The 57,671-nt window shown below is 46.6% G+C and carries 50 protein-coding genes and 1 riboswitch (1 of these 51 running past the window's edge); of the genes, 35 read left to right on the forward strand and 15 right to left on the reverse strand.

Going from position 1 to position 57,671, the window contains the following annotated elements; translation table 11 throughout:
* The first annotated feature begins 437 nt into the window (after positions 1 to 437).
* Genes purE through purD form a run of 11 tightly spaced genes read left to right on the forward strand, consistent with a single transcriptional unit; the run spans position 438 to position 11,735 of the window.
* The gene (gene purE, locus AAA939_RS01905) at positions 438 to 920 is read left to right on the forward strand and encodes a 5-(carboxyamino)imidazole ribonucleotide mutase (protein WP_338209728.1); all 483 of its coding nucleotides are present in this window, start codon (positions 438 to 440) and stop codon (positions 918 to 920) included.
* Positions 904 to 2,034, forward strand: a complete 1,131-nt coding sequence (gene purK / locus AAA939_RS01910) for a 5-(carboxyamino)imidazole ribonucleotide synthase (RefSeq protein ID WP_338209730.1) — start codon at positions 904 to 906, stop codon at positions 2,032 to 2,034. Before purE ends, purK begins: the two co-directional genes overlap by 17 nt.
* Positions 2,035 to 2,036: 2 nt before the next feature.
* Positions 2,037 to 2,774: a phosphoribosylaminoimidazolesuccinocarboxamide synthase gene (gene purC, locus AAA939_RS01915; protein WP_338209731.1), complete on the forward strand. Its 738-nt coding sequence runs from the start codon at positions 2,037 to 2,039 to the stop codon at positions 2,772 to 2,774.
* On the forward strand, positions 2,774 to 3,028 hold the full coding sequence (gene purS, locus AAA939_RS01920; RefSeq protein WP_057707408.1) for a phosphoribosylformylglycinamidine synthase subunit PurS: 255 nt from the start codon (positions 2,774 to 2,776) through the stop codon (positions 3,026 to 3,028). Before purC ends, purS begins: the two co-directional genes overlap by 1 nt.
* 2 nt (positions 3,029 to 3,030) lie before the next feature.
* Positions 3,031 to 3,708: a phosphoribosylformylglycinamidine synthase subunit PurQ gene (gene purQ, locus AAA939_RS01925; RefSeq protein ID WP_338209733.1), complete on the forward strand. Its 678-nt coding sequence runs from the start codon at positions 3,031 to 3,033 to the stop codon at positions 3,706 to 3,708.
* Complete coding sequence (purL, locus tag AAA939_RS01930) at positions 3,701 to 5,920, forward strand: phosphoribosylformylglycinamidine synthase subunit PurL (protein ID WP_338209735.1); 2,220 nt, start codon at positions 3,701 to 3,703, stop codon at positions 5,918 to 5,920. The genes purQ and purL overlap by 8 nt, the downstream gene beginning before the upstream one ends.
* On the forward strand, positions 5,905 to 7,347 hold the full coding sequence (gene purF, locus AAA939_RS01935) for an amidophosphoribosyltransferase (protein WP_338209737.1): 1,443 nt from the start codon (positions 5,905 to 5,907) through the stop codon (positions 7,345 to 7,347). The genes purL and purF overlap by 16 nt, the downstream gene beginning before the upstream one ends.
* 4 nt (positions 7,348 to 7,351) lie before the next feature.
* Entirely contained in the window at positions 7,352 to 8,377 is a 1,026-nt protein-coding gene (gene purM, locus AAA939_RS01940; protein WP_338209738.1) for a phosphoribosylformylglycinamidine cyclo-ligase, read from the forward strand.
* On the forward strand, positions 8,370 to 8,948 hold the full coding sequence (gene purN / locus AAA939_RS01945; RefSeq protein WP_338209739.1) for a phosphoribosylglycinamide formyltransferase: 579 nt from the start codon (positions 8,370 to 8,372) through the stop codon (positions 8,946 to 8,948). The genes purM and purN overlap by 8 nt, the downstream gene beginning before the upstream one ends.
* 1 nt (position 8,949) lies before the next feature.
* Entirely contained in the window at positions 8,950 to 10,482 is a 1,533-nt protein-coding gene (purH, locus tag AAA939_RS01950; protein ID WP_338209741.1) for a bifunctional phosphoribosylaminoimidazolecarboxamide formyltransferase/IMP cyclohydrolase, read from the forward strand.
* Positions 10,483 to 10,499: 17 nt separating this feature from the next.
* Positions 10,500 to 11,735: a phosphoribosylamine--glycine ligase gene (gene purD / locus AAA939_RS01955; RefSeq protein WP_338209743.1), complete on the forward strand. Its 1,236-nt coding sequence runs from the start codon at positions 10,500 to 10,502 to the stop codon at positions 11,733 to 11,735.
* Positions 11,736 to 11,819: 84 nt separating this feature from the next.
* Here purD and AAA939_RS01960 read toward each other — a convergent pair whose 3' ends face one another.
* Complete coding sequence (locus tag AAA939_RS01960) at positions 11,820 to 12,686, reverse strand: helix-turn-helix domain-containing protein (protein WP_338209744.1); 867 nt, start codon at positions 12,684 to 12,686, stop codon at positions 11,820 to 11,822.
* A 213-nt stretch (positions 12,687 to 12,899) separates the two neighbouring features.
* Between AAA939_RS01960 and AAA939_RS01965 the strand changes: the two genes are divergently transcribed.
* The 4 genes from AAA939_RS01965 to AAA939_RS01980 are packed head-to-tail and all read left to right on the forward strand — an operon-like array spanning position 12,900 to position 16,243.
* The gene (locus AAA939_RS01965; RefSeq protein ID WP_338209746.1) at positions 12,900 to 13,781 is read left to right on the forward strand and encodes an ABC transporter ATP-binding protein; all 882 of its coding nucleotides are present in this window, start codon (positions 12,900 to 12,902) and stop codon (positions 13,779 to 13,781) included.
* Positions 13,782 to 13,783: 2 nt separating this feature from the next.
* Complete coding sequence (locus AAA939_RS01970) at positions 13,784 to 14,542, forward strand: ABC transporter permease (protein ID WP_338209748.1); 759 nt, start codon at positions 13,784 to 13,786, stop codon at positions 14,540 to 14,542.
* Between the two features lie 4 nt (positions 14,543 to 14,546).
* Positions 14,547 to 15,638, forward strand: coding sequence for a sensor histidine kinase (locus AAA939_RS01975; RefSeq protein ID WP_338209869.1), 1,092 nt, complete (start codon positions 14,547 to 14,549; stop codon positions 15,636 to 15,638).
* Positions 15,635 to 16,243 carry a response regulator transcription factor gene (locus AAA939_RS01980; RefSeq protein WP_338209750.1) on the forward strand — a complete coding sequence of 203 codons (609 nt, stop codon included), beginning with the start codon at positions 15,635 to 15,637 and terminating at the stop codon, positions 16,241 to 16,243. Before AAA939_RS01975 ends, AAA939_RS01980 begins: the two co-directional genes overlap by 4 nt.
* A 109-nt stretch (positions 16,244 to 16,352) precedes the next feature.
* Here the strand turns inward: AAA939_RS01980 and AAA939_RS01985 are convergent, their stop codons facing one another.
* The 3 genes from AAA939_RS01985 to AAA939_RS01995 form a co-directional block, all read right to left on the reverse strand.
* Positions 16,353 to 17,666, reverse strand: coding sequence for an NCS2 family permease (locus AAA939_RS01985; protein ID WP_420914926.1), 1,314 nt, complete (start codon positions 17,664 to 17,666; stop codon positions 16,353 to 16,355).
* A gap of 234 nt (positions 17,667 to 17,900) precedes the next feature.
* A complete protein-coding gene (locus tag AAA939_RS01990) occupies positions 17,901 to 19,253 on the reverse strand; it encodes a nucleobase:cation symporter-2 family protein (RefSeq protein ID WP_420914927.1) in 1,353 nt (450 codons plus the stop codon).
* Between the two features lie 56 nt (positions 19,254 to 19,309).
* A riboswitch (purine riboswitch) is annotated at positions 19,310 to 19,408 on the reverse strand.
* A gap of 101 nt (positions 19,409 to 19,509) precedes the next feature.
* The gene (locus AAA939_RS01995; RefSeq protein WP_338209754.1) at positions 19,510 to 21,099 is read right to left on the reverse strand and encodes a PucR family transcriptional regulator; all 1,590 of its coding nucleotides are present in this window, start codon (positions 21,097 to 21,099) and stop codon (positions 19,510 to 19,512) included.
* A gap of 876 nt (positions 21,100 to 21,975) precedes the next feature.
* Here AAA939_RS01995 and pyrR point away from each other — a divergent pair.
* The 10 genes from pyrR to addA all read left to right on the forward strand — a co-directional run bounded on the left by pyrR (position 21,976) and on the right by addA (position 39,038).
* On the forward strand, positions 21,976 to 22,518 hold the full coding sequence (pyrR, locus tag AAA939_RS02000) for a bifunctional pyr operon transcriptional regulator/uracil phosphoribosyltransferase PyrR (protein ID WP_057705212.1): 543 nt from the start codon (positions 21,976 to 21,978) through the stop codon (positions 22,516 to 22,518).
* A gap of 151 nt (positions 22,519 to 22,669) precedes the next feature.
* Complete coding sequence (locus AAA939_RS02005) at positions 22,670 to 23,605, forward strand: aspartate carbamoyltransferase catalytic subunit (protein WP_338209756.1); 936 nt, start codon at positions 22,670 to 22,672, stop codon at positions 23,603 to 23,605.
* A 2-nt stretch (positions 23,606 to 23,607) separates the two neighbouring features.
* Positions 23,608 to 24,900: a dihydroorotase gene (locus AAA939_RS02010; RefSeq protein WP_338209758.1), complete on the forward strand. Its 1,293-nt coding sequence runs from the start codon at positions 23,608 to 23,610 to the stop codon at positions 24,898 to 24,900.
* The gene (locus AAA939_RS02015; RefSeq protein ID WP_338209760.1) at positions 24,897 to 25,991 is read left to right on the forward strand and encodes a carbamoyl phosphate synthase small subunit; all 1,095 of its coding nucleotides are present in this window, start codon (positions 24,897 to 24,899) and stop codon (positions 25,989 to 25,991) included. Before AAA939_RS02010 ends, AAA939_RS02015 begins: the two co-directional genes overlap by 4 nt.
* Positions 25,984 to 29,160, forward strand: a complete 3,177-nt coding sequence (gene carB / locus AAA939_RS02020) for a carbamoyl-phosphate synthase large subunit (protein ID WP_338209762.1) — start codon at positions 25,984 to 25,986, stop codon at positions 29,158 to 29,160. Before AAA939_RS02015 ends, carB begins: the two co-directional genes overlap by 8 nt.
* 12 nt (positions 29,161 to 29,172) lie before the next feature.
* Positions 29,173 to 30,090, forward strand: a complete 918-nt coding sequence (locus AAA939_RS02025; protein ID WP_338209764.1) for a dihydroorotate dehydrogenase — start codon at positions 29,173 to 29,175, stop codon at positions 30,088 to 30,090.
* Entirely contained in the window at positions 30,087 to 30,803 is a 717-nt protein-coding gene (pyrF, locus tag AAA939_RS02030; protein WP_338209766.1) for an orotidine-5'-phosphate decarboxylase, read from the forward strand. The genes AAA939_RS02025 and pyrF overlap by 4 nt, the downstream gene beginning before the upstream one ends.
* Positions 30,803 to 31,441, forward strand: a complete 639-nt coding sequence (gene pyrE / locus AAA939_RS02035) for an orotate phosphoribosyltransferase (RefSeq protein WP_338209768.1) — start codon at positions 30,803 to 30,805, stop codon at positions 31,439 to 31,441. The genes pyrF and pyrE overlap by 1 nt, the downstream gene beginning before the upstream one ends.
* Before the next feature lie 215 nt (positions 31,442 to 31,656).
* Positions 31,657 to 35,250 carry a PD-(D/E)XK nuclease family protein gene (locus AAA939_RS02040; protein ID WP_338209770.1) on the forward strand — a complete coding sequence of 1,198 codons (3,594 nt, stop codon included), beginning with the start codon at positions 31,657 to 31,659 and terminating at the stop codon, positions 35,248 to 35,250.
* Positions 35,250 to 39,038 (forward strand): helicase-exonuclease AddAB subunit AddA, encoded by a 3,789-nt coding sequence (addA, locus tag AAA939_RS02045; protein ID WP_338230431.1) that lies wholly within the window; start codon positions 35,250 to 35,252, stop codon positions 39,036 to 39,038. Before AAA939_RS02040 ends, addA begins: the two co-directional genes overlap by 1 nt.
* Positions 39,039 to 39,109: 71 nt before the next feature.
* On the opposite strand, the gene AAA939_RS02050 is transcribed toward addA, so the two are convergent.
* Complete coding sequence (locus AAA939_RS02050; RefSeq protein WP_338209775.1) at positions 39,110 to 39,634, reverse strand: GNAT family N-acetyltransferase; 525 nt, start codon at positions 39,632 to 39,634, stop codon at positions 39,110 to 39,112.
* 132 nt (positions 39,635 to 39,766) lie between these two features.
* Between AAA939_RS02050 and AAA939_RS02055 the strand changes: the two genes are divergently transcribed.
* Entirely contained in the window at positions 39,767 to 40,408 is a 642-nt protein-coding gene (locus AAA939_RS02055) for an SDR family oxidoreductase (RefSeq protein WP_338209776.1), read from the forward strand.
* Positions 40,409 to 40,467: 59 nt separating this feature from the next.
* Here the strand turns inward: AAA939_RS02055 and AAA939_RS02060 are convergent, their stop codons facing one another.
* From AAA939_RS02060 to AAA939_RS02070, 3 genes are all read right to left on the reverse strand, one after another.
* Positions 40,468 to 40,881, reverse strand: coding sequence for a hypothetical protein (locus tag AAA939_RS02060; protein WP_338209778.1), 414 nt, complete (start codon positions 40,879 to 40,881; stop codon positions 40,468 to 40,470).
* A 253-nt stretch (positions 40,882 to 41,134) separates the two neighbouring features.
* Complete coding sequence (dapA, locus tag AAA939_RS02065; protein WP_338209780.1) at positions 41,135 to 42,007, reverse strand: 4-hydroxy-tetrahydrodipicolinate synthase; 873 nt, start codon at positions 42,005 to 42,007, stop codon at positions 41,135 to 41,137.
* On the reverse strand, positions 42,007 to 43,176 hold the full coding sequence (locus AAA939_RS02070) for an aminotransferase class I/II-fold pyridoxal phosphate-dependent enzyme (RefSeq protein WP_338209782.1): 1,170 nt from the start codon (positions 43,174 to 43,176) through the stop codon (positions 42,007 to 42,009). Before AAA939_RS02070 ends, dapA begins: the two co-directional genes overlap by 1 nt.
* A gap of 99 nt (positions 43,177 to 43,275) precedes the next feature.
* Between AAA939_RS02070 and pdxR the strand changes: the two genes are divergently transcribed.
* On the forward strand, positions 43,276 to 44,643 hold the full coding sequence (gene pdxR, locus AAA939_RS02075; protein ID WP_338230433.1) for a MocR-like pyridoxine biosynthesis transcription factor PdxR: 1,368 nt from the start codon (positions 43,276 to 43,278) through the stop codon (positions 44,641 to 44,643).
* A 123-nt stretch (positions 44,644 to 44,766) separates the two neighbouring features.
* On the opposite strand, the gene zwf is transcribed toward pdxR, so the two are convergent.
* Positions 44,767 to 46,251 carry a glucose-6-phosphate dehydrogenase gene (gene zwf, locus AAA939_RS02080; protein ID WP_338209786.1) on the reverse strand — a complete coding sequence of 495 codons (1,485 nt, stop codon included), beginning with the start codon at positions 46,249 to 46,251 and terminating at the stop codon, positions 44,767 to 44,769.
* 139 nt (positions 46,252 to 46,390) lie between these two features.
* Positions 46,391 to 46,738, reverse strand: coding sequence for an SdpI family protein (locus tag AAA939_RS02085; RefSeq protein ID WP_338209788.1), 348 nt, complete (start codon positions 46,736 to 46,738; stop codon positions 46,391 to 46,393).
* A gap of 353 nt (positions 46,739 to 47,091) precedes the next feature.
* Between AAA939_RS02085 and AAA939_RS02090 the strand changes: the two genes are divergently transcribed.
* Complete coding sequence (locus tag AAA939_RS02090) at positions 47,092 to 48,261, forward strand: MDR family MFS transporter (RefSeq protein WP_338209789.1); 1,170 nt, start codon at positions 47,092 to 47,094, stop codon at positions 48,259 to 48,261.
* Positions 48,262 to 48,644: 383 nt separating this feature from the next.
* On the opposite strand, the gene nrdI is transcribed toward AAA939_RS02090, so the two are convergent.
* Together nrdI and AAA939_RS02100 are read right to left on the reverse strand one after the other, a co-directional pair.
* Positions 48,645 to 49,118, reverse strand: a complete 474-nt coding sequence (gene nrdI, locus AAA939_RS02095; RefSeq protein ID WP_338209791.1) for a class Ib ribonucleoside-diphosphate reductase assembly flavoprotein NrdI — start codon at positions 49,116 to 49,118, stop codon at positions 48,645 to 48,647.
* Positions 49,119 to 49,297: 179 nt separating this feature from the next.
* On the reverse strand, positions 49,298 to 50,671 hold the full coding sequence (locus AAA939_RS02100) for a hemolysin family protein (protein ID WP_338209793.1): 1,374 nt from the start codon (positions 50,669 to 50,671) through the stop codon (positions 49,298 to 49,300).
* 169 nt (positions 50,672 to 50,840) lie between these two features.
* On the opposite strand from AAA939_RS02100, the gene AAA939_RS02105 reads away from it, so the two are divergent.
* On the forward strand, positions 50,841 to 51,182 hold the full coding sequence (locus AAA939_RS02105; RefSeq protein WP_338209795.1) for a hypothetical protein: 342 nt from the start codon (positions 50,841 to 50,843) through the stop codon (positions 51,180 to 51,182).
* A gap of 23 nt (positions 51,183 to 51,205) precedes the next feature.
* The gene (locus tag AAA939_RS02110) at positions 51,206 to 51,628 is read left to right on the forward strand and encodes an Hsp20/alpha crystallin family protein (RefSeq protein WP_338209797.1); all 423 of its coding nucleotides are present in this window, start codon (positions 51,206 to 51,208) and stop codon (positions 51,626 to 51,628) included.
* A gap of 86 nt (positions 51,629 to 51,714) precedes the next feature.
* Here the strand turns inward: AAA939_RS02110 and AAA939_RS02115 are convergent, their stop codons facing one another.
* Positions 51,715 to 52,083, reverse strand: coding sequence for a hypothetical protein (locus AAA939_RS02115; RefSeq protein ID WP_338209799.1), 369 nt, complete (start codon positions 52,081 to 52,083; stop codon positions 51,715 to 51,717).
* 145 nt (positions 52,084 to 52,228) lie between these two features.
* Between AAA939_RS02115 and AAA939_RS02120 the strand changes: the two genes are divergently transcribed.
* From AAA939_RS02120 to AAA939_RS02130, 3 genes are all read left to right on the forward strand, one after another.
* Positions 52,229 to 52,753: a DUF1836 domain-containing protein gene (locus AAA939_RS02120; RefSeq protein WP_338209800.1), complete on the forward strand. Its 525-nt coding sequence runs from the start codon at positions 52,229 to 52,231 to the stop codon at positions 52,751 to 52,753.
* Positions 52,754 to 52,952: 199 nt separating this feature from the next.
* Positions 52,953 to 53,702, forward strand: coding sequence for a LytR/AlgR family response regulator transcription factor (locus AAA939_RS02125; protein WP_338209802.1), 750 nt, complete (start codon positions 52,953 to 52,955; stop codon positions 53,700 to 53,702).
* 9 nt (positions 53,703 to 53,711) lie between these two features.
* Positions 53,712 to 54,365 carry an HD domain-containing protein gene (locus AAA939_RS02130; protein ID WP_338209804.1) on the forward strand — a complete coding sequence of 218 codons (654 nt, stop codon included), beginning with the start codon at positions 53,712 to 53,714 and terminating at the stop codon, positions 54,363 to 54,365.
* A gap of 186 nt (positions 54,366 to 54,551) precedes the next feature.
* Here the strand turns inward: AAA939_RS02130 and AAA939_RS02135 are convergent, their stop codons facing one another.
* Both AAA939_RS02135 and ybaK read right to left on the reverse strand, forming a co-directional pair.
* Positions 54,552 to 55,331: a hypothetical protein gene (locus AAA939_RS02135; protein WP_338209806.1), complete on the reverse strand. Its 780-nt coding sequence runs from the start codon at positions 55,329 to 55,331 to the stop codon at positions 54,552 to 54,554.
* 4 nt (positions 55,332 to 55,335) lie between these two features.
* Positions 55,336 to 55,842 carry a Cys-tRNA(Pro) deacylase gene (gene ybaK, locus AAA939_RS02140; RefSeq protein ID WP_338209808.1) on the reverse strand — a complete coding sequence of 169 codons (507 nt, stop codon included), beginning with the start codon at positions 55,840 to 55,842 and terminating at the stop codon, positions 55,336 to 55,338.
* 120 nt (positions 55,843 to 55,962) lie between these two features.
* On the opposite strand from ybaK, the gene AAA939_RS02145 reads away from it, so the two are divergent.
* Positions 55,963 to 56,688, forward strand: coding sequence for a GntR family transcriptional regulator (locus tag AAA939_RS02145; protein WP_338209873.1), 726 nt, complete (start codon positions 55,963 to 55,965; stop codon positions 56,686 to 56,688).
* A 230-nt stretch (positions 56,689 to 56,918) separates the two neighbouring features.
* Positions 56,919 to 57,671, forward strand: the 5' portion of a protein-coding gene (locus tag AAA939_RS02150) for a phosphoketolase family protein (protein ID WP_338209810.1). Its footprint extends 1,614 nt past the window's final position; only the first 753 of its 2,367 coding nucleotides appear in the window; the start codon lies at positions 56,919 to 56,921; its stop codon lies off the right edge, out of view.

A 57,671-nucleotide genomic window follows, 5' to 3' on the forward strand; every position in this document is an offset into this window, starting at 1 on the left:
GATAAACCTATGATAATTGCTAACTTTTCTTCAGGTGTAAATCTAGTTCTAGGCATAATAAAATCCCCTTAAGCATTGATAGATGAATTATTGTTTTTCATCTGTCAACCTTAAGGGGACTATAGCAAATTGCGGGTGGCTTTTTTTTGCTTGCTGGTTGGAAGTCTAGTAAATCAGTGCTGAGACAATGTTCGTATTTCGCTTCATAAATATATTTATAGACTAATTGTTTTAGTTATCCGCCAGCAGATAACGATAGGCCGATATTTCTTTGCTAGTCAACCGTTTAGCCTTTGATTGTTGGTTAATAAGATTAATATTCTCAGCTAAAAACACGAACGATTAAAAGTTAATTTATCGATAAAGTTAAGAAATTCGTTGACAGGCCGAACGATGGTTGCTAAACTATGGGTGAAAACAAGGAAAGAGGGATCGAGATGGCAAAAGTTGGTTTGATCATGGGTTCGATTTCCGATTGGCCGACCATGCAGGTGGCGGCCAAGCAACTGGAAGCAATGGGAATTACGTACGAACGGCATGTTATTTCGGCGCACCGGATGCCGCAAACGTTACAGGAATACGGTGAAAACGCAGTGCAAAATGGCCTTCAAGTCATTATTGCGGGCGCCGGGGGTGCGGCCCATTTACCAGGGATGCTGGCAGCGAATACGGTTTTACCCGTCATTGGTGTGCCGATTAAGACCCGGGCGCTGAATGGTGTCGATTCATTACTTTCAATTGTCCAGATGCCAGGTGGTGTCCCAGTAGCGACGATGGCAATCGGTGAGGCTGGTGCTAAGAATGCGGCGTTGATGGCCGCACAAATTCTTGGCTTGCAGGACCAACGAATTCAACGTGCAGTCAGCGACTTTCGCGACCAACAACGGCAGGAGGCTGAACAAAGTGAACGCCAATTTTAGGCAACCAATTTTACCGCCAGCCACGATCGGCATCGTTGGCGGTGGTCAACTCGGTCAAATGATGGCTTTGAGTGCCAAGGCGATGGGGTACCACGTTGGGGTATTAGACCCGACGCCCCAAGCACCGGCAGCTCAAGTTTCAGATTTTCAAATCATAGCGGATTACCAAGACCAGGATGCGCTGATGACCCTTGCAAAGCGTAGCGATGTCTTGACCTATGAATTTGAAAATGTTGATGAAGCAGCGTTAGAAGCTGCCCAACAATTTGCACAATTACCTCAGGGGACCGCGTTATTACATATAACCGGAAACCGGTTAAACGAAAAACAATTCTTACACGATCACGGTATTCCGGTCACGGCATTTGCCCCGGTCCACGATCAACAATCCTTAAATTATGCTTTAAACCGGGTCGGCACACCGGCCATTCTTAAAACGGTGACGGGCGGCTACGATGGACATGGTCAGACGGACCTGAACCAACCAGTTGTCACGCCAGCAGCTACAGCACTCATACAACATCCATGTATTTTAGAAGCGCGTCAGGAGTTCCAACTGGAAGTCTCAATCATGGTCACTCGTAGCGCTAGTGGTGTCGTAACCACGTTCCCCTTAGTTGAAAATCGACACCAACATCATATTTTACACACCACGATTGCCCCGGCAAACGTCCGGCCCAAGGTTCACGCAGCGGCCCGCAAAATTGCCGTATCAATTGCGGAAGCACTCGAATTACGTGGCGTTTTGGGCATCGAGTTCTTTGTCCTACCGGATGATACGTTACTCGTTAATGAATTAGCGCCCCGACCACATAATTCTGGTCATTATACGATTGAAGCCTGCAATATTTCACAATTTGAGGCGCACATTCGGAGTATTTGTGGGTTACCAATTCCGGCCGTTGTGCAAACGACGCCGGCCGTAATGCGGAACTTGTTAGGCACGGATTTGACGGTGGCCCGCAAACACTTAGTGGACCATCCCGAGTGGCATTTTCACGACTATGGGAAAGCGGAGATCAAACCGCAACGTAAGATGGGACACGTAACCGTTTTGAATCAAAATATTGATTTGGCACTAGCATCTTTGGATCTCTTGAAGGGAGAACAATAGGCATGACAACGACGTTTAAAAAGGGCGAATTATTATATACCGGGAAAGCAAAAGAAATGTATGCAACTGATGATCCAGAAGTTTTATGGGTGGAATACTTGGATCAAGCCACTGCGTTAAATGGCAAACGGAAGGTCGCCGTGGACGAGAAGGGGTTATTGAATAACCGAATCTCTAGTTTGATTTTCATGGACCTTGCCAAGCATGGTATTCCAAATCACTTCATTGAACAACTTTCCGACCACGTGCAACTGGTGCGCCGGGTCAAAATGATTCCACTGGAAACCGTTGTACGTAACGCTGCGTCTGGTAGTTTTGAACGCAAGTTTGCCGCTCCCCACTTAATGACTTTTGACCGACCAGTCTTAGAATTCTTTTACAAGAGTGATGCCTTGGATGATCCCTTTATTAACGATTCACAAGTCGCCGCACTGCAAGTTGCGGATGAGTCGACCGTTGCCGAAATGAAGCGTCAGGCATTGTTAGTTAATACGCGGTTGCAAACAATCTTTGATGAGATGAACGTCCAACTCGTTGATTTTAAAATCGAGTTTGGGTTAACGGCGGACGGCCACGTCTTGTTAGCTGATGAAATTTCACCTGATAGTTGCCGGTTGGTGGATAAAACCACTCACCAATCATTGGATAAAGACGTCTTTCGTAAGAACTTGGGTGATTTAACAACTGTTTACCAAGAAGTTTTGAAGCGTTTAGCGACCGTTGAAGGGGGCCAACAATAATGTACTTAGTAAAAATTTATGTGACCTACAAGCAATCCATTCTTGATCCTAAGGGTGAAGCCGTCCACGATGCTTTGCACCGGCTAGGCTATACCAACGTGGATGAAGTTGAATTAGGGAAGTACTTTGAAGTTAAAATGCACGCCGACAAGCGGCCAGTAGCCACGGAAGTTGACGAAATGTGTGATCAGTTGTTAGCAAACGTTAATATGGAAACTTACCGCTACGAAATTACCGAGATGGAGGCATTATAGCCATGAAATTTGCCGTACCTGTATTTCCCGGTTCCAACTGTGACTACGACATGGTCAACGCGTTACGGGATATTTTAAAGATGGAAGCGGACCTAGTTTCCGCTGATACAACGACTTTGACTGGTTACGACGCAGTTATTTTACCCGGTGGTTTTTCGTACGGTGACTACTTGCGGAGTGGCGCGATTGCACGCTTTTCCCCAGTCATGACTGCGGTTAAAGCATTTGCCGCTGCTGGAAAACCCGTGATGGGAATCTGCAATGGCTTTCAAATTTTGACTGAAGCGGGCCTATTACCAGGTGCGCTCCAAGCGAACCGGTCTTCGAAATTCATCTGTAAAACGAGTGAACTGATCGTTAAGAATAACCAGACCCAATTCTCTAGTGCCTACGCAGCGCAAGCTCATATTCAGTTGCCAATCGCACACGGTGAAGGCAACTACTACTGTGACGACGCAACGTTAGCATCGTTGCAGGAACACAACCAGATCATCTTTGAATACGTTGATAATCCGAACGGAAGCACCGCTAACATTGCGGGTGTGATGAACCAAGCTGGTAACGTACTTGGGATGATGCCCCATCCAGAACGGGCCGTTGAAGCGATTCTTGGTTCAACTGATGGTCTAGGTATCTTCCAATCACTGATTGCCGCTAATAAGGAGGTCACCCATGCTTAAGCAAACTGAATTAACGCCCACGCAACTACGTGATACCAAGGCGTATCGTGATTGGGGCTTAACGGATGCGGAATACCAGTTATTAACGGATGACGTTCTTGGCCGGTTACCAAATTATACGGAAGCTGGATTGTTTTCTGGCATGTGGAGCGAACATTGCTCCTACAAGAATTCCAAGCCCGTCTTGAAGAAGTTTTGGACGCAGGGTGAACAAGTTTTAGAGGGCCCTGGTGAAGGCGCTGGGATTATTGATATTGGTGATGGACAGGCCGTTGTTTTTAAAGCGGAAAGTCATAATCATCCGTCAGCTGTAGAACCTTATGAAGGGGCTGCAACCGGGGTTGGTGGCATTATCCGCGACATTTTCTCAATGGGCGCGCGTCCCATTGCGTTACTTGATAGTTTACGGTTTGGTGAACCCGACGATGCCCATACCAAGTATTTGATCTCACAAGTGGTGGCTGGGATCGGGGGTTATGGGAACTGTATCGGCATTCCAACCATTGGTGGCGATACCGTCTTTGACGCAAGTTACGATAAGAATCCGTTAGTCAACGCGATGTGTGTGGGGATTCTAAATCAAAAAGATATTCAAAAAGGGCAGGCAACGGGCCTCGGTAACAGCGTGATCTACGTCGGTGCCAAGACTGGCCGTGACGGGATTAACGGGGCGTCATTTGCTTCCGCTGAATTTAATGATGCTAAGGATACGCAACGTTCCGCTGTCCAAGTTGGCGATCCCTTTATGGAAAAGTTATTGATGGAAGCCTGCCTAGAAGTGATTCATGACCATCGTGATATCTTGGTCGGAATTCAAGACATGGGTGCTGCGGGATTAGTGTCATCATCCGCTGAAATGGCTTCTAAAGCTGGTAGCGGTTTGGAATTGAATCTTGATTTGGTACCACAAAGGGAAGCCGGGATGACGCCGTTTGAACTGATGTTATCCGAATCACAGGAACGGATGTTGTTATGTGTTAAAGCTGGTGCCGAAGCTGAAATTTATAAAGTCTTTGAAAAGTACGGTTTAGATGCTGTCACGATTGGAAAAGTAACGGATGGGCACCAATACCAGTTATTCCATCACGGCAAGCTAGTCGCGGATGTTCCAGTCGACGCGTTAGCAACGAAGGCGCCCGTTTACCAGCGGGATAAAAAACGGCCAGTCCGGTTGAACCATCAGAGCCATCACCAGTTCATGCCACGCATTGTGGATGCCACTGGCACGTTGAAAAAGATGCTACAGCAGCCGACGATTGCGTCTAAAAAATCTTTATACGAAACTTACGACTCACAGGTGCAGACGAATACCGTTGTGAAACCGGGATCGGACGCTGGGGTCATTCGTATTCGCCACACGGATAAGGCGTTAGCTGTGACGACCGATGTTAATGGCCGTTACCTGTACTTGAATCCACGGGTCGGTGGGGAAATTGCCGTTGCGGAAGCAGCGCGTAATATCGTTGCTTCTGGCGGGCTACCACTAGGGATTACGGACTGCTTGAATTACGGTAATCCAGAAAAACCCGACCAGTTCTACGACCTCGATGAATCGGCCATGGGCATTGCCCGTGCTTGCCAGTTGTTCAACACACCCGTTATTTCAGGAAACGTTTCGTTGAACAATGAATCCAATGGTGAACCAATTTATCCGACACCAATGATTGGAATGGTTGGCCTAATCAAGCATCAAAAAGACATTACGACGCAAGACTTCAAGCACGCTGGCGATGCCGTTTATGTCTTAGGTGAAACTGGTTCGGACTTCAATGGTAGTGAATTACAGAAGATGTTGACGGGCGACATTGCCGGTGAATTATTCGACTTTGACCTCGTCACTGAAAATCAAAACCAGCGCTTATTATTACGCGCCATTCAAAAAGGGCTAGTCGCCAGTGCCCACGACGTTTCTGAGGGCGGTCTGATTACGACGATTGCCGAATCTTGCTTTGGTAACGGGATTGGGGTCAAGCTAACCAGTGAGATTCCCGCCGCGGATTTCTTCTCTGAGACGCAGTCCCGCTTTGTGATTTCGGTCACGCCGGAACACCGTGCGGACTTTGAAAGTTTAATGGAACCATACGCCACTTATTTGGGGCAAACGACGGCAGATGACCGGTTATTTGTTCAGACGAGTGATCAAACCTTTGATTTGCCAGTCAGTTTTGCAAAACAACTTTGGGAAGGGGCTTTACCATGCCTACTGAAGTAAAAAGTTTAAATGAAGAGTGTGGCGTGTTCGGCGTTTGGGGATCACCAGATGCCGCTCAACTGACTTATTTTGGGCTCCACGCCTTACAACATCGTGGACAGGAAGGCGCCGGGATTACGGCTAACGACAATGGGACTCTGAAGTCAGAACGTGGTCTGGGATTGCTAGCTGACGTTTTCCGGGACCCGCGTCGATTAGAACGGTTGAACGGGACCGCTGCGGTTGGGCACGTCCGGTACGCGACGGCCGGAAACCATGGCCTTGAAAATATTCAGCCACTCGGGTTTAACTTCAGCGACTGCCAGTTTGCGTTAGCACATAACGGTAACCTGACAAATGCGATCACGTTACGACACCGGTTAGAAATGAACGGCGCAATTTTTCACGCTAGCTCCGACAGTGAGATCTTGATGCATTTAATTCGCCGGAGTCCCGCGGCAACCTTAACGGATCAGATCAAGGACGCTTTACGTCAGATTCACGGTGGGTTCGCCTACTTACTCCTAACCAACGACCGCTTGTTTGCGGCACTGGATCCGAACGGCTTACGCCCACTAGTGGTGGGACAGTTACCAACGGGTGGTTACGTGGTTTGTAGTGAGACGTGTGCGCTCGATGCCATTGGCGCAACGTTCATCCAAGACGTTCAACCGGGAGAATTACTGACGATTGACGATAATGGCTTGACGATTGACCATTACACCACTGATACCCAGTTAGCCATTTGTTCCATGGAATACATCTACTTTGCCCGCCCAGATTCCAACATTCACGGTGTAAACGTGCATTCTGCTCGTAAACGGATGGGCGCACAGCTCGCGAAAGAACAGCCAGTGGATGCGGACATCGTGGTCGGTGTGCCTAATTCATCATTATCCGCAGCGACCGGTTACGCTGAAGCCAGCGGGTTACCTTATGAAATGGGCTTGATCAAAAATCAATACTCGTCACGGACGTTTATTCAACCGACCCAAGCCTTACGTGAGCAAGGGGTGCGGATGAAGCTCTCCGCCGTTAAAGGGGTGGTCGATGGTAAGCGGGTCGTCCTGATCGATGATTCGATCGTGCGGGGAACGACTAGTAAGCGCATCGTCAAACTCTTGAAGGATGCGGGCGCGAAGTCCGTTCACCTGCGGATTGCGTCACCACCACTTCGCTATCCTTGCTTTTATGGCATCGATATTCAAACGACCCGGGAATTGATTGCGGCGCAGGAGACGTTACCAGAGATGTGTCGGACGTTTGGCGCCGACTCACTCGGATTTCTGAGTGAACAAGGTGTGATCGACGCGGTTGGTTTGAAGGTGGATGCACCGTATGGTGGGCTATGTATGGCCTATTTCAATGGCGATTACCCAACGCCGTTATACGATTATCAAACTGAATACGACGAAGAGATTAAACAACTACAAGCGAATAAGGGGTGATCCAGTGAGTGATGCGTATAAAAAAGCGGGTGTCGACATTAATGCCGGCTACGAAGTTTTAAAAACGGTCAAGAAAATGAGCGGTAACGCGCAACTGGGTGCCTTTGGCGGTTTATTTCCACTTAGTGCGGCGAGCGTGGCTAACGATCCCGTTTTAGTTGCGGGAACGGATGGTGTTGGCACGAAGTTGTTGGTTGCGATTGCGGCCAATCAACATACGACGATTGGGATTGACCTAGTGGCCATGTGTGTGAACGACATCTTAGCGCAAGGCGCGTTACCACAGTTTTTCCTCGATTATTTAGGCCTGGGGCACACGGACCAGGCGCGCGTGAAGGATATCCTCGCGGGTGTGGTTATGGGTTGTCAGCAGGCTCATACCCAATTGATTGGTGGAGAAACGGCAGAAATGCCCGACATGTACGGCGATGAACACTATGACCTAGCGGGCTTTGCGGTGGGAATCGCTGATCGACAAGCCCTCCTTAAGCCTGAAAATGTGCGGGCGGACGATGTGCTGATTGGCTTGCCTTCTAACGGGCTACATTCCAACGGGTTCAGTCTCGTGCGCGACATTTTATTCAAACAGCACCAGTTTGCTTTGGACCACGTCTTTGACGAACTGGGTCACGATTTACAAACGGAACTCTTACGCCCAACGAAAATTTACGTTGACGCCGTAGCGCCACTTTTGAAAGGAAAAACGGTGGCTAGCATTGCCCACATTACGGGTGGTGGCTTGATTGAAAACGTGGCGCGGGCCTTACCGCAAGGCTTAAGTGCCACGTTTGACGAGGGCAGTTGGCCAGTGCCACCAATCATGCCACTCCTCGCTCAACTCGGACAATTAACTGAAAGCGACGTGCGGTCAACGTTTAACTTAGGATTAGGCATGGTCTTGATCGTTCATCCTGAAAACGTGGCGGCCGTTACCGCTAGTCTTGCCGCGAATGATCAACCGGCTTACCAAGTAGGGACCGTGGCACCGGGAACGGATCCCGTGGTTTTCCAGGAGGCAACCCATGACTAAAAGAATTGCGATTTTTGCTTCAGGGACGGGAACTAACTTTGATGCGTTACACCAAGCGATTACGACGCGACAGTTACCAGTTACGGTGGCGTTGCTAGTTTGTGATCAGCCCGATGCGCCGGTTATCCAAAAAGCGCAGGCGGTCAACGTGCCCGTCTTGATTGTGAATTTTCGTGACTACCAGAATAAGGCTGCGGCGGAAGACATTATTTTAACTGCGTTGCAGGCACATCAAATTGAAGCCGTCCTATTAGCGGGCTACATGCGAATTATTGGGCCAACGCTATTGAACGCGTATCCGCATAAAATCATCAACATCCACCCGGCCTTGTTACCCCATTTTCCAGGCCGACACGGGATTGAAGATGCGTTTGCTGCGGGGGTCAGTGAGACCGGTGTAACGATTCACTATATTGACGCTGGTATTGATACTGGTCAGATTATTGAACAACGAGCCGTACCCGTTTTACCTAATGATACGGTGGATACTTTAGCAACTAGAATCCATGATTGTGAACATCAATTTTATCCCGACGTGCTACAAACACTCATAACTAAAGGAGCTATTTAAGATGACAAAACGTGCATTGTTAAGTGTTTCTGATAAACAAGGTTTGACCGATTTCGCAAAGGGCTTAGTGGCGTTAGATTACGAACTGGTTTCGACTGGTGGGACTAAGAAGGCGCTGGAAGCTGCGGGCATTCCCGTGATTGGAATTGAAGAAGTCACGGGATTTCCTGAAATGCTCGACGGTCGGGTTAAGACCTTGCATCCCAAGGTTCATGCAGGCTTGTTAGCACGCCGAGATTTACCTGCACACATGGCACAATTAAAAGAAGCGGGCATTACCCCAATCGACATGGTCGTTGTTAACCTTTATCCATTCAAGGAAACGATTCAAAAACCAGATGTGACCCAAGCCGATGCCATCGAACAGATCGATATTGGTGGACCATCGATGTTACGTTCCGCAGCTAAAAACTTTGCAGCTGTTTTACCAATCGTTGATCCCGCTGATTATGATCAAATCTTAGTGGACTTGCAAGATGATGACGTGACGCCTGAATTGCGGAAACGCTTAGCTGCAAAAGTGTTCCAACACACTGCAGCGTATGACGCGTTGATTGCCCAATATTTAACGACGGAAGAATTCCCCGACAAGTTGACACTCACTTACGATAAGAAGCAGTCACTGCGTTACGGTGAAAATAGCCACCAACAAGCGGCCTTCTACGAAAACGCCTTGCCAACCACTTTCTCCATTACGGCGGCCAAACAGTCGCACGGTAAGGAACTTTCTTATAACAACATTAAAGACGCGGACGCAGCATTACGGATGGTCAGTGAATACGACCAACCCGCAATCGTTGCAATGAAGCACATGAACCCGTGTGGTGTCGGTTTAGGCGATACGATTGAAGCGGCCTGGGATAAAGCTTACGCGGCGGATTCAATTTCCATCTTTGGTGGAATCATTGCGTCGAACCGTCCAGTTGACTTAGCAACGGCGGAAAAGATGCACGAACTCTTCTTGGAAATCATTATCGCGCCAAGTTTTGACGACGACGCCTTTGCCGTATTGGCCAAAAAGAAGAACCTCCGTTTAATGACGGTCGATTTTGACCAAGCACACACTGCGGACAAGTTTGAAACCATTTCTGTGGGTGGCGGGATGTTACGCCAAGAAGTAGACAACGCGTTTGAAACGCCCGCGGACTTCACCGTGGTCACGAAGACTCAACCAACGGAAGAACAACTCCGCGCTTTGGCGTTTGGCCAGCAAGTCGTTAAACACGTCAAGAGTAACGCCATTGTTGTGACGACCGCTGACCGGACCTTAGGAGTTGGTTCTGGTCAGATGAACCGGATCGATTCAACCAAGATTGCGATTGAAAAAGCAATGAGCAAACCGGGTTATGAAAATGCAATTTTAGCTTCTGATGCCTTTTTCCCAATGGATGACTGCGTTGAATACGCTGCGCAACATGGTATTCGGGCAATCGTTCAACCTGGTGGCAGTATTCGGGATAAAGATTCCGTTGCCATGGCTGACCGTTATGGGATTGCCATGGTCACGACTGGTGTTCGGCACTTCCGTCATTAATTGAAAGGTGGCAAACCATGGCTAAAGTTTTAGTTGTCGGAAGTGGCGGTCGGGAACATGCCATCGCTAAAGCAATGCTGGCGAGTCCCCAAGTGGAAATGGTCTACTGTGCACCGGGAAATCCCGGTATGCCGTTGGATCAGATTCAGACCGTTGCAATTGATGAAATGGATTTTTCTGGGTTAGTTGAATTTGCACGTCAAAATGCGATTGGCCTAACCTTCGTCGGGCCAGAAGTACCCCTTGCCGCTGGTATCGTGGATTATTTTCAGGCGGCGGGCTTGGCCGTGTTTGGGCCGCATCAAGCCGCAGCACGCTTGGAAAGTTCAAAGGTCTTTGCCAAGGAATTTATGGCGCGCCACCATATTCCGACGGCGGATTACCGGTTATTTCATAATTTGGCGGATGCGCTGGCGTATAGCCAAGAGCAACCCATCCCACAAGTGATTAAAGTTGACGGCTTAGCTGCGGGGAAGGGTGTGACCGTGGCCACCAGTTATGAACAGGCGAGTGCCGCTCTGACGAGTGCGTTTGAAACGACGGATACGGTACTGATTGAAGCGTTTGTGGCCGGTTTTGAGTTTTCACAAATGGTTTTGGTTGGTGGGGACCACTACGTTCTATTACCGACGGCGCAGGACCATAAACGGCTCAAAGATGATGATCAGGGGCCTAATACTGGGGGAATGGGGGCCTATTCGCCCGTTCCACAAATTACCCCAGCGATTATTCAGCAGACCATTCAGACGATTGTTGAACCGACCATGGCCGGTTTAAAAGCGGATGGCTTGAGTTTTGAAGGCGTCATTTACGTGGGTGGCATTCTAACGCCGGCGGGACCGCAAGTCATTGAGTACAACTTGCGGTTAGGCGATCCGGAAGCCCAAGTACTGTTACCGCAATTGGACGGGGACTTCTACCAAGTAATCGTTGATTTACTAGCGCACCGCCAGCCGGTGGTCAACTGGCAAACCGGGTCAACGTATTTAGGCGTGGTCGTGGCTGCACCTGGCTACCCGGGACCAACGGAAAAAGGAGTTCCAGTGCCAACCGTTCCCGGCGCATATTATGCGAGCGTCGCTGGTCAAGCCGGACAACTGGTCAGTGCGGGTGGTCGGCTCATGATGGTTACGGCGAAAGCAGCCGATTTGGCAGCAGCGAAGCAAGCAGTTTATGACCAGCTTGCAACCTTAGATTTAGATCGACTGGTTTACCGCCACGATATTGGGGCGAAAGGGCTGCAATCCAAATAGTTATTAGCGTTATCAGTGGATAATATAAAAGAAGTCCTGTGGATAAAAGGGTTTATCCACAGGACTTCTTTTATAAGTGTATTTTTAAATCACGTTTGAATTGCGTTGTGAACTAATCGGCGCTAGTTCGCGCGATTGTTGGCGAAAGGCCGTTGGTGAAATTCCACGCTGCTGCTTGAATTGTTTGATGAAGTACGTGTCGTAGTCGTAACCAACGGCCGCTGCGATGTCTGTGAGACTGATGCGGGTGTGAATCAGTAGTTCGTCCGCGACTTCTAAACGGTAGTGGGCAAGGTAGGCCATGGCGGTCATCCCGACCCTTGCGTTGAATTGCTGATTTAATGAAACGCGGTTGAGGTGGGCCGCGCTAACTAAGTCGTCTAAGGTGATCTTTGTGTCATAGTTCGCATAAATGTAGTCCAAGACGAGGTCGACCTTAGACGTTCCGTGTTCAGGATGCAAATCTTCGAGCACTTTTAAAATTTTGATCAAGTACGTTTTGATTCGGCAGACCCAGAGATGGTCACTCTGCGCAAAGACTTCACCGCCTAAAATGAAGAAGGCTTGGTGGAGCTTTTCAAATAAGGGTCGTTGAATGTTAAAAACTTTTAGCGGAGACGCTGACGCAGTGAAGTGGGCTAAATCGGCCAAGGGCGTCTTAATCTGATATTCCTGAGATTTAGAATACGGGACGGTCTCAAAAAAGTCCGGTTGAAAGCGAAATGCTTGGGCAGCCGGTTGCCGACTTTCCGTTAGTTGCCACGTGTCGTGGGGCGTTAAAAACAGGATGACCGGTGCCTTCAAGCTAACGGGGCGCTGGTTCAGGATACCCTTGACAAGGCCCGTCGTCACAAAAATCAGTTGAAGACAATTTGTAGATAGATTTTGAAAGGTAATGTGGGGAATAAAATCAATTTGGACATCACGTTCTTTATAGCGGTCACGGGGCATAAATTGTTCACTTCTTGCAAATAGTATAGTTAACCGTTAGTTATTATACAGTGTTTAAAAAGCTAATCAAAGGAAAATAAAGCTTGGCAAGCAGTTTCAAGAAATTACCGCAAAAGTTAAACATGACATTTGTCACCCAAAACTCATGACAAAGCGAACTACCGGCCATATCGTCATCCTGTTAACCTAAAAGTATTAAAGGGGGACGAGAAGATGCAACCAATTATTCAAGCAGAACACGTGAGGTTTAGTTATGTCAAAGACACCGTTCTAAAAGATATTAGTTTAACCATCAATCCTGGTGAAATCATTGGCTTAATTGGGAAAAATGGGGCTGGAAAAACGACACTCTTGAACTTATTGCTGGGTATACAGGCGAAAGATAGTGGACATTTGACACTGTTCGATGAAGTGCCGGGTGGGCCGTTATCTAAACAAAATATTGGGTCAATGTTACAGGGTGATTTGCCGATTCGGGGGGTTACAGTGGCGGAATTATTGACCATGGCCGCGGCACATTATGCGACGGCGTTACAACCGAAGCAGTTAATGCGTGATTTAGCCTTGACCGAATTGGCGCACCGCCAATTAACAACTTTATCAGGTGGGCAGCTACGGCGGGTCACCTTTGCGTTAGCTTTAATCGGCAATCCCCAACTTCTATTTTTAGATGAGCCAACGGTCGGGATGGATGTCAATGCCCAGCAGGCTTTTTGGGCACGCGTCAAGGCGTTAAAAACGCAAGGTAAGACGGTCATTATAACGACCCATTATTTACCTGAAATTGAACAAGTTGCCGATCGAATATTTTTACTACAAGGTGGACAGCTGGTCTTCAAAGGAACGTTTGCCGAGTTACAGCGGCAGTACCAACAAGTCGAGATTAGCTTTCAAACCTCGTTAGCATTGAGTACCTTTGAACCATTAGCTGGGGTGACGGCGGTAACTCAAGTTAAGCACGTTGTCCGCATTAGTAGTACGGATGGTGATCAAACCCTCCAGGCACTGGGACCGTATTTGTCACAATTGCACCAAGTGACCCTTAATCGAGAATCATTGGCGACTATTTTTGTTCATTTAACCAAGGAGGCCTGAAGATGAAACCATTTTTAGCACAATTAAAGTTTGACAGTCGGCGGTTGATTTTACGCAATTTTTCCTTTCAATTTTTTTCAATCCTGATGCCAGCGGGCTTTTATTTGTTATTTACCAAAGTGATGGTATCTGGAACAGTCCCAGTGAGTTTTAGCTTGAAGTACATGGCGAGCATGATTGTGTATAGTGGGACGATTAACGCGCTATTTGGGATTGCGTCAATTTTAATGCTTGACCGTGAAAAGGGCTTACTACAATGGTATCAGCTGACGCCATCAGGAGTTCAACCGTACTATCTATCAGTAGGATTTTGGAGTATAGCGATGAATGGCATTGCAATCGTGGTGTTGGGCGTGCTTGCTGTTAGTGTCAATCACGTGAGCCTAACAATCGAGCAATGGCTAGTGATGGCGGTGGTTGCGTTGGTTGGTCAGATTCCAACGTTACTGCTAGGAGTTCTGATTTCGTTTCTCAATCGCCTCGAAACGTTAAGTATCGTTAGTAATCTCATTACGTTTCCGATGGCGATTATAAGTGGGTTGTGGTGGCCGATGGCGATGTTACCAAGTTGGCTACAACCGATTGGTAAGTTGATGCCAACTTATTTCGTGAATAATTGGTTGGGCGCAGTGGCGACCCATGCGACGCTTGAAATAACAACTGTGATTGGTGTGGGCGCTTGGATTGGAATCTTGTTAATCCTCGTGATTGTGGGAACCCACCAGTTGCTTAAACGGGGGGATGGGGTTGTCAAAGCCTAAGTGGATGGCTCGCGTTAAGAATCTTGAATGGAACAGTTATATTTGGCTCGGTTATTTACCCTATTCAGTCGCAATTTATTTACCTGCCAAAACGATCCAAGCCTGGTTTTGGCTAAGCTTATTGGCCGTTTTCCTAATTTTGTATATTTTGGTTGTCGAAAAAGAGGCTTGGCGACCAGTGACAATCCCGCTGGAGTTACTTATCACTGGCTTGTTTTCAGTCTTTGGGGGAAATAATTATTTGATTATTTTTCCAGGCTGGCAAATTTCATTTATTTTGGTGCAATATCCTAAAAAGTATTTCTATTGGTTCTTGACCGGTTATTATGGGCTGATTTTAACCAGTATAATTGAAGTCTATCAAGCGAATCCTAGTTGGCATAACATTGAAGTTATGGGATTAGTGTTCCCACTCCTATCACCATTAATGGCCTACACGTTTTCTCGGTCGATTGTTCGACAGCGGCAACTCCGGCAAACCAATCGGCGGTTAGAGTCGGTTGTCCAACGGGATGAACGTGAACGGATTGCTCGGGACTTACACGATACACTTGGTCAAAGTTTTTCGATGATTACATTGAAAACGGAACTGGTTAAAAAGTTACTGGTCAAAGCACCAGAGAAGGTTAGTCCTGAACTTGACGACATTGCACGGACTAGTCGGGAAAATTTACAATTGGTCCGTTCGATTGTGAATGACCTTCATCAGAAGTCGATTAGTGAAGTCTTACTTGAACAAAATCGGAATCTCTTGGCGGCCAATGTTTGGTTGGTGACCACTGGCGAAAAGCAAGCGATTCAGTGGCCAACGACGATTCAGGGTGTGTTTGCGGCGACGTTGGTTGAAGCACTGACCAATGTGATTCGGCATGCACATGCTCATCAAGTACAGTTGGACTTTAGTGAAACGGCCGCACAGTATCAAGTTGTGGTTCAAGATGACGGTCGGGGTGGTTCTTTAGAACGTGCGGGCGCGAATGGCATTACGGGAATGCGGGGGCGTTTGTTGGAGGCACAAGGTACGTTTGAAATTGGACAGGCCGGTCGTGGAACCCAGCTGATTTTAACGTTACCTAAGGGGGGGAATTTGCGATGATTACAATCTATTTGGCAGAAGATCAGAGTATGCTGAATTCTGCTTTGACGCAATTATTAGAATTAGAAGACGACTTGCACGTGGTGGGATCGAGTGGCGATGGGCAAACTGCCTGGGATGAGTTGCAACGATTACAACCCCAAGTCGCAATTTTGGATATTGAAATGCCAGGTCTATCCGGTTTAGACGTCGCCGACCGGATTCAAAATAGTGAGTTCACGGCTAAGGTCATTATCTTAACCACTTTTGCCCAAAAGGCCTACTTTGAACGGGCGGTTAAAGCGCAGGTGGCTGGATATTTATTGAAGGATAGCCCTAGTGATGATCTGATTGCGGCAATTCGAAAAGTGATGAGCGGCCAGACGATTTACGCACCAGAGCTAGTGGTGAATATGTTATCCGCTGACCAAAATCCGTTAACTGCCCGCGAACTGGCCGTTTTAAAAGCGGCGGACCAGGGACTGCCCACTAAAGCGATTGCGAGCGAGCTATTCTTATCTGCTGGAACGGTTCGTAATTATCTGTCGGCAATATTTAGCAAGCTCGGTGTCCATAATCGGTTTGAAGCCGTTAGTGTGGCTAAGCATAATAAGTGGCTTAGTTAAGCGAGGTAAATCCTAACTAGTTGCATGAAAATATACATCAAAATCCCCGCCATAACAATGATTAAACCAATGTTATGGCGGGGATTTTTATGTTTTGATAGCTGTGTTGTTAAGCCACGAATGCAAAGTACAAGATGAAGACAATCATCATGACCCACATGAGGGCGTTAACTTCACGCCAACGGCCCTTCACACTCATCGTGATTGGGTAGAAGATGAACCCAACGGCCAGTCCTTCGGAAATACTGTACGTTAGTAACATCATAATCATGGTAAAGAAAGCGGGAACCGCAATCTCAAATTTCGTCCAGTCGATGTATTGCACGTTTGAAAGCATCAAAATGCCGACAATGATTAAGGCAGAAGCCGTTACAGCCGAGGTAATCACCGTTAAGATTGGTGAGAAGAAGGCAGCAACTGCAAATAAGATTGCGACGAAGACGGAGGATAACCCGGTACGGGCACCGACCGCGACGCCGGAAGTTGATTCGACGTAGGCCGTGGTTGGTGACGTCCCAAAGATAGCCCCAATCGTTGTTGCTAGGGCACCACTAAAGAGAGCTTTACCAACACCCTTAACTTCACCAGTTTTGTGGTTCACCATGCCGGCTTCGGTTGCGACGCCGACCAAGGTACCCGAAGTATCAAACAGACCAATGATGAAGAAGGTCAGGATAACGATAATCATTTGGAACGAATTAATATCCGTGATGTGGGTTAAGGCTTGACCGAAAATTGGTTGGACGCTCGGCACGCCACTGATAATACCAGTTGGCAGCGGGATAATCCCAAAGATCATCCCAACGACTGCGGTAATAAACATGCCCCAGAAGATCCCACCGGTGACATTTGCGGTGACTAGCATAACGCCTACGATGATCCCAAAGATTGCGAGTAGGACGGTGGGGTTGTGCAAGTTACCCAATGCGACCGCGTTGGACTTGCTGGCAACGATGATACCTGAAGTTTGTAGTCCAGAAAAGGCGATAAACAGGCCAATTCCGGCAGAAACGGCGTACTTTAACGCACTGGGAATCATGTTAATAAGCTTATCGCGTAACTTAGATAACGTTAATAGGATGAAGAGAATCCCAGCAACAAATACCCCGGCTAACGCGGTTTGCCACGGAATATGCCATTCCTGAACGACCGTGTAAGTGAAGAAGGCGTTGAGGCCCATCCCCGGTGCTAAGGCAACTGGGAAATTGGCGACTAGCCCCATCAACAAACAGCCGACGATGGTGGCAAGAACGGTGGCCGTGAAGACCGCCGTTTTGCTCATACCAGTACTCCCGAGTAGTTCGGGATTAACGGCTAAAATATAAGACATGGCCAGAAAAGTCGTTAAACCACCGATGAATTCGCGGCGGATTGACGTTCGGTTTTCCCGTAAATGAAATAGTTGTTCTAAAATTGCACTCACTCCTAAATTGATAAAAAGTTAACAATCACACAATTATCCAGTATAACATACCGGTTTTACGTGAAAAAGGGGTGTGTGGAAATCCCACTAGTTATCTGGTAAGTGAGAATTAATTTAGTAATAATCATGGCGGTTGTAAGCAAGAATTTTTATTTAGATATAAAAAGCACTTCAGAAAAGTCTAACTTTTCTGAAGTGCTTTTGGATAGCCTATTTAATTGAGAAGGGCTAGTGTTAGTCGTTTTCGTTTAGTCCGACTGATTCGTCATCGACCGTATTTTCAGCGGCGTGACGGTTGAATAATAAGTTGAGTAAGACGGCGGCTAAACTTCCAACGACGACCCCGTTGCTTAACATAATTTGTAAGGCGTTCGGAAGAAATTGGAAGATGTTGGTTTGAACGGTAACGCCAAGTCCTAACCCAATTGAGACGGCGGAAACCAGCAAATTATTGTTGTTACGGAAGTCGACCTGTGCAAGCATTCGAATCCCTTGAATCCCAACGATTCCGAACATCACGACCATTGCGCCACCGAGGACGGGGTCGGGGATGACGGTTGCGAGTGCGCCAATTTTAGGCAATAGTCCTAACACCACTAAAAATGCAGCGGAGAAGTAAATTGGTTTACGGGTTTTAACGCCGGATAATTGAACGACCCCAACGTTTTCAGAGAAGGTGGAGTAAGGGAACGTATTGAACAAACCACCTAAAATAACGGCGATTCCTTCGGCACGGTAGCCCCGTTTCAAATCATCACTTTCGATTTTACGACCAGTGATATCACCGAGTGCGAAGAAGACCCCGGTGGATTCAACCATCGTGGTTAATGAGACAAGAATCATGGTCAAAACTGATGACCATTCAAAGCGGGGGGTACCGAAGTAAAAGAGTGTTGGTAAGTGGAACCAGCTTGCTTCGGCGACTGGTTTCAAGGAAACCATACCCATGGCGCCGGCAACGAGCGTGCCGACTAAGATCCCAATTAGGATTGAAACGGACTTCATGAAGCCCTTCGCAAAGACGCTGATCAGTAAAATAATGGCAATGGTCAAAAAGCCAATTCCGAGGGCTGGTAAGCTGCCGAAATCTTTAGCGGTGGCATCGCCGCCACCGAGGTTTTGGAATGCGACGGGAATTAAGGTAAATCCAATAATGGTAATTAGTGAACCCGTAACGACTGGTGGAAAGAGGTGCTTGATTTTAGAAAATAGTCCGGCAATCAAGAAAATAAAAATACCGGCACCGATAATTGACCCGTACATGGTGCCAAGGCCGTACGTTTTGCCAATTTGAATCAGTGGGTTGACCGCTTGAACGGCACAGCCTAAAACGACGGGGAGTCCGATCCCAGTGAGTGGGGTGCGTTTTAATTGTAAAAACGTGGCGATCCCACACATGAAAATATCGATGGAAACTAAATAAGTCAATTGTTCCGTGGTGAAATGTAGTGCGGCACCGATTAATAGCGGCACGAGCACGTCACCAGAATACATTGCTAATAAGTGTTGAAAGCCTAAAATGGCAGCTTTGACACTTGAAATCTTAGGTGTTGCGGAAACTTCCTTCAAACCAATCTTCCTCCTCATTTTAGTCGTTTAGCCCCGGGGTTCTGCGGTAGACAAAAAGGGACACCCCGGCAAACGGGATGTCCTCGTTTGCTTATAGTCCAATCTTTACGGGATTGGGTAGAAACTCGTCAACCATATCATGACATTATATAGGCAATAAACTCGTATTTGAATGAAGATAATTCTAACACACTAAAAAAACGAATACAAATGAATCCGGATGATTTAATGTTCGCAAAATCAGCATAAATCAGCTTTTTGAAAATGAAAACGTTCACTTTTGTGTTTCTTGATTATGCCAGAGGAGGACGGCCATCTCTAAGGTTTGGGTTTGCTCAGGGTCATCAAGATTGAGTGTTAACATTTTTTCGACCTTCTTTAACCGATAAATAACGGTGTTCCGGTGAATTTCTAAGTGACCGGCGACTTCGGCAATATTTTGATGATAATAAAAATAGCCGTACAAAGTATTGAGCAGGTTTTGTTGTTCGTGGGCGCTGATACCACTTACCAGGCCACCTAACACGCGTTCCACAAAGGACTTGGCTTCGTTTTCTGGAATCAGCGAAATGAGTTCTTTGACGTATTTTGGCCGGTAGATGGTGATGGCGTGGGGGCTATTCTTACTGAGCGCCAGTGCCTCGGCCGCTTCGTTATAAGTGGTTGCGAGTTCGGTCAACGGTAAGGTCGAGTAGCTGTAACCAATAATTAACCGGGCGGACTTATCTAATTTTGGTTGAATAAAGTCCACTAGGGCGGTTAAAAAGTGTTGCGCGTTTTGCTCATCCTTAATAAGAAGAACGAGTTGCTGTTTGAGGGAGAAAGTAATCACGGGTGCTTGATATTCTTTAATAAACCATAACGTTAGTTGTTGAACTTGTTCGAGTAGGTGGTTACTCAGTAACGTTTGGTGATTGGTCGTGACAAGGATGGTCGCACACCGAAACTTCGTGCTTGGCTCAATGTTTTGGGTCTTCAAGGTCTTGTTGACGAGGTCGTTTGAGATACCACCGTCCATCACGTTAAGGTAGAACCCACTTTGATTACGGAAGGCCGATTCGTTAAGCATGTCGACACGGCTATTGACGAAACTTAAAGTGTTGAGCACGACTTGCGTTAACATCTGATCGGTCGAATTTCCCGGGTCGAGGTCGATGATCCCAACGAAGGCCTTATTTTCTTTATAAGCTGAAAATAAGGGTGTGATAGTCAAACTCAGCTGTTGATAGGCAACGGTGATGCGGGTATGTAAGTTAAAATAATCAATGTTAGTTTGGTTACGAAGAAAATCGGTCAGGGTACTCTGAGTCACCGGCAAACTTTGAGACGCGCTCACGACTCTAAAATGGCTATCCATCAAAAAAAGCGCGTGGTTGAGAATTTCGCTACACTTGTTTAAAACCGTGGTGTGGGTCGGATCCTTCAATAGTAAGTCGGCGAGGGACTGGTTGGCCTGAACGATCCGGCTCAACTCATCGGTTTGGGATTTCAAAATAACACTGAGCATCTTGCGCATCGTTTCTGAAATTAACTCGTCTCCCGGGGTAATAATAATGGGAAAGGCGAGTTCGTCGGCGAGTGCCAGGACATCCTTTGGCAAATGGTCAACGTAGCGGTGGTCTTTAAATCCTAGGCCAGCACAATTAGCCGCGTGCATCGCTTTGATGAGCGCGGTTGGGTTAGTTGGTGTATTAATAAAGGGATAGCCATTTGTAATCAAAAATTGATCTGCTTTTAGAAAGTCCGCAATATCGGGTGATTCGATCATTCCGATATTGTTGATTTCCCGTTTAAGGCCGCGTTTACCCGCAATAACTCGCATATGCTGCATAGATGGTGTCTCTAGTAATGTTTGTAAACGCATGGCGGATCCCCCTAAAATTAGTTATCTTTCACAAGTAGTATACCGATAATTTGGCAGTTTGACTATAATAAAATGAAAGAAACATTAAAATTAGATAAATTTAGGCGGGGATTTGTTAATTAACTAAAGGCTGAAATCTCAATTCAAAAATTAATTGCTACTGTATTAGTATCTGGAGTAATAAAAATTAGCTACTTATAAATTATTCCGGTTGCCACTGATAACATGCGGTCGTGGGACAAGGCCAAGCCTAAGAAACGTCTTGTCCCTCGCCCGGAACACTCTTTAAATGACAGCTGTCCCGGGCCGTCCGTGGCCTAAGACCGAAAAATCACCGGTCAAAAGCCACCTTCACGACCGATGCCATCAGTGGCAACCTCCGATGATTCAACAGTAATAACAATAGCAAGACTATTTCGAGCGCAGTCGGGCAGAGATGGGTGCTGTGTCGGCAAAATTAGCAGGCGGTTTTTAGCTGCTAATTTTGCGGGGTGATTCAAAGACGTGGGCTACCGGCTTTGAATCAGGGCCGCAGACCGCAGTGTGGCTGGGACCGTCCCCCCATAGCACCCAACTCTGCCTGACGGAGCGACTAATTTAGGGATAGCAATTACGATTGTTACGGTGTTGACAGCGACTTTATGTTTTTCAGACTTTAATAAATAATCTGAGAAATAACGAAATTGATGTTAAAACAAACTTGACACTGCTACTAGAGTTGGTTACACTTATTGCAATTAAACAAGCACCTTTAACTTAGTCCTGTGAGGCTAACAAGGGGAACGGTATCTGAGGGTCTCCCACGGTTTTTGCAGGAAAACGGGAGACCTTTTTTGTATCCTCAGGTGAATTAAAAAGAATGGAGCTGACTGAGACATGGCACGAGAAGTCGTTGATGCAATGACAATGCGCCGCGCGCTAACGCGGATCACTTATGAAATTATCGAACAGAACAAGGGTGTCGGTAACTTAGTATTTATTGGGATTAAAACGCGGGGCATTTATTTAGCTGAACGTTTGGCGCAACGGTTAAAGCAGTTAGAAGGCGTCGATGTGCCGGTTGGTTCTTTAGATATAACACTTTACCGCGATGATCACCATGCAATCGATGTTGCGGGTCAGGCCAAGCTGAACGGTGCGGATATTCCCGTTGATATTAACGGCAAACACATCATCTTAGTTGATGACGTGCTTTTTACAGGTCGGACAGTGCGGGCGGCATTAGATGCCCTGATGGACCAAGGACGTCCCGCCAAGATTTCGTTAGCCGTATTAGTTGATCGTGGACACCGCGAATTACCAATTCGTCCGGACTTTATTGGGAAGAACATTCCAACTGCTTTGGATGAACAAGTCAACGTCGCGTTGGAAGAACACGATGGTCATGACGGCATTACGATTGAAAAATTGGATGAATAAATTGAATAACTAACCATTTAATTGTTTCCAGAGAGGAACGAAACGGTTTGGCCATGCGTGGCCGCTTAATCGGAGTCTAGCCTCTTTGCGAATAATTTTTGCAGGAGCTAGACTTTTTTTCTTAAATCAAGATAGGAGACGGCAAAAGAGCATGCAAACGAGTAATAACCTGGTCAGCGTTGACCAATTTAATAATGAAGAAGTAATGGCTTTCATCAAATTAGCACAACAATTTAAGGCGGGTAAGACGATTCAACTTGAACGTCCGAGTTATGCGATGAACCTCTTTTTTGAAAATAGCACGCGGACGCACACGAGTTTTGAAATGGCGGAACGGCGATTGGGGATGCAAGTTATCCCATTTGACCCAAAGACGAGCTCCGTGACCAAGGGTGAAAGTTTGCTCGACACGTTAAAAACGGTTCAAGCGATTGGCGTTGACTTAGCGGTTATCCGGCATCCTCACGACCGTTATTACGAGCCGCTGGTTGAAGCAGACCTATCGATGAGCTTGATCAATGCCGGCGATGGGAGTGGTCAACATCCTTCGCAATCCTTACTTGATATGATGACGATTTATGAAGAGTTTGGGCACTTTGACGGGTTAAAGATTGCCATTATTGGGGACTTAGCGCACTCACGGGTCGCACGCTCGAACATGGAACTCCTCACACAACTTGGGGCAACGGTCTACTTCAGCGGCCCAAAAGTTTGGTATAACGCTGATTTTGCGGCGTACGGTGAGTACTTACCGATTGATGAATTAGTTGGCAGCATGGACGTCATGATGTTATTGCGGGTTCAACACGAACGGCTAAACGAATCCAGTGATGAAACGTTTGATGCCGAAGCGTATCACCAACAATACGGGCTGACGATCGCCCGGGGTGCTCAAATGAAGCCAAGTGCCATCATCATGCACCCGGCACCGGTCAACCGTGGCGTCGAATTAGCCAGTGACTTGGTCGAGGCACCCCAATCACGAATTTTTCAACAGATGACGAACGGTGTCTTTGTCCGCATGGCAATGATTTCAAACGTACTTGTACACCAAGGGTTATTGCAGCCCGCACAATTGGAGGATTAACGATGACAACTTTAATTAAAAACGCGCAGATTTTGGTGAATCATCACTTAGAATTAAACGACCTTTTGATTGAAGATGGCCAAATCAAAGCAATTGGTCACCAACTTAACGAACAGTATGGCGCCGCTGACCAAGTGATTTGTGCCGACAAGCATTTTGTGAGTCCTGGATTGGTGGACGTGCACGTTCATTTACGCGACCCTGGTCAAACTGCGAAGGAAACGATTGAAACCGGGACGTTGGCGGCGGCTCATGGTGGCTTCACAACGGTTGGGGCCATGCCAAACGTTGACCCGGTACCCGATACGCCAGAACGGGTTGCGGCGATGGTCGCAGCGAACCAAGCAAAGGCCCGCGTCCACGTTGCTCAGTATGCAAGTATTACGACGGGGCGGACGAGCGAAGAACTCGTTGATTTTGAAGGTGTCAAACGCGCTGGCGCCTTTGCGGTCAGCAATGACGGCTCCGGGGTCCAAACGGCGGGAACGATGTATCAAGCGATGTGCGGTGCTGCTAAGGCCGGACTACCATTGGCTGCCCACGTGGAAGATGATTCCTTGTATCGAGGCGGCGTTATGAATGCCGGATCAACCGCTGAACGGTTAGGGTTACCGGGCATTAACAACGTTTCGGAAGCGGCCCAAGTCGCACGGGACGTGATGCTTGCAGAGGCAAGCGGCGTGCACTACCACGTCTGCCACGTTTCGACGGCGGAAAGCGTCCGGGTGATTCGGCATGCAAAAGAAGCTGGCATCAACGTGACCTGTGAAGTTTCCCCCCATCACTTGTTATTAACGGATGAAGATATCACGATGGATAATCCAATGCTCAAGATGAACCCACCGCTGAGGTCACCTAAAGACCGGTCAGCGTTAGTCGCCGGCTTGTTGGATGGCACGATTGACTTTATTGCGACGGACCACGCCCCACACACCGACGCTGAAAAGCAGGGGAGCATGAAAACGGCGGCGTTTGGGATTACCGGTATCGAAACGGCCTTTGCAACCATGTACACCGCTTTGGTTAAGACGCGGTTACTGAGTTTAGGACAATTAATTGAATTGATGAGTACGAAGCCCGCGCAGTTATTTGGTTTAAAAGACGCTGGCCAGTTAAAAGTTGGGGCACCGGCTGATTTAGCAATCATCGACCTTGACCATGAGTACGAAATTAAAGCGGAACAGATGTTATCTAAAGGACATAATTCACCATTTATCGGCTGGCACGTGTACGGTAACGTGCTGATGACCTTAGTGGACGGCCAAGTGGTTTACGGAAAGGACCAGCAAAAATGAAACGATACTTAGTACTAGCCGACGGCACGATTTATCCGGGCACCGGGTTTGGCGCACCGGCGGCCACGGTTGGCGAACTGGTTTTTAGCACTGGGATGAGTGGGTACCAAGAATCCATTACTGATCAGTCATATAACGGCGAAATCTTGATGTTTACTTACCCATTAATTGGAAATTATGGTATTAACCGCGACGACCATGAATCGATTAAGCCGACTTGTAAAGGGGTCGTGGTTCACGAAGTTGCACGGCGGGCCAGCAATTGGCGCAGCGAAATGTCACTAGATGACTATTTAAAACAAAATCAGATTCCGGGAATTACCGATATTGATACGCGGGCGGTCACGAAACATATTCGTGAAAAGGGTGCGATGAAAGCCACCATCGTGGACGAAGTTTTACCAGATACGGTGGAGCGGCTACGCGTGACGGAACTTGGAAAAGCAGTGGTTGTGGAAAGTTCGACAACCAATGCTTATCCTAACCCGGCAACGGGGCCAAACGTGGTCGTGGTCGATTTTGGCTTAAAACACTCAATTTTACGTGAGTTAGCCAAGCGGCACTGTAACGTCACGGTCTTACCGTACAACACGACGGCTTCTGAAATCATGGCATTGAACCCAGATGGGGTGATGCTCACAAACGGCCCTGGCGATCCGAAAGACGTACCAAGCGCGCTACCGATGATTCGGGAAGTGGAAAAGCACATTCCGTTGTTTGGAATTTGCTTAGGTCACCAGTTATTCGCTTTAGCAAACGGTGCGGACACCTTTAAGATGAAATTTGGTCACCGTGGGTTCAATCACCCGGTCCGTGAAATTGCGACTGGTCGGATTGATTTCACGTCACAAAACCACGGTTACGCGGTTTCGCGCGAATCCTTAGCGAAGACTGACCTGATGATTACCCACGAAGAAATTAATGATGACACTGTCGAAGGGGTACGGCATCGCGATTACGCCGCCTTTTCCGTGCAGTATCATCCGGACGCTGCACCGGGTCCTCACGATGCAGACCATATTTTTGACGAATTCATTGACTTAATGGCGGCCCATCAAGTGGCCCGGAAAGGAAGCAAGTTCAATGCCTAAACGCACAGATATTCATAAGATCATGGTGATTGGTTCTGGCCCGATTATTATTGGCCAAGCGGCTGAATTTGATTATTCTGGCACGCAGGCTTGCTTAGCCTTAAAGGAACTCGACTATGAAGTCGTCTTAGTTAACTCAAATCCGGCGACCATCATGACGGATAAAGAAATTGCTGACCAAGTTTACTTGGAGCCCATTACCTTAGAGTTTGTGTCGCAGATTCTGCGCAAGGAACGGCCTGACGCCATCTTACCAACTTTAGGGGGGCAACAAGGCCTGAACATGGCGATGGAGTTATCGAAGTCTGGAATTTTAAAAGAACTTAAGATTGAACTCCTTGGGACCAAGCTCACGGCAATCGACCAAGCTGAAGACCGGGAACAATTTAAAGATTTGATGGAAGAACTCGGTGAACCAGTGCCAGCTTCTGGGATTGCGCACACGGTTGAAGAAGCGCTAGCTTTCGCTGAAAAGTCCGGTTATCCAGTCATCGTACGGCCCGCGTTTACCATGGGTGGTACCGGTGGTGGGATTGCGGAGACGGCTAAGGAATTACACGACATCGCCGAAAACGGCCTGTCACTGTCACCCGTGACCCAAGTGTTGATTGAACAAAGTATTGCGGGCTATAAGGAAATTGAGTTCGAAGTGATGCGTGACGCCGCCGATAACGCGATGGTCGTCTGCAACATGGAAAACTTTGACCCGGTCGGTATTCATACCGGGGATTCCATTGTTTACGCGCCTGTTCAAACGTTGGCGGACCGTGAAGTCCAAATGCTACGGGATGCGTCATTAAAAATTATCCGTGCACTGAAAATCGAAGGGGGCTGTAACGTTCAACTCGCCCTTGATCCGGATAGCTTCAAGTATTACATCATTGAAGTTAACCCCCGGGTCAGCCGTTCTTCAGCGTTAGCGTCTAAGGCAACCGGGTATCCGATTGCAAAGATGGCGGCTAAAATTGCGGTGGGCTTGCACCTTGATGAGATTAAAAACCCGGTTACGGGAACGACCTACGCCGAATTTGAACCGGCTTTAGACTACGTGGTCTGCAAGATTCCACGCTGGCCATTCGATAAGTTCACGAAGGCAGACCGGCGTCTCGGGACGCAGATGAAAGCGACCGGTGAAGTTATGGCAATTGGTCGTAACATCGAAGAAGCCACTTTAAAGGCGGTGCGTTCCTTAGAAATTGGGGTTCACCACGTTGAAGAACCCGCACTAGCAAGTGTGGATGACGACGAATTAAGCGATAAATTAATTCATGCGCAGGATGACCGGTTGTTCTATTTGGCAGAAGCCATCCGGCGCGGTTATACGATTGAAGATTTAGCCGAGTTAACGAAAATCAACGTCTTTTTCTTAGACAAGCTATTGCACATCGTTGAAATTGAACGGGCGTTAAAGGCTAACGTGGACGATTTGGACGTTTTAACAACGGCTAAACGCAACGGCTTTGCTGACCAAGCGGTGGCAGACTTCTGGCATGAAAGTGCTGACGCAGTTCGGCAGTTCCGTGAAAGTCATCAGTTAAAACCGGTTTATAAGATGGTTGATACTTGTGCGGGTGAATTTGAGTCGACGACGCCGTACTATTACGGCACTTATGAATTTGAAAACGAAAGTATCGTGGACAAAAAGCCGTCGGTCCTCGTCCTAGGCTCTGGTCCGATTCGCATTGGCCAAGGGGTCGAGTTTGATTACGCCACGGTGCATTCAGTCAAAGCGATTCAAAAGGCGGGTTACGAAGCGATTATTATGAATAGTAATCCCGAAACGGTTTCGACGGACTTCTCAGTCTCCGATAAGTTGTACTTTGAACCGCTAACCCTTGAAGACGTGTTAAACGTCATCGAATTAGAACAACCTCGCGGCGTCATCGTGCAATTTGGGGGTCAAACGGCGATTAACTTAGCGCAACCCCTTGCTGACCGCGGCGTCAAAATTTTAGGAACGAGCGTTGCGGATGTCAATCGCGCTGAAGACCGGGATGAGTTCGATAAGGTCATTAAATCGTTGCAAATTCCACAACCAGCCGGCGATACGGCCAGTGATGAAGCCACGGCCTTAGCAATTGCCGATCGACTTGGCTATCCGGTTCTGGTTCGGCCAAGCTACGTCTTGGGTGGCCGGGCAATGGAAATCGTTAAGAAACGTGCGGATTTGGATCACTACATGCATAACGCCGTCAAAGTTTCACACGACCATCCGGTGTTGGTTGACCGGTACTTAGTCGGTAAAGAGTGTGAAGTGGATGCCATTTGTGATGGTGAAACCGTGGTTATTCCAGGAATTATGGAACACATCGAACGTGCCGGGGTCCATTCTGGTGACTCAATGGCCGTTTACCCACCACAATCACTATCTACGGACGTGCAAGCGCAAATCATTAAATATACGGAACAATTGGCCGTCGCGTTGAACTGTGTCGGGATGATGAACATTCAGTTTGTGATTCACGAAGAACAAGTTTACGTGATTGAAGTTAATCCACGGGCGAGCCGGACGGTGCCATTTTTGAGTAAGGTCACCGACATTCCAATGGCGCAAGTTGCAACTAGGGTCATCCTAGGGCAATCACTCAAGGAGCAAGGGTATCAAACGGGCTTAGTGAAAGCGGGCGACATGGTGCACGTTAAGGCGCCGGTCTTCTCCTTCTCGAAACTCAACCGTGTGGATAGTTTGCTAGGACCAGAAATGAAGTCGACCGGTGAAGTTATGGGGTCTGACCGAACGATGGCTAAGGCATTATACAAGGCATTTGAAGCCGCTAAACTACACGTTCCAAGCAACGGGAACGTCTTATTCACGGTTCGTGATGATGACAAGCCGGAAGCCTTCAAGTTGGCGCAACGGTTCCATGCGCTGGGTTATCAGTTATTGGCAACAACGGGCACGGCGGGCTACTTAACTGACAACGGGTTACCAGTGACGGTGGTTAAAAAGATCGACAGTGGTGAAGATGATTTACTTCACCAAATGGAAGCCGGTCAAGTTCAAGCCGTTGTCAACACGGTTTCTGACGAAGAACATGCGGCCGACGATGGGACGCTAATTCGGAATACGTCGATTGAACACGGGATTCCGTTGTTTACGGCGTTAGATACGGTCGCAGCGATTTTACAAGTTCGCGAATCACAATCATTTGTCACGCAGGCATTATAGGAGGGCTTATACATGGGACGGTTAACAGTAGATTTAGCGGGGGTCACGTTAAAAAATCCAGTCATGCCGGCGAGCGGAACGGCTGCGTACGGTCAGAGTATGGCGACGCAGTTAGATTTAAGTGCGTTAGGTGGACTTGTGATCAAATCAACGACCGCCGAACCCAAGGTGGGCAATCCCCGACCGACAACGGCCGAAACAACTGCTGGTTGGTTGAATGCCATTGGGTTGAAAAACCCTGGTATTGACAACGTTTTAGCCGAAAAGTTACCATGGCTGGCAACGAATTATCCCGAATTACCAATTATTGGGAGTGTGGCTGGTGGCAGTTTTGACGAGTACGTGGCGGTTGCTAAAAAGATGGCAACGGCACCCAATGTCAAATTACTAGAAATCAATATTTCGTGTCCAAACGTGGCTCATGGTGGGCTAGCGTTTGGAACGGATCCAGCGACGGTTGAAAAGTTGACGCGTCAAATTGTGGATGCAGTGGATAAGCCAGTCTTCATGAAGCTAACACCGAACGTGACGGATATTGTACCAGTTGCACAGGCCGCTGAAGCTGGTGGTGCCAATGGGTTAACCATGATCAATACGTTAACGGGAATGGGAATCGACTTAGCGACCCGCAAACCGATTCTGGCCAATGGTACCGGTGGGCTATCTGGTAAAGCCATTCACCCGCTAGCGGTCCGAATGATTCACCAAGTTCGCCAGCAGACCAAGTTACCGATTATTGGGGTTGGCGGGGTCTTCACGCCGGACGACGTTTTGGAATTTTATCTGGCGGGCGCAAACGCCGTACAAGTAGGGGCAGCGACGTACGGTCACCCAACGGCTTGTACTGATATTATTGCGGGCCTACCCGCAGCGATGGATAAGTACGGTATTAGTAGTCTTCAGACACTGATTTCGGAGGTACAAGGATGAGCCGACCAGTGATTATCGCGTTGGATTTTCCAACGGCAGAACGGGCGTTAAGCTTTTTAGACCAATTTCCAGAGGAACTACACGTCACCGTTAAAATTGGAATGGAATTGTTTTATGCGGCTGGTCCGGCCATTGTAAAAGCCGTTCAGGAGCGGGGGCACGCCGTTTTCCTAGACCTAAAGCTCCATGATATTCCGAATACGGTAGAAGCCGCGATGCGCGTGATTGGCCAGTTAGGCGTGACTTACACGACGGTCCATGCGGCGGGTGGTCACGTGATGTTGGCTGCGGCTAAGCGCGGATTAGTCGCTGGCGCAGCGGCACAAGGACTACCAGCGCCTAAGTTACTCGCAATTACGCAGTTAACGTCAACTGATCAGAGTATCTTGAATGATGACCAGCAAATCATGGGAACGGTTCAACAAAGCGTGGTCCACTACGCTGATTTGGCGAAAGCAAGCAACTGTGACGGGGTCATTTGTTCCGCACAGGAAGTGGCTGCCATTCATGAAGCGGTCGGGACGGACTTTTTGGGCATTACACCAGGAATTCGGCCGAAGCGTGCGCAAGCGGATGATCAGCAACGCGTGATGACCCCACAAGCCGCCGCAAAAGCGGGGAGCAACGGGCTCGTTGTGGGCCGGCCAATCACCCAGGCCGATGATCCAGTTGTCGCGTACCAACAAATTGTAAAAGAATGGAGTGGCCAATAATGACTGAAATTGCAGCAACTATCGCGAGTGACCTACTATTAATTCAGGCCGTAACGTTACGGCCTAACGAACCATTTACGTGGGCGAGTGGGATTCACAGTCCGATTTATACGGATAATCGCCTGACAATCTCTTACCCTAAGGTTCGCCAACACATTGCGGCGGGCATCGCGGACATCATTAAACGGGATTATCCGGAAACAGAAGTCATTGCTGGGGTTGCGACAGCCGGGATTCCGCACGCCGCGTGGGTGGCTCAGCTTTTGGATTTGCCATTGATTTACGTCCGTTCCAAACCGAAGGACCATGGTGCCGGTCGTCAGATTGAAGGCGTTTTGAAACCAGGGGCCAAGGTCGTCATGTTAGATGATTTAATCTCAACTGGTGGCAGCGTACTGCAAGCAGCCAAAGCAGTGCAGGCCGCTGGTGGCGATATTCTAGCAGTGGGCTCAATCTTTAGCTATGGCCTGGATGCCGCAACGGTTAATTTTGAAGCAGCCCACTTGCCGCTATTCAGCTTGTCCAACTATACGACACTAATCAAAGTTGCTCGGGAACACGGTGATATTAATGATGCCGAGCTCGCTTCATTGCATACTTGGCGTCAGGATCCACAACACTGGAATCCACAGGCTTAATTGTAAAGTGCGATTTATGAATTTCGAATGTGCTTAGATTTCCAATATGAAAACGTTGCGAAATCGGCGCTTCTTGAATGAACGAATCGAAATAAATTATCGGTACTAAAAGAAACACTTAACCTGCGGGTGAAGTGTTTTTTTGTCGTGAAAGTTGTGCGATAATTAAACTAAATTAAAGAGAACGTTTGTTCATATTTGAGGAGGGATTTACGGTGAGCTTACAATTTGTACTGGGTTCGGCGAAAGTTGATCACCGGGAGATGATGGTGCGTCAGCTAGTTAAAGCGATGACGGCTCAACCCCAGGCGCAATTTTTTTACTTAGTTCCTAACCATGTGAAATTCGACACTGAAGTGGACGTGTTGAACCGGTTATCGCGGGAATTTGCGCAACCGGATTTATACGCACAGAGTCAGGTCCAGATTTTTTCATTTACCCGGTTGGCCTGGTACCTAATGAAAAATGAAGCCGCTTATCAAGTGCCGCGGCTCTCAGCTGCGGGGATTGATATGCTTTTGTATCGAATTCTGAGACGCCATCAAGATGAATTACGGCTGTTTGGGGGCGAAGTTTCTCAAACCGGATTTATCACCCAGTTGGCTAAAGAAGTGAACGAGTTGCAAGTGGCCAATCTGCAACCGGAAGATGTCGCTCATTTAGCTGAAACGACGACCGTGGGCGATTTACAAGCTAAATTACATGATCTAGCTATTGTGTACGCAGATTTTATTGAAGCCACGGCGGGGAAATACTTAAAGCCAGCTGATTTGTTAGCCCAATTAAACGCCTACTTGCGCCATCAAGACTTGCATGGCACGCATATTTATTTGGAACAGTTTACGCAACTGTCATCACAGGAGCAGGGCCTGATTACGACCATGCTGGAACGGGGCGCGGACGTCACAATCAGCCTCGTGCTCGATCATAAGGTCACGGACCAAGTTCCGGAAAATGGGACGCTTTTTTATCAGTCAGGACGACTGTATTATCGCCTGTACCAGTATGCGCGGGCACGGCAGATTCCGGTCTTAAATGATTTACACGCCAAAACGGTACGCGTGAGTGCCGGCTTAGCTGCTCTGGATGACTATTGGCGTGGTGAACCGCAAGCGGGGGATGGACAGGAACAGCCCAACCGGAACGTACACGTCATGCGCGCTGATAGTCGACAAAATGAGTTAGCACAAGTGGGTCGAAAGATTCGTGCGATGGTTGCGACAAAGCACGAAAATGCCGCGGATGACTACCATTACCGGGATTTTCTTATTATGACGCGTCACTTAGATAGTTATAAAACAATGTTAGCTCCAACGCTCCAGCAACTTGAAATCCCTTATTTCGTTGATTTACAGCGTTCGATGGCGGATCATCCGTTGGTTGAACTGATTGGGGCGTTGTTTGAACTAGAAGAAAATCAGTATCAATATCGTGATATTATGCGAATTTTGAAAACTGAATTAATTTTACCGCTGGTTGATGGCAAGCCGATGGACCGTAAAGCTTACCGGCAAGCCGTTGATCTGACCGAAAACTTTGTTTTGAAGAGTGGGTACAGTGGCCGGCGCTGGACGCAACGTGAAGATTGGCAATACTTCGAGCTGACTGAAGGCGACGCCGGGGTCGAGACGGATAAAAACGCTGGCATTGCTAAGCAGATTAATTTGATTCATCAGTTCGTTGCAAAGACGTTCCCACCGTTTTTCAAAGCCCTAAGTGCGGCTAACGATGGTCGGGCCGCCGCAACCGTACTTGTCAACTTCTTAACGCGTCAAGGGGTGACGCAACAATTACTTGCTTGGCGGGATGCAGCGTTAGATCGTCAAGACGTGGCGGCCGCTGCCGAACCGGAACAAACGTGGCAGACTTTTTGTCAGATGTTGGATGAATATGTGGCGATTTTAGGTGATGAACCGTTTGCGTCGGAGGACTTCTTAGCCTTACTACAAGCGGGGTTTGAAGGGGCTAGTTATTCACAGATTCCATCAACATTAGATCAGGTCTTAGTATCTGAAAGCGGAATGGTACAAAGCCAGGATCGTAAAGTCGTCTTTATGATTGGCGCGACGGACCTGGTCATGCCGGACCGAATTATGACTAATAACTTATTGAGTGACGTGGATAAAGCGACGATGCAACCGGCGTTAAACGAATTGGGCAGTGACCATTTTCTGACCGACTCAGCGGTTGTCCAGTTAGGAAATGAAAACTTTTTAAACTATACTGCCTTTCTGAGTGCCCGAAAGCACCTGTTCTTTAGTGCGCCGTTAAAGGACGATCAGGAAACTGACCTAAATTGGTCAAACTACGTCGTCCGAATAACCCGTCATTTCAAATTAAACGAACGAACTTATTTAACAGCGCCTGACCCAGAAAGTGAAGAGGTTCGACCATTCGTTGGCACCAAGCGCCGAACAATCAGTCACGTCATTCAGGTTTATCGGGACGTGTTAACGACTAATGCGGACCATAACCAGACGGGGGCAGCTTTAATTAAACCAGCGCCCGTTTGGGTCTGGCTACGCCGACAATTAACACGGGATCCTGAATTTGGTCCGTTAGCCGAACGGTTGTTAGCGGGATTAAGCTACCGCAACTTACCCGTCAACTTAACGGAAGAAAACGTGACTGCGCTGTATGGCAATCAAATTTACACCTCAATCTCGAAGCTCGAGGAGTTTTATCGCAACCGTTATGCTTATTTCTTGAAGTACGGGTTAAAGTTACGTGAGCGTGACGTGTTCGAGTTGTCCGCTGCTAGTACCGGCGAATTTTTCCACGCCGTGTTGGATGGTCTGATCAAGGCCATTCGTGCGGATCAAGTCCCACTAGCCAGTGTGGCTGATCAGGAACTTGGACAATACCTTGAAACGGTGACGAAACGGGTCTTAGATCAACCCCAATTTACCATTCTAACAAGTTCTAATCGGATGGCTTATATTCAACGTCAATTGATCAGTACGGTTCGTCAGATTGCTTTTGCGATTCGTAACCAGAGCAAGCAGTCAGCCGCGCAACCAGTACAGACCGAGGTCTTGTTTGGTAATGTGGGTAAGGAGCACGGTCTAAAAGCACTCGACTTTCAAATCGACGCCACCCACAGTGTGCACGTTCGTGGGAAAATTGATCGCCTAGATGAGATTCAGGTTGCTGACCAACGGTACCTTGGAATTGTCGACTATAAGTCGTCTCAGCATAAGTTTAACTTTGGTGAGGCCTACTATGGGTTGGCGATGCAGATGTTAACGTACCTCGATGCGGTTTTGCATAACGAGACGGCTATTGTTGGTGATCAGGACGTGGCCATTCAATTGGCAGGGGCACTTTATATGCACATTAAAAATCCGGTCTTGAAACCTAAGGACGTTAACGCCGGATTTGAAGAAGCCCTCCTCAAAGAAAATAAGTACCGGGGAATTCTGGTTGATGACCCAACGTTGCTAGACCATTTGGATAGTGAGTTGCAGACGACGACCGGAACGTCCAAGGTTTATCCATTTAGACGTAAAAAGGACGGGACGTACAGTGGTGGCATTAGTCAGTCATTAGTGACTAATGCGCAACTGGAGCGACTTTTAAAGCATAATAGTCAGTTGATCGTTGCGGCGGCTAAAGATATCTTTGATGGAAAAATCGATCTGAATCCAATCCGGTTGAATGATAAAACGACCGCATTACAATATTCGCCGTATCTAGCTATTATGCAGTTTGATGCCATGCTACCTGAAAATAATTACAATGATTTGCAGCCTTTGAAGCCTGCTGAAGTTCTGGCTAAGTTAAAAGCCGAATTGGGGGAAGAAAACTAATGGAAACCAAAACACAATACACTGATAGCCAAAAGGCAGTGATTAGTCAGCAAGGGAATAACTTGCTAGTTTCTGCTTCCGCTGGTTCGGGTAAAACGACCGTCTTGATTGAGCGAATTATGCGTAAAATCATGGCGGGAACCAATATCGATCAGTTATTGGTCGTGACTTTTACGAACCTGGCTGCCAAACACATGAAACAAAAGTTGGAATCCCAACTCAATAAACGGATTTCCCAGTTTTTGACTGATCATCCAGACCAAACAACGGCTTCACCGGAAGTACGGCAATTACGCCAACAATTAAACTTACTCGGGGTCGCCAATATCAGCACGCTCGATGCGTTTTGTTTACGCGTGATTCAGCGCTACTACTACGTGATTGATTTAGACCCCGTGTTCCGGTTACTGACGGATAACACAGAGGGGTTGCTGATTCGGGACCAAGTTTGGGACACGGTTAGGGAAAGTCTCTACGAAAAAGACGGCGAGTTATTCGACCTACTGACAGCCAACTTCTCTAATGACCGAAGCGATGACGGTCTTGGTCAGCTTGTTTTCCGACTGTTTGACTTCGCACAGTCAACGCCGGACCCTGAAGCCTGGCTCAACCAGTTGGTGACAAATTATCAGTTGCAGGGCGAATCATTGACTACAACGCCGTTTTACCAGCAAAAGTTATTACCGCTATTGAAAGCTGAATTTGAAACGATGGTTAACCGCATGGACCAGGCTGTAAAAATCGCAACTGAGGCGGATTTAGCGCCGAAGACGATTGAAGCGCTGCAAGTGGCGCAACGTGATCTGGGTACCATGACTAGTGATTTGGATACCACGGATTGGAATGCGTTGCGGGCGGCCACGGCTAGTTTTAAAGTTGGTCGTCTAACTAAGACTTATAAGGATGACCCTGAAAAGACGGCCCGCGCCAAGGCAATGGGAACCCTTGTCGACGGCGTGAAAAAACAAATGGGAAGCATCGGTGAGACTTATTTTGCGGCCGACGAGCAACAAGTCTTAGACGTGATGGCGGGAGCCGCTGCCATTGTGCAGGAATTAGTCCGGGCGACCTTGTGCTTTAAAGAAGCGTTTGCCAAAGAAAAACGTCGGCGTCACGTTTTAGATTTTTCTGATTTGGAACATTTGACCTTGGCGATTTTGACGAATACGAGTGAGAGCGGGCAGGGTGCGCTGACACAATTACGGGCGCAGTTTGAAGAAGTCATGGTGGATGAGTACCAAGATATCAACAGCTTACAGGAAAGCATCCTTCAACTATTGGCACGCAAAACGCCTGGCAATATGTTCATGGTAGGGGATGTGAAGCAGTCAATCTATCAGTTCCGTTTAGCTGATCCGTTACTATTTTTGGCAAAGTACCGTGATTTTGGAACCCATCCGGAACACGGGGAACGGATCGTTTTGGCGGAAAACTTCCGGTCCGTTGAAAACGTGGACCGCTTAACGAACCTGATTTTTAGCCAGTTGATGGACGCACCAGTCGGGCAAATCGAATATGATCAAGCTGCGTATTTGAAGTACGGACCCAAAGATTACCCGGCTGATATGCCACAAACGACGAGTTTACTCCTATACCAGACGGACGATGATCAGCCGGCGGAGACGCCAGCGCATGGCCTCCAGCCGGATAATGACGATGAAGAAAGTAATTTCTCCATTGATGATCCGTCGATTGGGAGCATTACGATGGTAGCCCAAAAAATTTTGGCCCTGAAAAAAATGGACCACCCAATCTTCGACCGCTCAACCGGGAAATACCGGCCATTTCACTACAGTGACGCAGCGTTATTGGTGCCAACTCGCAACCACAATTTAACGATTATTGATATTTTCAAACAGTATCATATTCCAATCGTCGTTAACGATGCTCAGAATTATTTCCAGACTACTGAAATTCGAATCATGATGGCCTTATTAAGTATTATTGATAATCCTTATCAGGATATCCCGTTGGTAGCGGTGTTGCGTTCACCGATTGTTGGGTTGGATGAAAACCAGTTAGTTTACTTACGGATTCAAAACAAGACGAGTGATTATTTCCAAGCGCTCCGTGACTTTTACCAAACGTACCCAACAAAGGGCAATCCTAGCGCATATGGAGATCAGTTATACGCAAAGATTGAAGTTTTCATGCAGCAATTGACGGCGTTTCGGGACTTAGCTCGGCGTAATCAGATCGTGACGTTAATCTGGCAAATTTACGAGCAAACTGGTTTTCTCGACTACGTTGGCGGAATGCCCGCTGGTCAACAACGCCAAGCCAACTTGCACGCCTTATACGAACGGGCCTATACGTATGAACAAGGAAGCTTTAAAGGCTTATTCCAATTTGTGCGGTTTATCAAACGCATGCAAGAAAAAGATCAAGACTTAGCTTCAGCAGTCGCTGAAACCGACACCGAGGCCGTTAGTGTCATGACGATCCATGGGAGTAAGGGGCTGGAATACCCAGTTATCTTTTTAATGGATATGGACAAGCGGTTTAACCAGACCGATACCAGGGCCAATGCACTAATGGATCGGGATGCCGGGATTGGAATCAACTACTTAGACCCAGAGCACCGGGTCAAGTACCCGACGCTACCACGGTTAGTGATTCAACAAGTCGTGAGTCAAAAGCTCCGGGCAGAAGAAATGCGGAAACTATACGTGGCAATCACGCGTGCCCAACAACAGTTGTTCCTAGTTGGGACGATTACGTCAATTGATGCGGCTACCGAAAAGTGGCGTCAGGGCTTTAGTAGTGACGGGCGCGTGCTAAGTACGTTAGCGCGGATCAGCACGAATAATCAGCTCGACTGGGTCGGCATGGCTTTGATGCGGCATCCTTTGATGAAGGCGTATTGGGGGGACGAGTGGCCCACCTATTCGCTGGAAGGCGATCAGACCAAGTTTACTTTGGAACTGGGGGATGCCAGCTCGATTGGGCAGCGTAAGCAGGTTGCTGGAACTGATGAACAACTCAGTGCGGTTGATCAAGTGGAACAGACCGTTGACGTTGATGTTGACCAGATGACCCGCGATGAATTGACCAACTTATTGAATTTCAAGTACGTGCATCAAGCATCCACGGTAACCACGGCCTACCAGTCCGTTTCAGAAGTTAAACGATTGTTTGAAGATCCCGATGACGCACAGATGAATACGAATCCGACCGTTAGTGCGCAACACGCCAAGCCAACCAGTCGGTTTGTGACTGGCGACTTAGCAATGCCACAATTTTTGCAAACGACGCAGGAGCCGACGAGCGCTGAAGTGGGGAGTGCGACCCACCTAGTCTTAGAGCAGTTGGACTTGACCCAAGCCATTGATGAGACCACCGTACAAGCAACGATTGATGACTTAGTGGCTAAACAAGTGCTGACTAGTGAAGTTGCTCAGCTGATCAAGGTTGATGCGATTGCCGGATTTTATGCCAGTGACTTGGGACAAACGATTTTAGCGGATACTACCAAGGTTCACCGTGAAGTGCCGTTTTCATTATTATTACCAGCGCGCCAATTATTTGATGAGTTGGACGAACACGAGCATGCTAAGGTTTTGATTCACGGAATTATTGATGGCTACTTAGAAACAGCTGACGGGCTAATCTTGTTTGATTACAAGACAGACCACGTTAAGCAACCACAAGATCTATTGACCCGGTACGCCGGACAAGTTGAACTATACGCCGCTGCGTTACGGTCGATGTATCAACGACCAGTTGTCCAACAGTACTTGTACTCGTTGCCACAGCGGACGTTTGTCCCGGTAACAAAGAAAAAATAGAAATTAAAAAAATGTGTTCATCGCAAGTCAATTACGATGGGCACATTTTTTAATGGTTGTTTGAAGTTTAACTAGGATAAGGTAATCTGATAGGCGTTTCGTAGGTCAGTTGCATCATTATCCATATAGACGATGCCGCGATACGTAAACCCAGCTTTTTTGATAACGTGCTGCATCCGCGTATTTTTTGCGTGAGTGTCGATCCGGATTTGCTTAAATCCGAGTTGGTAGCTGAGCGTCATTAAATTGCTGAAATAAAAATCAGCTAAGTGTTGGCCATGGTAGCCACTCGCAATGGCAATGCGGTGAATCGACGTGTAATGGTCGTCACTCGCGGCTGACCAGCTACCATCATAAATGCGCGCGTAGTTTGGGTCGGGATGGGTGAGCAGGGTTGCGGTCCCCGCGACTTGGCCATCCACGATCAGTAGCCAAGCATTTTGTGCATCGATGTCTTTTTGTAAATCACTTGCTTGGGGATAACCGTCTTGCCACTGTGGAATTTGATCGGCGGCGAGGGCTTGTTTCCCTTCGTTGATAATTTTCATCATTGCGTCCCGGTCTTGACTAGTTGCTAAACGGACGTACTTTGTCATGAACATCACTTACTCTCTTAAATTAATAATTAATATTATAGGGCAACCTGTCCAGAAGTTAAAACAGAATCGTAGGGTTTTGTTCAGTTTCTGTTTATAATAGGAATTATTAAAACATAGGAGTGACCAGTTATGAAAATCTTTGTCATTGGTGCACACGGCCAAATTGGTAAGAAAATCGTCTCCAAATTAGTTGCAGAAGGTGATCAAGTCTTTGCAGGAATTCGGCAACCAGAACAGGCTGAAGCCTTTGAAGACGCTGGTGCGGAACCAGTTCAATTCAACTTAATGGCGCAACCTGAAGACTTAGCACTAGCGTTCCAAGGCATGGATGCCGTCGTATTTGCTGCGGGTTCCGGCGGTCAAACTGGGTATGATATGACGCTGATGATCGATCTAGACGGTGCGGTTAAGTCGATGCAGGCTGCAGAAATTGCGCACGTTAAACGCTACGTTATTATTAGTGCGGAATTCACAGCAGATCGGTCACGCTGGCCACGTGCCTTGCAGCCATACTATGTCGCCAAGTACTACGCCGATGAATGGCTCAAAACCCGGACACGCTTGGATTACACCATTCTACAACCCGGAACGCTCGTTAATGATGCCGGTACTGGTAAGGTTACCGTTAACCCGCAAGTCGGTGGTGAAATCACCCGCGATGACGTTGCGACCTTTACCGTGCAAGCTTTAAACGCTCCCGCAACGATTGGCAAAACCATTGCAATCATCAATGGTTCGACGCCAATCAGTGATGCGGTCAATCAAAAATAATGATTAATTAAGTGCTCAATAAAAAAGTTCCTTTCAGAAGTTTTTCTGAAGGAACTTTTTTATCGCGTAAATGTCAGTAAGTAATGGATGGCTGATTTTAAGCGGGGGTACTGATGCTGGGCATAAAATTTAATGAAAAGCCGTCGGAATAAAAAGAAATAGCCGTACGTATCGATGGCACAAATAATGATGATGATTGAGGACTGGTATGGGTCGGCGTGATAGCTTGTAATAATCGCAAAGATTAGTACCATTAAGCCGACACAACTCGTGAGTGAAAGTAGATTTAAGCGCTGAAGGTCCCGGGTGCAGCGACGAATGACGGTCCGAATTTCACTGGGGGCGTCGCGCCACATCGTATCTTCAAGCGTATTGAATAAGATTGTCATATCAAATGAAATTGCGAATGCCCGTCTAAATACAAGCTGAACCGCAATTAAAACCAACGATAAAGTAATGGGTAACCAAAACACGGTAAAAAACTCCTTCAATAGCAATGAAAATATTTATTTTAACGGGGAGTTTAATCGGTGATGGTTTCTAAAAAATCTGATGACGCTCCCGTACTTTAATATCAAATTAATTAATTTATTTAATCATCATACCACAATCTGGGGATGCTTCGGGAGTTAGAAATGTAATGGCTATTAAAACTTGATGCAAAAAAACTTCCGGTAAATAAATCACCAGAAGTTTTTAAATTTAAAATGATAATTATTTAGCTATTCAAATACTTAATTTAGTCATCAAAGTGGCTTGTTGGTCAGCCGTTAACGGCAGGATGGGCAAACGTGGTGCCCCGACTAGAATGTGTTCGGCATTCAAAGCGGCTTTGGTTGGTGCGGGCGACGGGGCACTGAAGAGAGCCGCCATCTTAGGCATTAACTGCCGCTGAATTTTCCCTGCCGTGTGCCAATCACCAGATTTAAGGGCCGTGTCCATAGCAAAAAGTTGATCGCCAAAGAGGTGACTCGCAACGGAAATCACGCCGTGACCACCTAAAACCCGAGCAGTTAGGGTTTGGGCATCTTCACCGGTGTAAACGTAGAAATCACTCGGCGCTTGGTCAATGATGGCGGCTAATTCGCTGTCATCGCCACACTGCTTGATTCCGATAATGTTGGGATTTTGAGCCAGTTCCAGAACGGTTGCCACGCTCATTTTAACGACGGTCCGTCCGGGAATATTATAAATAATAATTGGGAGTTTCCCTTGATCCGCGATGGCGGTAAAATGGGCGATCATCCCGGCTTGATCGGGTTTGTTATAAGGCGGAACAACGACTAACGCAGCGTCAATGCCCTTGATTTGGCTGACTGCTTCGGTGAACTGAATGGTTGCGGCGGTATTGTTGGAACCGGTATTGGCTATCACTGGAACGCGGCCGTTAACGAGTTCGGCGGTTTTTTCATACAGTGCAAGTTTTTCAGTTAAGCTTAACGTCGGGCCCTCACCAGTCGTGCCGCCAACAAGAATGCCCTCCGTGTGATGGGCAAGCAAGTGTTCAATCAGCGCGGCTAACCGGTCGTTGTCGACTTGGAGCTGATCGTTGAACGGGGTGACCATTGCGGTAATGAGATGTGCATTTTTAAGTGTCATTATTTAATCTCCTCTTGGTTTTGAGCGCGCCATAGTGCCAAACGATTCATACTTTCGCGTAAGGCTTTCTGGCTAGCCGCGTAGCTAATCCGAAACCAGCCTTCACCGGATGCACCGAAAGACGATCCGGGAATGACTGCAACCTGTGCTTCCTGCGCTAAACGCGTTGCAAATTGCCAACTGTTACCATCAAAGTCGGTAGGAACCTGTGCAAAAATGTAAAAGGCGCCGGTTGGATAGACGTAGTTAATGCCAATCTCACTGAGCCGCTTGACTAAGTAGTCGCGGCGTTCTTGATAAATGGCACGCATTTTTACACCGTCGTCCAAGCCGTGAGTAAGGGCCTCAATCCCGGCCGCTTGACTGATGGAACTAGTCGAGGTGACGAGGTATTGGTGCGTTTTCTTCATTTCATTGATCAGGGCTTGAGGCGCCATGATAAAACCAAGCCGCCAGCCGGTCATGGCGTGTGACTTCGACAGTCCGTTGATCGTAATGGTCTTCTCGGGATAGAGCGTCGCAAAGGCAACGTGGGGCTGTTCGTACGTGAGCTCACTGTAGATTTCATCGCTAATGACGTACAAGTTGGCCCGCTTGATTACGGCAAGCAGGGCAGTTAACTCCGCTTGGGTATAAGTCACGCCGGTTGGATTGGTGGGATAGTTTAAAATTAAAGCCTTTAGGGGTTCACCCGCATGGCTCTGAATAACTTGTTGGAGCGCTGCTGGGGTTAATTTATAGCCGGTATTAGTCGTATCAATGGGAATCAAGTTTGCGTGCGCCATTTGAACGATTGGTTCGTAACTAGTATAGGCGGGTGTTGGGAGCAGCACGCCGTCTCCTGGATTCAAGAGGGTGAGCAAGCTGGTGGCGACCGCTTCGGTGGCACCGACCGTGGCGATGATTTCGCTAGGGGCGTAGCTCAAGCCGTACTTCTGGGCGAAGTATTGACTAGCGGCACGCTGTAAGGCACTAAATCCCATTAGTGGTGAGTAATGGGTCCAATCATCACGGATTGCTTGAATCCCAGCCTTTTTGACGTGTTCTGGTGTCGGGAGGTCCGGTTCGCCGACGGTTAGTTTAATCATGTTAGGCACGTCTGAAATAGCTTCATCAAAGCGCCGAATGCCAGAAACTTGAATTTGTTGAATGATTTGATTAGTGTCCATAAGATGAACTTCCTCTCGTTATGATTACCGACTATAATAAGAGAAAACTGTCATACTTAAAATAGACAATTTTAATAAAAACGAAAGGACAGTTGAAACATGCCACTCGATCGTCAATCACCAGTTCCATTATACTTACAGTTATATCACCAATTACGTGATGATTATGACCCACAACAATCAGCCCATCAACGGCTGTGGTCAATTCGTAAGATGGCGCAAAACTTGGGCGTCTCTAAGACAACGGTCGAACAAGCTTATGAGCAGTTATTAGCTAAAGGTTACGTGTATACGGTTCCGGGAAGCGGCTATTTTTATAATGATATTCAGCATTGGCCTAGAACCGCGACAAAGGATACGCCACACCAGCAGACTACTCTTGTTAAGCCTTGTCAGTATGATTTTCGTTATGGTGTCAGCCAGTTGTTAAAGCCGAGCTGGAATGCTTGGAAAAAGGCTGTCAGGGAAGCCTTGCGTCAACTAGAACAGGGGCCGACCGCAGTGACCCCCGATGCACAGGGCTCGTTAGCGTTGCGTGAACACTTAGTGACTTACTTAAAAACCAGCCGGGGGGTCCACTGCACGGCTGATCAGATCGTGATTACGAATGGGTCCAAAGCTGGGCTCAGTTTATTACTTAGTGTGTTACCGCGCGGAACGGTCGGCATCGAAAACCCGGGCTACCGGGGACTTACGAGGTTAGCGGCTAGTTATGGGCACACCACAACGGCGCTACCCGTGACTGATCAGGGGATTGATTTGGATGCGGTTGCGCAAGTAGCGCCCGACGTCGTCTACACGACACCATCGCACCAGTTTCCGTTGGGGTATGTGTTACCAATTTCTAAGCGGTTAGCCTTGTTGAACTGGGCCGCGGATCACCAGCGGTTGATTATTGAAGATGATTACGATAGCGAATACCGGTATAACGCGCACCCGCTACCAGCGTTGCAATCGTTGGACACCGGCGACCGGGTGGCATACTTGGGAACCTTCTCACGTGGCATCGACCCGACACTGCGCATGGGGTACTTGGTCTTGCCCGAGCACTTGGTGCCTGCGTACCACCATTTATACCAATACCGTTCGGGGATGGTAGCCGGATTATTGCAACAGGCGATGGTGAACTACTTTGAAAACGGGGCGTATTATCGACACCTAAGTCGGAGCCGTGCGACTAACCGGCAAAAGTACCGGTTAGTTTGTGACCAATTGGCACGAACAACCAGCATTCAACCCATTGCAACGGGTGCGGGAATCCACATGGTCATTCGTATCCCCAAGGTTGACCAGACGTCTTTATTACAACAATTAGCCAAACGAGATGTTCTAATCTACCCTTTGGATTCGAATTGGGCGGGGATGCCTAGTCATGACTATTACTTGATTGGATTTGCCGGACTTGATTTGGCAACCCTTGAGGCCGGTCTCAAACAACTAGTTCAGGTTTGTGATATTAATCAATGACCCTATTTCTGATCTGATAGGAAAATTAATAAAAAAATCCTCCAAATGAAAAATTTCATTCGGAGGATTTTTTAAGTCAGCCTAATTGGTAATGGCTTAAGCATCTTTGTTATTTCGGTAACGTTAGGCTTTATAGACCCATTCGTGACCATCTTTTGCGAGTAATTCGTCAGATGCGGCTGGACCCATGGAACCAGGCCGGTAGTTAGGGAAGTCTGGGGTATGTTCATCCCAATACTTCTGAATAACGTCGACAAACTTCCAAGAATAGGCAACTTCTTTCCAATGAGTAAAGTTGGTTGCGTCACCATTCAAAGCATCGTGTAATAGGCGTTCGTAAGCTTCAGGACTATTAGCCGTTGCTGCAGAATCGTGTGCAAAATTCAACTTAACCGGGGTCGTTGCAAACCCTTGGCCAACGTTTTTAGCGTTCATTTGAAGTTCAACACCCTCAGTAGGTTCAACGTTAATCGTTAAAACGTTAGGGACCAAATGGGCGTCAGCATCGTCATTAGCACGGACGTCGTCATGATTGAAAATATTGACGATTGGACGTTTGAAGACCACGTCGATCCGGGTGAATTTATCAGCTAAACGTTTCCCGGTCCGAACGTAGAATGGGACACCTGACCAGCGGAAGTTGTCGATCATGATCTTCCCGGCGACAAAAGAATCCGTATTGGAATCTGGGTTAATTTTATCTTCATTCCGGTAAGCTTGAACGTCACCATCAGCACCGTATTGACCACGGACAAAGTTAGTGGCAACTTCTTCTGGTTTGAGTGGCCGCAAGCTCCGTAAAGCCTTGACCTTTTCCACGTCGATATCTTTTTCAGTAAATTCGACGGGTTGATCCATCGTTAAGAGACTCAAAATTTGTAAGATGTGGTTTTGAACCATGTCACGGAGAGCCCCACTGTTGTCGTAGTAAACGGCCCGTTCCTCAACACCCAACTTTTCACTTAAAGTGACCTGAATGTTAGAAATGTAACGGTTGTTCCATAACGATTCCCAAATATTATTGCCAAAACGAATGGCCGAAATATTTTGAATCATTTCCTTACCTAAGTAATGGTCGATCCGATAGATTTGGTCTTCGTTGAAAGTGGCTGTCAATTGATCATTCAATTCCTTGGCACTTTCAAAGTCGTGACCAAATGGTTTTTCGATGATGACCCGGTTAAAGCCGTTGGGGGTTAAGATATTTTCAGAACGTAAGTGTTGGGCAATGGTGCCAAAGAAGTTAGGTGCCATTGCCAAATAAAAGATCCGGTTTCCTTGGAGACCGTATTGCGCATCCAATTTTTCGGATAGCTTCTTTAAAGTGACGTAATGTTGAGCGTCGGTCACATCGTGTGACTGGTAATAAAAGTGGTCTGCAAACTTAGCAACCATTGCAGGATCTGCGTTGAGACTAGCCAAGGAATCGGTAATGACACCGTGATAGTGTTCATTAGTCCATGGTCGCCGAGCAGTACCAATTACGGCGAAGTGTTCCTGCAAATAGCCCTTCTGATAAAGTTTGAATAGGGAAGGATAAAGCTTCCGTTGGGCCAAGTCACCAGTACCACCAAAAATGGTGAATAAGGCAATTTTTTCTTTACTCATCAATGTACCTTCTTTACTAAAATATTATTTATAAAGTGACGCTTAGTTGAAGTTAAATGTAAAAGCTACCATTACTAATATTAAGCAATTAGCATCATCGGTCAATTATAAAGCATTATTAAGGTTAACCTTAGTTGACCTAGTGAGTGGTGTCATTCGGAAAAGCATGCCGGAGTTCTCGTTCGGTAGCAACGTTTTGAATGATTAATCCCAGACCTAAGGCAATTGCTTGTACATTAAAACTTTGTAACCACGCGATGTTCAGTAGTCCGCCCGCAACGGCGCCGACGAAAAGAATGGTGAAGATTTCAATGCCAAACATGGAATAAAATTGTTGAGCAAATCGCCAAGTTTCTTCGTTCTTGATGGCACGGCGGGACATGTATCCTGCTAGTGAACGCATCTTGGGCATGCGAATGCGTTGATAGATCCAGATGATTAAAATGACTAAAAAGCCAGCTGCTAAGCCAAAGCTATTTGTCGACATACTGTCACCTCGTTTTTTAAATTAACCAAGTACATAAACTTATTATAACAATCATCGGGGGCGCTAGTCGACATTCCGGTTTAAAAAACGAAGATTTAAAAATCATTTTTTTATTAATTAATAGGTAGCTAGTTTTAAAAAATTAAGGGTGTTATATTCAAGCAGAATGACCGGTCGTCAGGATAGGCGAAAGGGGTTCGTGAGCGTATACTGTAGGTTGACCGTGATAATTGAAACTGATTGTACATATTAGTTATTGGTAGCAAGCTATGACGGTGGACTTTGATCAGTGGGTCGATTTTTTAAAAAGGACTAATCTCGATTGGAAATCATAGAAAAAATTGGTGATATGAATGCAAAAAGAAGTACAGTTACGGTGGCTGTTTTTAGCTAACCTACTAAATAACGCGGGGGCCGCATTCATGTGGCCGTTAACAACGATTTACATGCATAATTATTTGAAGCAGAGCCTGACCTTTTCAGGGGTTGTCCTGTTTATCATGTCGATGGCGATGATTGGGGGAAATTACGTCGGGGGTCGGTTATTTGACCGCTGGCGGCCTTACTGGACAGCGATTTTAGGGGCGACGATTTCGACCTTGACCCTAGCAACCTTGATCTTTTGGCACAGCTTGTGGCCGTACGCTGCGGGGTTGATCATTGTTGGGTTCGGGGATGGCATCAGCATGACCGTCGTTAATTCTTACGCGGCGACCGTCACAACTAAGTCTAACCGTTACGTTTTCAACATGCTCTACATGGCCTTAAACGTAGGGGTCGTTATCGGGACGTTACTCGTTGGTTACTTACTGGATTTAGGCATCAGTGTCATTTTCACTGTGACAACCATTTGCTATTTAGGGTTGATCACGATTGTTTTAAGTACGTTCAACGTGGCGCCAGCGACAATGAGCCATGAGTCAAAGCAAACCGCACGGGGGCAAGATACGACACCAAAAAGTCACCGGCAATTGATTTGGCTGATTGCACTGATGATTTTTACGATTTATATGAGCTATGCCTTATGGGAAAGTCTCCTATCCGTGCACATGACGAACCTGGGAATTCCATTTAAAAATTACAGCGAAGTCTGGACCATCAATGGGTTGCTGATCATTGTTAGTCAGCCAATCGTTTCGTTATTTAACGAACACTTCAAAATTGGTACCCAAGTTGGGGTTGGGATTACGCTGTTTGCGCTCTCGTTTCTCGGGTTGGTTTTTGCCCGGCAATACATCGATTTCATTATTATTATGGTCGTTTTGACCATTGGGGAAGTCATCGGGTTGCCGATTGCGCCGGCCTGGGTTGATGATATGGCTGCCAACGACCAGCGTGGTAAGTATCAGGGTCGCTATAACATGGCGTTGTCACTAGGACGTGCGATTGGGCCGTTATTTGGTGGGATGATGGTGGCGCAGTTCAGTTATTCTGTCCTGTTCATGACGGTTACCGTCCTAATGCTTGGGACCTTGGCGTTAGTCTTACTGCGCGCAAAGCGGGAGAAACTGTTGAACGGTTAAAATAAAGCGTGGGTTAAGTGGCGAAAATTGGGCTTTCTCCACGTTTCGACTGTATAATTAAAGGTTGAAAAGTCTAAAATTGCTCTTAACACCATAACGATAGCGATGGTCATTCCTAAATTATCCGCTTCGGCGGACACAACTGATGTGCTATGGGGGACGGCCCCAGCCGAAGTGCGGTCTGCGACCTCGATTCAAAGCCGCCAGCCCACGTCTTTGAATCGCCCCGCAATGGTAGTCGACAAAAATCATCGGCTACCATTGCCGACACAGCACATCAATTCTGTCCGCCTTCGCTAAATTTAACTTTCAATCTTCAGTGTATAACTAAAAATACCACTCAGAAACAGGCAATATTTCTGAGTGGTATTTTTAATTGGATTTTATTTCGTGTAAGCAGTGAGCCGTTCCTTCATGACGTTGTAGATTCGTTCAGTATCAACGGAAGTTCCCCGTAATTCATAATCGGCAATGAAATCAGTATCTAATTGTTCCGCATAACGGCGGGCCGTTAAGCAATACTGATCGTTGAAGTTACGGTTGCCACTACCGACCACCCCTAAGCAGAAGTCAGGATTTTGATCGTAGTTCAGGTATTCGCCCAAAACGTTGGTCATTAATTCTTTGACCCCGTTATCGATACCGTTACCGCCATCTAAATAAGTTGGAACGAATGCGAAGTAGGGCTTGGTTTCAATTTCAAATTCTGATTGTTCACTGATTTCCTTGAGGGTGATTAAAGGATTACTTTCGTCAGCAGCGTGCTGAGTCTTGGCGTAATCTTGCATACCCGTTACGAACGAACGGGTGTTACCTTCAATTGAAATAAAAATAATGTTGATTGTTGATTCACTCACGGTCAGTTCCTCATTTCTGTTAAACATTTATCCTCAGTTTACGCTGTGGGTAGTTGATTTGCAAACAACTTCGATGATTAACTGTAAACGCTTCTAACAATTGATGCTGTCGATTGAAGGCTTCATCTTTCTGACAATCAAAAAGGCGACTGAGATGGTTATCTCAAACGCCTAAAAGATTACTGTTTATCTTGATGAGATTCATCGTCAGAACTTGCCGCAACGGTTGGTTGCTTTTCACTGACTTCGAACCAATTGATGTAGGCATTTTCAAAGTCCAATGCCTTAAAGTTAAAGTCACCGATTTGAATGGTATCGCCAGCTTGAATTTTAGGGAAGTTATCCAAAATATAACCAGTTAAGGTCACCACGTCGGAGTCCTCAAATTCTTGTAAGTCAGTTTTGAAGTACCGTTCAAAATCGTAAATGGTCATCTTACCACTGATTCGGTAAGTCCCATTGGCTTGCTTATCAATGTATTCATTCGAAACGTTGTCGATTTCATCGTTGACCGTTCCGAATAATTCTTCATAGATATCTTTATCAGTAACGATCCCACTAGTCCCACCGTATTCATCAACAACGACGACGATTGGCGTCTGTTTGTCGATCATCTTTTGTAAGATGGCTTGGATGGGCGTCGTTTCAGGAATCGTAATGATGTTACGTAAAACCTTATTGACCCGAATATCGTCATCAACTTCGCCTTGACGAATCAAGTCATAGTTATAAACGTAACCTAAAATCTTATCTTTATCATTATTGGCGACAACGGGAAGTCGGCTGAAACGCTTTTGTAAGTAAACTCGAATTGCCTGTTTAACCGTGTCATTGATATCAATCACAACCAATTGTGTCCGGTCAATCATAATATCCTTAGCAATCTTGTCGTTAAATTCAAACGCCCGTTCCATATAAAGGTAATCGTCACGTTCCAATTCACCGCCAGAAACGGCATTCCGGGAGAGGTTGAGAATTTCAGCCTGTGAGTAGACATCGTTGTCTTCGTTAGCAACCGGAATCCCCAACATTTTAACAACACCGGAGGAGGAGACGTTTAATAACCAGACGAATGGGTAAAAGATAACGTGGAACCACCGCAATGGGGTGGTGATGACAGCCATAACTTTTAGTGGCATATCAATCGCAATATTTTTCGGTACGATTTCCGTTAACACCACTTCTAAGTAAGTTAGGATGAAAACCCCAAGGATAATACTAATTGCCCGTAAAACGGAAGTGGCGATTGAAAGGTTGAAGAGGGCGAGCAGCTGCAGGACAAAGTGTTCCGTAGTTTGCTCACCAATCCACCCTAAGATGATCCCAGCTAAGGAAACCCCAACTTGGGTCGTTGACAGGTATTCATTTAAGTTGTGGACCATGTGGAGGGAGGTTGCAATCCGCTTAGAAGGTTTATCGCGCTTCTTTTGTTCTTCTTCTAAGGCACTAGGGCGCGTCTGAACTAGCGCAAATTCACAGGCCACAAAGAAGGCGGCAACACAAAATGTGATGACAATAATGACTAAATTAGAAATTATCTGGCCATTGTCCATTGAGTCCAAAGAAACATTCCTCATTTCATTTATATAGTTACTCTAAGTATAACGCGAAGTAGCTAATATTATAAGGATAGTTGAGATATTTTGCAATCGATGAAAGATGTTTAACGTTTACCGTTAATGGTGCTAAACTAAGAGTATACCAAGTAAAGGGAGATCTTTTGTGATGCCAGTAGAAACGAAAACTAAGATTCATGAGGATTCGAAGAAATTGGTTTATCAAGATAGTGATGTCAAAAAAGCGATGGATTTAATTCGTGACCATGGTTACGTGACCCGTGCTGACTTTAACCAAATGGATGATGAAGACTGGGCAGAAGGTTTCAATAAGAAGGTTTCTGACGCCTTTTTAAAGGTTGATGGCGAAGACCCATACATCTACTTTGAACAATTTGATTTTAAGGGCGGCGATATTGATTCAATCATCTTTGATATGGATCAAGTTGGAACGCGTGACCATGCCTTACAATTACTTGCAGGAGCCATTCATCAGACGGCTTACTAAATTATTGATACGGAGGGGTTAACATGCGCCAATACGATCTTGAACGTCAGATCCGTGATTTGTTACCAGTGAAAATTTTAAAACGAGCTCACGATGAGGTTGAAAACGCCTTGAATGCTCGGTTGGTGATGCGGACGGACGTTGTGGCCCACGATGATGATTATACCGTTACGGCTGAATTACCCGGTTTTGATAAGGATGCCATTACGGTGAAATACCACGATAACGTGTTAACCATTAGCGCAAACCAGTCGCACGAAGACGCGGCCCGTAACGACGATGAACGCATTGTTCACCGTGAACGGACAGCGACTACGTTGACACGACAATTCCGTATTCAAGGTATTATTAAGGACCAGATTCAAGCCCATTATCAAGACGGTTTATTGACCGTGACCTTACCTAAAAAGGTCAGTGATGATGCCGGGCGAATTGAAATCCAGTAACCCCTAGTTGAAAATAACAGTCAAAAAACAGTCATCAGTATTTTTGATGGCTGTTTTTTAGTCGCATTTTATTGATATTGCTTGTGTTAGTCTTTTGCAGTGGTGTCGCTGTCGTCAGTTGCTTTGTCAGCTTCCTTGTTGGCATCCGAGATGCTCATTTGAATGGTCCGGGGACGGTCTTTAAAGATAATGATCGTGCCCTTACCAAGGAAGTTTTTGGGGCCGTCATAGGCCATTTCATATTCGTTGGCAAATGAACCAGCCTTTTGTAGGGTCATGAAAAAGATCTTATCATCTTCATAGTCATCACTAAACATAACGGCCATCGTCGAATCAATCAATAACTTTTCTGAGCGCATGGCTTTTAGTCGGTCCCATAAACCGGCAATTACAGCTTGAGGAATTCGTTCCTTAACGTCGTCACCAACGCGGAGTTTCTTTGTCATTTCGTACATATTAAATCGGACCTACTTTTCTAATTATTTGTTGCAACCCATAAATAATACCATATTCTTAGTAAGAACTGGTTTTGAAGCTCACCTAGTTTACAAGACTAGATAATCTGTATATAATAATACTAATATGTTAGGAGGGGTTCGGATGGCAAATGAACGGACTTACGCGGATTGGCAAGCACGCATGCAAAAGGTGATTTTACCTAAATGGACGGAGTTACCTAATTTTGATTTGTATATGGACCAAGTATTATTATTGATCAATGAAACGTTACAACCATTAGGTGTTGATCCGGTGACTGCGGCGATGATCAATAATTACGTGAAACACAAAGTCATCTTGTCACCGATCAAGAAAAAATACCAGATTATGCAGCTAGCAGACATTATCGTGATTAGTCTGTTGAAGCCAAGTTATCCGCTAGATAAGATTCGTCAGGGAATCGATCAAGTGACGGCTACCGGCTATCCTAAACGGGCGTATGATAGCTTTATCACGGCTTTAACGGCCCAGCTGCACCATCTAGATGCACCGGTATCAATTTCTGATCAGGATCCTAGCGGGGGATTAACCGTTGCTGCGGCCCAGTTAATTGTCAACAAATTGCGAACTGACGAACTATTACGGATCAATCAAGCTCAAGTTCGACCACAACAAATTGAAAAATAGTTTTTTGCAGCGGAACGGGGCGACTGATGAAGCAATAATTCAGTCGACGTTCCGTTTTCAGTTGCCGTCAGCAGACTGCTTTAGTATGATTAAAGAGTAAAAAAGACAATTGCAAACAATCTAAAAGATTATTTAATTAAGCATATTAGGCACCTAATATGTTCGGAAAATAATCTAACGATGAGAAAGAGTGATATTAATGAAGGTGTTTATCAGCGACGATCAGGAACCGCAGCGTCTCTGGTTAAACGACATCATCGCAGCGCAGTTAGATGACTTACATTTTAACTACGAGATAGCGTCTGCTTGGCAGCCGGCCGATGTGCTGGCAACCGTTAAAGCGAGTACTGGTCCAAACATTTACTTTTTAGATATCGTGCTTCAGCGTGAAATTAATGGGATTCAGTTAGCCTCTAAAATCCGTGACTACGATCCGGATGGGTTCATTGTTTACGTCACGATTCGTGATGACATGATGCCAGAGACGTTGAGTGCGATGACGACGCCCACGGGTTTTATTTCTAAAGCAAACATGTTTGACCGTGACCAGTTCATTCCACAAGTCCGCCAAGTGTTACAGGTCATCAAAAAACGGCTGGTAAAGCTACAGGCCATCCCAGAACCGACGTTGACGATTCACAGTGGCGCGTTATTATTAACGATAAAGCTTGCGGATATTCTCTATTGTGAGAAAATCCACGGTCTCCGGACGACGCGCATTGTGACTGATAGTCAGGCCTACGTCGTGCATAAGAATTTAAATACGATTAAGGCCCAGTTGACCACCGCACGATTTTTTAATGACTTCCAAAGTTACGCGTTAAACTTGGAAAAAGTGGTGACCGTTGACTTTAATAAGGGGCATATCAGTATGCTCAATGGGGATTGTTTGTCATTTAGCCGTGGCACAATCAAGAAGTTACGGGCTTATTATCAAACTCAAGAATAGGATGATAAAATGATTTCGGATACACAGTTAACAGCAATCAAAGCATACGCGTTAGAGCGGTTAGCGCAAGACCACAGTGGCCACGGAACTGATCACCTGCAACGGGTCAATCAGCTTGCACGCCGGTTAGCAGTTGCAGAAGGGGCGGACTTAAATCTTACCCTAGCAGCGGCTTGGGTGCACGATGTGATCGACGATAAGTTAATGGCTGATCCTAAAAAGGCTCACGCGGCGCTTGCAGAAGAGTTAGCGACGTTGGCGGTATCCGATGAGGCTCAAACGGCGATTTTTGAGATTATTGACCACATGTCCTTTAGTAAATCGTTTGGCGGTCTTCAAAAACTGAGCTTGGAAGGTCAAATCGTGCAAGACGCGGACCGTTTAGATGCGATTGGGGCCATCGGGATTGCCCGAGCACTCTACTATTCCGGCCACGTTGGTGAAGAGATTTATGATCCAGAGGTGGCACCACGCCTGCACATGACTAAAGAACAATATCGCAACCAACCAGGAACAGCCATCAACCATTTTTATGAAAAACTGTTCAAACTGGCGGATTTGATGAATACCCCGGCAGCCCAAGCGTTGGCACAACGACGAACGGCCGTAATGCACGCGTTTGTGGATCAATTTAAAGCTGAATGGACGGCGGATGACGAGTAAATCATAAAGAGAGTGGGACAAAAGACGGTTTGCTACCGAGCATAGCCTAGGAATACGAATGATTGTGCATTTTCAATCGTTCGTATTTCGTAGCTAAGCGGAGGGAGCAGTCTTTTATCGCACGTTTCGACTATAAACATTCGGAGATGCAAAAAGAGTTTGGGTTGTCCCAAACTCTTTTTTTAGTTACGCCCGGTTAGTCAAAATCTGAGTAATCAACATGACGAACAGTGACACGATTAAGGAGTAACACAAGATAATTGCGAGGGTGAACCCCCAAGAAACGAGGACTTGAATCCAGCTAGTAATGCCAAGTAACGTCAAAATGGTCGTCACCACGACGATGACCCCAAACGTACTGTATAAGCCAACGGCACTGTTTTCATAGTCAGCCGGGCTAAGGTCGAACCCACCTAACACGATCGTGACGGTTAAGAAGAGTAGGAGTAACGCTTGCCACCAACCAACCGGTGTCGAAACTAAGGCTTGCCAGCTGCCAGACCAATCTGGTCGTGACGGGGTCTCTGCCAGCTTCAAGATGGCTTGAGCAAGTCCCGGTGCTAACCAGAGGTCAAGGCCGAGCAAAGCTGCGGTACAGCCAAAAATCGGCGCAATTCCAATAAACAGGTTACCAATGACCTGATAAGGGTCGTGACGGTTCCAAGTATGGTTGACGTAGCCAAGTGCGAGATCGTCATCATCATCGGTATTCGGGTGGAGGTGTGGTCGTTTGAGCAACTGCACCGACTGAATGCCGTGCCTGAAAATAATGGCCAAAATGAGGTGGCTGATTTCATGAAGCATGATTCCTAAAAAGCCACAGTAAACTTGACTATTAATTCCAAAATGGTTGACGAGATTCGCCTTGCTACGGCGATTAATGAATGTTAGCAGTCCGGCGAAACCACCGGGAATGCCAAGGGTAATTAGGAGGACCAATAAGTTGTTTTCAACAAGTTCTTTCACATGATCACTCCGTTATTTCACCAAAGGTGCCATGAACGAGTTTGCGTAAATCGTTGGCATCAATTTCAATTGAACGACCAATTTTGCCAGAAGAGACCAAAATGTGGCCCTGCTGTTTAGCACTTTCATTAAGAAAAATCGGGAATTTTTTAGTTTCCCAAATACCAACGGGTGTATTGGCGCCGTGTTGGTAGCCAGTTGTGCGTTCAAGGTCTTTTAAAGGAATCATGCCCACTTTTTTATTCCCGGAGAGTTTTGCTAATTTTTTGTAGCTCAGGTGTTCATCTATGGGAAGTACGCCAACAAGGGGCCCTGTTTTATTGCCAATCAGCGCCAGTGTTTTGTAAATGTGATGTTCATCGACACCGAGGTGGTCAACTTGTAATTGTTCAACATCGCCCTCAGTTTCGGTTGGAAATTCGTATTGCTGGTAACTAATATTAGCTTTGTCGAGAATTTTCTCGACGAGTGTCTTACCTAATTGATCTTTTTTCTTACTTTTTTTTGACATATCTATCCCTCTTAATTATAAAATGCGACCCAATTTTAAAAATGGACCGGTGCAGTTTACCCAAAGCCCTAAAACTCTGCTATACTGAAGGCAATGAATTTACGATAAGGGGGGATTATGATGGCAGATTTAGTCTACCAACAAGTTATCACCGACCTCAATAAACGCATTATGGCCAACGAATTTAGCGATAAAAAGTTACCAGATGAACGGAGTCTTAGTGAGCAATATCAGGTTAGCCGAAGTTCCATCAAACGTGCTCTAAACGTGCTGGCGAACCAAGGCCTGATCTTCAAAAAACGTGGATCGGGAACGTTCATTAATCCATTATATCTTAAAAATCAATCTTCATTTAAGTATGAAGGCACAAATTTAGGAATTACGGATAGTTTGAATACGGAAGGGGCTAAGCCTAGTATTCAATTATTAGACTTTCAAGTCATTCCTGCAAGTCCAGAGTTGCAACAAGACTTGTTTTTAGCGCCAGACGAGTTTGTGTATGAAATTAAACGATTACGGTTACTTGATGACCAGGCGTTCATGATCGAAACGGGCTACATTCCCATCAAGCTAGTTCCAGAATTGAATCGGCAAGTTGTCAGTGGTTCAATTTTCAACTATGTCCAAAAGACCTTGCACTCGGCCGTAACGAAATCGTTTCTGTCGATAGCTGCGGACAGTTCAAATGCGGAAGATCAGCAGTTATTGAATTTGCAGTCAGTTGAACCCGTTGGGGTGATGAGTGGGATCTTTTTCTTAGATGACGGGACACCGTTTGAAGTCTCGAATATGCGGTTGCACTACCGTTATATGAAGTATACGACCTTTGTCTCAACGAATGGGTAAGGTCAACGACGGTTAAATCGCAATTAAACTAAATTTTCAAAAAATCATTATACGTTAAAACGGGTCACCACCAAGGGGCGGGCTCGTTTTTTTTAGCTGAATTTTAAAATTGGACCGTCCCAATTAACAAAAAGGTTGATTTTTTAAAATAAGTTGGTAGAATAGAACCTGTAAACGATAACAGTTACTCATGGAAATCGATCAAATCGCAAATTAAGGAGTGTTTTGAAATGGCAACAGATTACTCATCACCAGCATATTTGCAAGAAGTAGACAAGTACTGGCGGGCAGCAAACTACCTCTCAGTTGGTCAACTTTACCTAAAAAATAATCCACTATTACAACAGCCTTTAAAGGCAAGTGACGTTAAGGTCCATCCAATTGGCCATTGGGGCACAATTGCGGGTCAAAACTTTATTTACGCCCATTTAAACCGGGTTATCAATAAGTACAACTTAAAAATGTTCTACGTCGAAGGTCCCGGTCATGGTGGCCAAGTCATGGTCTCAAACTCATACTTGGACGGTACTTATACCGACATCTACCCTGAAATGACGCAAGACCTTGAAGGGATGCAAAAACTCTTCAAACAATTCTCATTCCCAGGTGGGGTTGCTTCACATGCCGCACCCGAAACGCCAGGTTCAATCCACGAAGGTGGCGAACTTGGTTACTCAATTTCACACGGTACTGGTGCGATCTTAGATAACCCAGATGAAATTGCCGCCGTCGTTGTTGGTGATGGGGAATCCGAAACTGGGCCATTAGCAACCTCATGGCAATCAACGAAGTTCATCAATCCAATCAACGATGGGGCCGTCTTACCAATCTTGAACTTAAATGGGTTTAAGATTTCTAACCCAACCATCTTTGGCCGGACTTCTGACGCCAAGATCAAGCAATACTTCGAAAGCATGAACTGGGAACCAATCTTTGTTGAAGGTGACGATCCTGAAAAGGTTCACCCAGTATTAGCTAAAGCA

Origin of the sequence: Lactiplantibacillus paraxiangfangensis (genome assembly GCF_036246185.1) — a bacterium.
In the GTDB taxonomy this organism is placed as follows: Bacteria; Bacillota; Bacilli; order Lactobacillales; family Lactobacillaceae; genus Lactiplantibacillus; species Lactiplantibacillus paraxiangfangensis.

What these genes read in the sequence shown, in the direction of transcription:
- AAA939_RS01990 (WP_420914927.1), bottom strand. Translation starts at nt 19,253, where the DNA reads ATGAGGAGGAAGATTGGTTTGAAGGAAGTTTCCGCAACACCTAAGATT.
- AAA939_RS01960 (WP_338209744.1), bottom strand. Translation starts at nt 12,686, where the DNA reads ATGCCCCGTGACCGCTATAAAGAACGTGATGTCCAAATTGATTTTATT.
- AAA939_RS02120 (WP_338209800.1), top strand. Translation starts at nt 52,229, where the DNA reads ATGGCAAATGAACGGACTTACGCGGATTGGCAAGCACGCATGCAAAAG.
- addA (WP_338230431.1), top strand. Translation starts at nt 35,250, where the DNA reads ATGGAAACCAAAACACAATACACTGATAGCCAAAAGGCAGTGATTAGT.
- ybaK (WP_338209808.1), bottom strand. Translation starts at nt 55,842, where the DNA reads ATGTCAAAAAAAAGTAAGAAAAAAGATCAATTAGGTAAGACACTCGTC.
- AAA939_RS02130 (WP_338209804.1), top strand. Translation starts at nt 53,712, where the DNA reads ATGATTTCGGATACACAGTTAACAGCAATCAAAGCATACGCGTTAGAG.
- AAA939_RS02145 (WP_338209873.1), top strand. Translation starts at nt 55,963, where the DNA reads ATGGCAGATTTAGTCTACCAACAAGTTATCACCGACCTCAATAAACGC.
- pyrE (WP_338209768.1), top strand. Translation starts at nt 30,803, where the DNA reads ATGACTGAAATTGCAGCAACTATCGCGAGTGACCTACTATTAATTCAG.
- pyrR (WP_057705212.1), top strand. Translation starts at nt 21,976, where the DNA reads ATGGCACGAGAAGTCGTTGATGCAATGACAATGCGCCGCGCGCTAACG.
- purH (WP_338209741.1), top strand. Translation starts at nt 8,950, where the DNA reads ATGACAAAACGTGCATTGTTAAGTGTTTCTGATAAACAAGGTTTGACC.
- purS (WP_057707408.1), top strand. Translation starts at nt 2,774, where the DNA reads ATGTACTTAGTAAAAATTTATGTGACCTACAAGCAATCCATTCTTGAT.
- AAA939_RS02070 (WP_338209782.1), bottom strand. Translation starts at nt 43,176, where the DNA reads ATGGACACTAATCAAATCATTCAACAAATTCAAGTTTCTGGCATTCGG.
- AAA939_RS02090 (WP_338209789.1), top strand. Translation starts at nt 47,092, where the DNA reads ATGCAAAAAGAAGTACAGTTACGGTGGCTGTTTTTAGCTAACCTACTA.
- purQ (WP_338209733.1), top strand. Translation starts at nt 3,031, where the DNA reads ATGAAATTTGCCGTACCTGTATTTCCCGGTTCCAACTGTGACTACGAC.
- carB (WP_338209762.1), top strand. Translation starts at nt 25,984, where the DNA reads ATGCCTAAACGCACAGATATTCATAAGATCATGGTGATTGGTTCTGGC.
- pyrF (WP_338209766.1), top strand. Translation starts at nt 30,087, where the DNA reads ATGAGCCGACCAGTGATTATCGCGTTGGATTTTCCAACGGCAGAACGG.
- AAA939_RS01995 (WP_338209754.1), bottom strand. Translation starts at nt 21,099, where the DNA reads ATGCGTTTACAAACATTACTAGAGACACCATCTATGCAGCATATGCGA.
- zwf (WP_338209786.1), bottom strand. Translation starts at nt 46,251, where the DNA reads ATGAGTAAAGAAAAAATTGCCTTATTCACCATTTTTGGTGGTACTGGT.
- purL (WP_338209735.1), top strand. Translation starts at nt 3,701, where the DNA reads ATGCTTAAGCAAACTGAATTAACGCCCACGCAACTACGTGATACCAAG.
- AAA939_RS01980 (WP_338209750.1), top strand. Translation starts at nt 15,635, where the DNA reads ATGATTACAATCTATTTGGCAGAAGATCAGAGTATGCTGAATTCTGCT.
- AAA939_RS02050 (WP_338209775.1), bottom strand. Translation starts at nt 39,634, where the DNA reads ATGACAAAGTACGTCCGTTTAGCAACTAGTCAAGACCGGGACGCAATG.
- AAA939_RS01975 (WP_338209869.1), top strand. Translation starts at nt 14,547, where the DNA reads ATGGCTCGCGTTAAGAATCTTGAATGGAACAGTTATATTTGGCTCGGT.
- purF (WP_338209737.1), top strand. Translation starts at nt 5,905, where the DNA reads ATGCCTACTGAAGTAAAAAGTTTAAATGAAGAGTGTGGCGTGTTCGGC.
- purN (WP_338209739.1), top strand. Translation starts at nt 8,370, where the DNA reads ATGACTAAAAGAATTGCGATTTTTGCTTCAGGGACGGGAACTAACTTT.
- AAA939_RS02100 (WP_338209793.1), bottom strand. Translation starts at nt 50,671, where the DNA reads ATGGACAATGGCCAGATAATTTCTAATTTAGTCATTATTGTCATCACA.
- AAA939_RS02110 (WP_338209797.1), top strand. Translation starts at nt 51,206, where the DNA reads ATGCGCCAATACGATCTTGAACGTCAGATCCGTGATTTGTTACCAGTG.
- AAA939_RS02025 (WP_338209764.1), top strand. Translation starts at nt 29,173, where the DNA reads ATGGGACGGTTAACAGTAGATTTAGCGGGGGTCACGTTAAAAAATCCA.
- AAA939_RS02055 (WP_338209776.1), top strand. Translation starts at nt 39,767, where the DNA reads ATGAAAATCTTTGTCATTGGTGCACACGGCCAAATTGGTAAGAAAATC.
- AAA939_RS02010 (WP_338209758.1), top strand. Translation starts at nt 23,608, where the DNA reads ATGACAACTTTAATTAAAAACGCGCAGATTTTGGTGAATCATCACTTA.
- purE (WP_338209728.1), top strand. Translation starts at nt 438, where the DNA reads ATGGCAAAAGTTGGTTTGATCATGGGTTCGATTTCCGATTGGCCGACC.
- AAA939_RS01965 (WP_338209746.1), top strand. Translation starts at nt 12,900, where the DNA reads ATGCAACCAATTATTCAAGCAGAACACGTGAGGTTTAGTTATGTCAAA.
- purD (WP_338209743.1), top strand. Translation starts at nt 10,500, where the DNA reads ATGGCTAAAGTTTTAGTTGTCGGAAGTGGCGGTCGGGAACATGCCATC.
- AAA939_RS02085 (WP_338209788.1), bottom strand. Translation starts at nt 46,738, where the DNA reads ATGTCGACAAATAGCTTTGGCTTAGCAGCTGGCTTTTTAGTCATTTTA.
- pdxR (WP_338230433.1), top strand. Translation starts at nt 43,276, where the DNA reads ATGCCACTCGATCGTCAATCACCAGTTCCATTATACTTACAGTTATAT.
- AAA939_RS02125 (WP_338209802.1), top strand. Translation starts at nt 52,953, where the DNA reads ATGAAGGTGTTTATCAGCGACGATCAGGAACCGCAGCGTCTCTGGTTA.
- AAA939_RS01970 (WP_338209748.1), top strand. Translation starts at nt 13,784, where the DNA reads ATGAAACCATTTTTAGCACAATTAAAGTTTGACAGTCGGCGGTTGATT.
- AAA939_RS02015 (WP_338209760.1), top strand. Translation starts at nt 24,897, where the DNA reads ATGAAACGATACTTAGTACTAGCCGACGGCACGATTTATCCGGGCACC.
- purC (WP_338209731.1), top strand. Translation starts at nt 2,037, where the DNA reads ATGACAACGACGTTTAAAAAGGGCGAATTATTATATACCGGGAAAGCA.
- AAA939_RS02005 (WP_338209756.1), top strand. Translation starts at nt 22,670, where the DNA reads ATGCAAACGAGTAATAACCTGGTCAGCGTTGACCAATTTAATAATGAA.
- AAA939_RS02115 (WP_338209799.1), bottom strand. Translation starts at nt 52,083, where the DNA reads ATGTACGAAATGACAAAGAAACTCCGCGTTGGTGACGACGTTAAGGAA.
- dapA (WP_338209780.1), bottom strand. Translation starts at nt 42,007, where the DNA reads ATGACACTTAAAAATGCACATCTCATTACCGCAATGGTCACCCCGTTC.